Source organism: Stenotrophomonas sp. P5_A9 (assembly GCF_056400525.1).
Genome location: NZ_JBFULC010000029.1, coordinates 1 through 57671, shown reverse-complemented (window position 1 = coordinate 57671; position 57671 = coordinate 1). Strand labels below are relative to the sequence as shown.

At 65.1% G+C, this 57671-nt stretch carries 47 protein-coding genes (1 of these 47 running past the window's edge); 31 read left to right on the top strand and 16 right to left on the bottom strand.

What is annotated here, in order from left to right; genetic code table 11:
• Window positions 1-1922, bottom strand: partial view of a TonB-dependent receptor domain-containing protein gene (locus AC1DR7_RS11165; protein ID WP_478051481.1) — the 5' portion only. 115 nt of this gene lie to the left of the window's left edge; only the first 1922 of its 2037 coding nucleotides appear in the window; its start codon is at window positions 1920-1922; its stop codon lies beyond the left edge, outside the window.
• A gap of 496 nt (window positions 1923-2418) precedes the next feature.
• Here AC1DR7_RS11165 and mdoH point away from each other — a divergent pair, with 496 nt between their 5' ends.
• From mdoH to hemC, 5 genes are read left to right on the top strand one after another with little or no spacing between them, the layout of a single operon-like run.
• Window positions 2419-4326 carry a glucans biosynthesis glucosyltransferase MdoH gene (gene mdoH, locus AC1DR7_RS11160; RefSeq protein WP_457318527.1) on the top strand — a complete coding sequence of 636 codons (1908 nt, stop codon included), beginning with the start codon at window positions 2419-2421 and terminating at the stop codon, window positions 4324-4326.
• A 54-nt stretch (window positions 4327-4380) separates the two neighbouring features.
• On the top strand, window positions 4381-5046 hold the full coding sequence (locus tag AC1DR7_RS11155) for an alpha/beta hydrolase (RefSeq protein WP_457318528.1): 666 nt from the start codon (window positions 4381-4383) through the stop codon (window positions 5044-5046).
• A 3-nt stretch (window positions 5047-5049) separates the two neighbouring features.
• A complete protein-coding gene (locus AC1DR7_RS11150; protein ID WP_256777409.1) occupies window positions 5050-6096 on the top strand; it encodes a sensor histidine kinase in 1047 nt (348 codons plus the stop codon).
• A 10-nt stretch (window positions 6097-6106) separates the two neighbouring features.
• A complete protein-coding gene (locus AC1DR7_RS11145) occupies window positions 6107-6835 on the top strand; it encodes a response regulator (RefSeq protein WP_256777410.1) in 729 nt (242 codons plus the stop codon).
• A 9-nt stretch (window positions 6836-6844) separates the two neighbouring features.
• Window positions 6845-7756, top strand: a complete 912-nt coding sequence (gene hemC / locus AC1DR7_RS11140; RefSeq protein WP_457318530.1) for a hydroxymethylbilane synthase — start codon at window positions 6845-6847, stop codon at window positions 7754-7756.
• Between the two features lie 176 nt (window positions 7757-7932).
• Here hemC and AC1DR7_RS11135 read toward each other — a convergent pair whose 3' ends face one another.
• Both AC1DR7_RS11135 and AC1DR7_RS11130 read right to left on the bottom strand, forming a co-directional pair.
• The gene (locus AC1DR7_RS11135; RefSeq protein ID WP_256777412.1) at window positions 7933-8709 is read right to left on the bottom strand and encodes a DUF481 domain-containing protein; all 777 of its coding nucleotides are present in this window, start codon (window positions 8707-8709) and stop codon (window positions 7933-7935) included.
• A gap of 118 nt (window positions 8710-8827) precedes the next feature.
• Window positions 8828-9445: a LolA family protein gene (locus AC1DR7_RS11130; protein ID WP_457318531.1), complete on the bottom strand. Its 618-nt coding sequence runs from the start codon at window positions 9443-9445 to the stop codon at window positions 8828-8830.
• A 93-nt stretch (window positions 9446-9538) separates the two neighbouring features.
• Here AC1DR7_RS11130 and AC1DR7_RS11125 point away from each other — a divergent pair, with 93 nt between their 5' ends.
• Both AC1DR7_RS11125 and AC1DR7_RS11120 read left to right on the top strand, forming a co-directional pair.
• Complete coding sequence (locus AC1DR7_RS11125) at window positions 9539-10504, top strand: helix-turn-helix transcriptional regulator (RefSeq protein ID WP_256777414.1); 966 nt, start codon at window positions 9539-9541, stop codon at window positions 10502-10504.
• Window positions 10505-10626: 122 nt separating this feature from the next.
• Window positions 10627-11421 (top strand): MetQ/NlpA family ABC transporter substrate-binding protein, encoded by a 795-nt coding sequence (locus AC1DR7_RS11120; protein ID WP_457318532.1) that lies wholly within the window; start codon window positions 10627-10629, stop codon window positions 11419-11421.
• 83 nt (window positions 11422-11504) lie between these two features.
• Here the strand turns inward: AC1DR7_RS11120 and glpK are convergent, their stop codons facing one another.
• The 3 genes from glpK to AC1DR7_RS11105 all read right to left on the bottom strand — a co-directional run bounded on the left by glpK (window position 11505) and on the right by AC1DR7_RS11105 (window position 15809).
• Entirely contained in the window at window positions 11505-13004 is a 1500-nt protein-coding gene (glpK, locus tag AC1DR7_RS11115; protein WP_457318533.1) for a glycerol kinase GlpK, read from the bottom strand.
• A 38-nt stretch (window positions 13005-13042) separates the two neighbouring features.
• Entirely contained in the window at window positions 13043-14530 is a 1488-nt protein-coding gene (gene glpD, locus AC1DR7_RS11110) for a glycerol-3-phosphate dehydrogenase (protein ID WP_478052664.1), read from the bottom strand.
• A 646-nt stretch (window positions 14531-15176) separates the two neighbouring features.
• Window positions 15177-15809 carry an OmpW/AlkL family protein gene (locus AC1DR7_RS11105; protein ID WP_256777566.1) on the bottom strand — a complete coding sequence of 211 codons (633 nt, stop codon included), beginning with the start codon at window positions 15807-15809 and terminating at the stop codon, window positions 15177-15179.
• A 192-nt stretch (window positions 15810-16001) separates the two neighbouring features.
• Between AC1DR7_RS11105 and AC1DR7_RS11100 the strand changes: the two genes are divergently transcribed.
• From AC1DR7_RS11100 to AC1DR7_RS11080, 5 genes are all read left to right on the top strand, one after another.
• Window positions 16002-16523: a DNA-deoxyinosine glycosylase gene (locus tag AC1DR7_RS11100; protein ID WP_478052194.1), complete on the top strand. Its 522-nt coding sequence runs from the start codon at window positions 16002-16004 to the stop codon at window positions 16521-16523.
• Between the two features lie 105 nt (window positions 16524-16628).
• On the top strand, window positions 16629-18143 hold the full coding sequence (aceF, locus tag AC1DR7_RS11095) for a dihydrolipoyllysine-residue acetyltransferase (RefSeq protein ID WP_457320947.1): 1515 nt from the start codon (window positions 16629-16631) through the stop codon (window positions 18141-18143).
• On the top strand, window positions 18140-18787 hold the full coding sequence (locus tag AC1DR7_RS11090) for a hypothetical protein (RefSeq protein ID WP_457320946.1): 648 nt from the start codon (window positions 18140-18142) through the stop codon (window positions 18785-18787). The genes aceF and AC1DR7_RS11090 overlap by 4 nt, the downstream gene beginning before the upstream one ends.
• A gap of 17 nt (window positions 18788-18804) precedes the next feature.
• Window positions 18805-20616 carry a dihydrolipoyl dehydrogenase gene (gene lpdA, locus AC1DR7_RS11085; RefSeq protein ID WP_478051790.1) on the top strand — a complete coding sequence of 604 codons (1812 nt, stop codon included), beginning with the start codon at window positions 18805-18807 and terminating at the stop codon, window positions 20614-20616.
• Window positions 20617-21213: 597 nt separating this feature from the next.
• The gene (locus AC1DR7_RS11080) at window positions 21214-23628 is read left to right on the top strand and encodes an autotransporter family protein (RefSeq protein WP_478051791.1); all 2415 of its coding nucleotides are present in this window, start codon (window positions 21214-21216) and stop codon (window positions 23626-23628) included.
• A gap of 622 nt (window positions 23629-24250) precedes the next feature.
• Here AC1DR7_RS11080 and AC1DR7_RS11075 read toward each other — a convergent pair.
• Window positions 24251-25069, bottom strand: a complete 819-nt coding sequence (locus AC1DR7_RS11075) for a hypothetical protein (RefSeq protein ID WP_478076489.1) — start codon at window positions 25067-25069, stop codon at window positions 24251-24253.
• Between the two features lie 551 nt (window positions 25070-25620).
• Here AC1DR7_RS11075 and AC1DR7_RS11070 point away from each other — a divergent pair.
• The 11 genes from AC1DR7_RS11070 to AC1DR7_RS11020 all read left to right on the top strand — a co-directional run bounded on the left by AC1DR7_RS11070 (window position 25621) and on the right by AC1DR7_RS11020 (window position 34089).
• Window positions 25621-25989 (top strand): hypothetical protein, encoded by a 369-nt coding sequence (locus AC1DR7_RS11070; RefSeq protein WP_256776897.1) that lies wholly within the window; start codon window positions 25621-25623, stop codon window positions 25987-25989.
• A gap of 31 nt (window positions 25990-26020) precedes the next feature.
• Window positions 26021-26815, top strand: coding sequence for a F0F1 ATP synthase subunit A (atpB, locus tag AC1DR7_RS11065; RefSeq protein ID WP_256776898.1), 795 nt, complete (start codon window positions 26021-26023; stop codon window positions 26813-26815).
• A gap of 61 nt (window positions 26816-26876) precedes the next feature.
• Window positions 26877-27179, top strand: a complete 303-nt coding sequence (gene atpE / locus AC1DR7_RS11060) for a F0F1 ATP synthase subunit C (RefSeq protein WP_256776899.1) — start codon at window positions 26877-26879, stop codon at window positions 27177-27179.
• A gap of 111 nt (window positions 27180-27290) precedes the next feature.
• The gene (locus tag AC1DR7_RS11055; protein WP_128097913.1) at window positions 27291-27761 is read left to right on the top strand and encodes a F0F1 ATP synthase subunit B; all 471 of its coding nucleotides are present in this window, start codon (window positions 27291-27293) and stop codon (window positions 27759-27761) included.
• Window positions 27762-27764: 3 nt separating this feature from the next.
• Window positions 27765-28292: a F0F1 ATP synthase subunit delta gene (locus AC1DR7_RS11050; protein WP_256776900.1), complete on the top strand. Its 528-nt coding sequence runs from the start codon at window positions 27765-27767 to the stop codon at window positions 28290-28292.
• A 44-nt stretch (window positions 28293-28336) separates the two neighbouring features.
• Window positions 28337-29884 carry a F0F1 ATP synthase subunit alpha gene (gene atpA, locus AC1DR7_RS11045; protein WP_478076488.1) on the top strand — a complete coding sequence of 516 codons (1548 nt, stop codon included), beginning with the start codon at window positions 28337-28339 and terminating at the stop codon, window positions 29882-29884.
• Window positions 29885-29983: 99 nt separating this feature from the next.
• Window positions 29984-30847 (top strand): F0F1 ATP synthase subunit gamma, encoded by an 864-nt coding sequence (gene atpG, locus AC1DR7_RS11040; RefSeq protein ID WP_038686099.1) that lies wholly within the window; start codon window positions 29984-29986, stop codon window positions 30845-30847.
• Window positions 30848-30884: 37 nt separating this feature from the next.
• Window positions 30885-32291 (top strand): F0F1 ATP synthase subunit beta, encoded by a 1407-nt coding sequence (atpD, locus tag AC1DR7_RS11035; RefSeq protein ID WP_256776902.1) that lies wholly within the window; start codon window positions 30885-30887, stop codon window positions 32289-32291.
• A gap of 112 nt (window positions 32292-32403) precedes the next feature.
• The gene (locus AC1DR7_RS11030) at window positions 32404-32826 is read left to right on the top strand and encodes a F0F1 ATP synthase subunit epsilon (RefSeq protein ID WP_256776903.1); all 423 of its coding nucleotides are present in this window, start codon (window positions 32404-32406) and stop codon (window positions 32824-32826) included.
• A 157-nt stretch (window positions 32827-32983) separates the two neighbouring features.
• A complete protein-coding gene (locus AC1DR7_RS11025) occupies window positions 32984-33577 on the top strand; it encodes a chorismate mutase (RefSeq protein WP_457321008.1) in 594 nt (197 codons plus the stop codon).
• A 152-nt stretch (window positions 33578-33729) separates the two neighbouring features.
• The gene (locus AC1DR7_RS11020) at window positions 33730-34089 is read left to right on the top strand and encodes a DUF5339 domain-containing protein (protein WP_256776905.1); all 360 of its coding nucleotides are present in this window, start codon (window positions 33730-33732) and stop codon (window positions 34087-34089) included.
• A gap of 50 nt (window positions 34090-34139) precedes the next feature.
• Here AC1DR7_RS11020 and AC1DR7_RS11015 read toward each other — a convergent pair whose 3' ends face one another.
• Entirely contained in the window at window positions 34140-34523 is a 384-nt protein-coding gene (locus tag AC1DR7_RS11015) for a GtrA family protein (protein ID WP_256776906.1), read from the bottom strand.
• Between the two features lie 86 nt (window positions 34524-34609).
• On the opposite strand from AC1DR7_RS11015, the gene glmU reads away from it, so the two are divergent.
• Window positions 34610-35977, top strand: a complete 1368-nt coding sequence (glmU, locus tag AC1DR7_RS11010; protein WP_256776907.1) for a bifunctional UDP-N-acetylglucosamine diphosphorylase/glucosamine-1-phosphate N-acetyltransferase GlmU — start codon at window positions 34610-34612, stop codon at window positions 35975-35977.
• Window positions 35978-36041: 64 nt separating this feature from the next.
• On the opposite strand, the gene AC1DR7_RS11005 is transcribed toward glmU, so the two are convergent.
• From AC1DR7_RS11005 to AC1DR7_RS10975, 7 genes are all read right to left on the bottom strand, one after another.
• A complete protein-coding gene (locus AC1DR7_RS11005) occupies window positions 36042-37388 on the bottom strand; it encodes a sensor histidine kinase (protein WP_457321237.1) in 1347 nt (448 codons plus the stop codon).
• Window positions 37385-38728: a sigma-54-dependent transcriptional regulator gene (locus AC1DR7_RS11000; RefSeq protein ID WP_457321235.1), complete on the bottom strand. Its 1344-nt coding sequence runs from the start codon at window positions 38726-38728 to the stop codon at window positions 37385-37387. The genes AC1DR7_RS11005 and AC1DR7_RS11000 overlap by 4 nt, the downstream gene beginning before the upstream one ends.
• Before the next feature lie 80 nt (window positions 38729-38808).
• Window positions 38809-39237, bottom strand: a complete 429-nt coding sequence (locus tag AC1DR7_RS10995) for a PDZ domain-containing protein (protein ID WP_478051543.1) — start codon at window positions 39235-39237, stop codon at window positions 38809-38811.
• Window position 39238: 1 nt separating this feature from the next.
• Window positions 39239-40459 (bottom strand): ABC transporter permease, encoded by a 1221-nt coding sequence (locus tag AC1DR7_RS10990; RefSeq protein ID WP_478051544.1) that lies wholly within the window; start codon window positions 40457-40459, stop codon window positions 39239-39241.
• Between the two features lie 16 nt (window positions 40460-40475).
• A complete protein-coding gene (locus AC1DR7_RS10985) occupies window positions 40476-41780 on the bottom strand; it encodes an ABC transporter permease (RefSeq protein WP_256776913.1) in 1305 nt (434 codons plus the stop codon).
• 7 nt (window positions 41781-41787) lie between these two features.
• Window positions 41788-42507, bottom strand: coding sequence for an ABC transporter ATP-binding protein (locus AC1DR7_RS10980; RefSeq protein WP_256776914.1), 720 nt, complete (start codon window positions 42505-42507; stop codon window positions 41788-41790).
• 46 nt (window positions 42508-42553) lie between these two features.
• Window positions 42554-43822 (bottom strand): efflux RND transporter periplasmic adaptor subunit, encoded by a 1269-nt coding sequence (locus AC1DR7_RS10975; RefSeq protein ID WP_256776915.1) that lies wholly within the window; start codon window positions 43820-43822, stop codon window positions 42554-42556.
• Window positions 43823-44025: 203 nt separating this feature from the next.
• On the opposite strand from AC1DR7_RS10975, the gene glmS reads away from it, so the two are divergent.
• Window positions 44026-45867, top strand: a complete 1842-nt coding sequence (gene glmS, locus AC1DR7_RS10970) for a glutamine--fructose-6-phosphate transaminase (isomerizing) (protein ID WP_457320770.1) — start codon at window positions 44026-44028, stop codon at window positions 45865-45867.
• A 1017-nt stretch (window positions 45868-46884) separates the two neighbouring features.
• Complete coding sequence (locus tag AC1DR7_RS10965; RefSeq protein WP_478052973.1) at window positions 46885-47415, top strand: nuclear transport factor 2 family protein; 531 nt, start codon at window positions 46885-46887, stop codon at window positions 47413-47415.
• A gap of 99 nt (window positions 47416-47514) precedes the next feature.
• Here AC1DR7_RS10965 and AC1DR7_RS10960 read toward each other — a convergent pair whose 3' ends face one another.
• Window positions 47515-49785 carry a TonB-dependent receptor plug domain-containing protein gene (locus AC1DR7_RS10960; RefSeq protein WP_478076487.1) on the bottom strand — a complete coding sequence of 757 codons (2271 nt, stop codon included), beginning with the start codon at window positions 49783-49785 and terminating at the stop codon, window positions 47515-47517.
• A 630-nt stretch (window positions 49786-50415) separates the two neighbouring features.
• Here AC1DR7_RS10960 and metX point away from each other — a divergent pair.
• From metX to AC1DR7_RS10935, 5 genes are all read left to right on the top strand, one after another.
• Entirely contained in the window at window positions 50416-51519 is a 1104-nt protein-coding gene (gene metX / locus AC1DR7_RS10955; protein WP_457319802.1) for a homoserine O-acetyltransferase MetX, read from the top strand.
• Window positions 51516-52631 carry a homoserine dehydrogenase family protein gene (locus tag AC1DR7_RS10950; protein ID WP_457319800.1) on the top strand — a complete coding sequence of 372 codons (1116 nt, stop codon included), beginning with the start codon at window positions 51516-51518 and terminating at the stop codon, window positions 52629-52631. Before metX ends, AC1DR7_RS10950 begins: the two co-directional genes overlap by 4 nt.
• A 1-nt stretch (window position 52632) precedes the next feature.
• Window positions 52633-54288, top strand: coding sequence for a fatty acyl-AMP ligase (locus tag AC1DR7_RS10945; RefSeq protein WP_478052971.1), 1656 nt, complete (start codon window positions 52633-52635; stop codon window positions 54286-54288).
• Window positions 54289-54364: 76 nt separating this feature from the next.
• Window positions 54365-54619, top strand: coding sequence for an acyl carrier protein (locus AC1DR7_RS10940; RefSeq protein ID WP_457319796.1), 255 nt, complete (start codon window positions 54365-54367; stop codon window positions 54617-54619).
• A 23-nt stretch (window positions 54620-54642) separates the two neighbouring features.
• Window positions 54643-57671, top strand: a 3029-nt coding sequence (locus AC1DR7_RS10935) for a non-ribosomal peptide synthetase (protein ID WP_478076486.1), incomplete at its 3' end; no start/stop codon positions are given.

Here is a 57671-nt window from a genome sequence, read left to right as displayed (position 1 = left end):
AGTGCGTCGTTGACGTGCCAGGCCGCGGTCAGGTCGTACAGCGTGTAGGCCTTGATGAAGGTGCTGGCCACGCCATCCTGCTTGCCGGTGTACTGCGCCGAGACCGTGGTCGAGAACGCATCGATCGGGGTCCAGTCCACCGACGAATAGCCGGAGAACTCGGGGGTGTCGATCAGGTTCTCGCCGGTGGTGAGGTTCTTGGCCTCCTTCATCCAGGTGGCCGAGGTACGCCAGCGCCAGTGCTCACCCAGGCTCAGGTTGAAGTTGCCTTCCATGCCGCTGGTGCGGGCGCGGTCGACGTTGTCCATGCGCGTCCACCAGTACCCGTTGAAATAGCCGAGGGGTTCGTACTCGATCTTGTTCTTGAAGTCGGTATGGAAGTAGGTCAGGCCGGTATCGACGGTGCCGTTGTCGAAGTTGAAGCCGACCTCGCGATTAGTGCTGGTTTCCGGGTCCAGGTTCGGGTTGCCGGCCATGTAGCAGCTGCCGCTGATGTACCCCAGCGGGCGCAGCGAGCCGCAGCCGCGGCCACCGGATTCGGTCGCGGCCGAGGCGGCGTTCTCGGTCAGGCTGGGCGCGCGGAAGCCCTTGGAGATGCCGCCGCGCAGGGTCCAGCTTTCGGCCGGATGGTAGACCAGGTACGCACGCGGACTGACGTGGCTGCCGAACTGCTCATGGTGGTCCAGCCGCGCGCCCAGGGTGAGGGCAAGCGTTTCGTGCAGCTTCAGTTCGTCCTCGACGAACACCGCCCAGGTATCCACTTCCAGCGTTGAACCCGCCACCGGGTTGCCGGCGTAATCGACCGGGGCCTGGCCGATGGTGTCGGTGTTGGTCAGCTGCTGGCGCTTCCACTGGCCGCCGACGCTCAGCTGGTGATCCACCCACAGCGTGAACGGCGTGCTCAGGCTGCTTTCCAGGATCATGTCCTTGGCCTGCGAACGCCCGTTCGGACCGATGTCGTTCTTGAACTCGGTCCAGTAGCCGGTGACCTTGGAGGTGCCGAAGGACCAGTTGCCGGTGTGGCTCAGCGACAGGCTGGTGCGCTTGAGCTCGCTCGCGCCCCAGGCACCGTCGCCCTCGTCTTCCAGCGTGGTACTGGCGAAGGCCTGCTGCACGCCGTAGCCGGCCTCCAGCTCCAAGCGCTGCGCCTCGCTCAGCGTCCAGTCCAGCAGCGCGTCGACGTTGCGGTCCTTTTCACCGCCATACGCATTGCCGTACACACCACCGTTGCTGCGGTCGGAGGCGCGGTGAGTGTAGTTGGCCCCCAGGCGCATGCCGATGTTCTCGGTGAGCGGGCCGGAGAAGTTGGTGCCGATCTGCTGGGTATCGCCGCGCTTGCTGTCCTGCGGGGAGGTGTAGCTGTGCGTCGCGCTGCCGCCCCAGGTGTCACCGATGCGGCGGGTGATGATGTTGATCACCCCGCCCATGGCATCGGACCCGTACAGCGAGGACATCGGGCCGCGCACCACTTCGATGCGCTCGATCTGGTCCGGCGAGATCCAGTTGAGGTCCTGGCGGCCAAGATCGGGGCGATAGTTGGTCGAGGCCGAGCTGCCCACGCGCTTGCCGTCGATCAGGATCAACGTGTAGTTGGAGGGCATGCCGCGCAGCTTGATCTTGGATTGTTCGCCGGCGGCGCTGAGACCGCCGGTGACGCCGGGAACGCGGCTGAGCAGGGTGCCCAGGTCATGCACGGGCTGGCGTTCGATGTCTTCGCGGGTGATCACGCTGATGCTGGCCGGCGCATCCTTGATCCACTGCTGGTTACCCGAGGCGGTGACCACCACGGTATCCAGGTCCTTGGCGGCAGGATCGGCGGCAACCTCGGCCAGGGCGATGCCGGGGCTGGCCAGCAGCAGGCAGATGGCGACGGCGAGCGGGGCGCGGACCCGCCGCGCGGGGGAGGAGCAGAAAACAGACATGAGGGTCTTCCATGGAGGGAAATGGATCCCCGACCGGGAAGCGTCTGGCGATGTCAGTACGACGAAAGCAGGCAACCCGACCGGTGGGACTGCGCACGGCGGAGTGCCGGCGCGTCTGGGTGGGTAGTGCGGTATCGCATGCCTGCCTGGTTAACGGAATGATAACCGTTTACAAAATGAATGGGCAGAGGTCCACGGCGCAAGGTCTGCGGTGTTCTGTCGCAGCCGAGGCGCTCCCGGATTTGCTGAATGGGGACAAATCGACATACCAGCCTTCGCGCGCGGCTTACATTTGGCCCCCTATGCTGGGCCGCATTTTTCGCCTCAGTCCCGTTGGAGAGTTCGTGGGTTCCGGTAGTGACACACAACAGCTGCGTGCCGGTCACGGCCCTGCGCAGGTAGGATGCAAGGGCGCCGCTGGGCGTACCGGGATCTGGATGACCCTCTCCGCACCGGGCATGTCCGGGATGGCACCACTCACGCAGGATAGCCGCCGATGAGTGTGCAATCAGTCAAGACCGTGGTGGACGCCGGGCGCGCGACGCTGCCGGCCGAAGCGCCGATGCCGATGCCCGAGCAGTCCTTCCGCGACGGCCGGCTGAAGGTGCCGCGCCAGCGCACCGCACCGCGGTTGATGGCGCTGCGCCGCTTCTACATCCTGGGTGGCACCGCGGCGATGACCATCGGCGCCACCGTGATGATGTGGAAAGTGCTGGCGATGAACGGCATCACCGTGCTGGAGGCGTGCCTGCTGGTGCTGTTCGTGGCCCTGTTTGCGTGGATCGCGCTGTCTTTTGCCGGGGCGGTGGCGGGCTTCCTCACGGCGGTGTTCGACCGCGGCTACAAGCTGGGCATCGACCCGGACCAGCCGCTGCCGGTGGTGCATACCCGCACCGCACTGCTCATGCCCACCTATAACGAAGACCCGCGCCGGCTGCTGGCCGGCCTGCAGGCCATCTACGAATCGGTGGCCGAAACCGGGCAACTGGCGCAGTTCGATTTCTTCGTGCTCAGCGATACCCGCCGCGACGACGTCGGCGCGGCCGAGGAACAGGCCTTCGCCGACCTGTGCGATGCGGTGGGTGGGCATGGGCACCTGTTCTATCGTCGCCGTGGCGACAACAGCGGGCGCAAGGCCGGCAACATCGCCGACTGGGTGCGCCGCTTCGGCGCGGGCTACCCGCAGATGCTGATCCTGGACGCGGACAGCCTGATGACCGGGGACACCATCGTGCGCCTGGTGGCCGGCATGGAGCACAACCCCGACGTCGGCCTGATCCAGACCCTGCCGGCGGTGATCGGCGGGCGGACGCTGTTTGCGCGCATGCAGCAGTTCGGCGGCCGCGTGTACGGGCCGGTGATCGGTCGCGGCGTGGCCTGGTGGCACGGTGCCGAGAGCAACTACTGGGGCCACAACGCGATCATCCGTACCGAAGCCTTCGCCGACAACGCCGGCCTGCCCGCGCTGCCCGGCAAGCAGCCGTTCGGCGGCCACGTGCTCAGCCACGATTTCGTCGAAGCCGCGTTGATGCGTCGCGGTGGCTGGGCCACGCACATGGTGCCGTACCTCAAGGGCAGCTACGAAGAAGGCCCGCCCACCCTCACCGACATGCTGGTGCGCGACCGCCGCTGGTGCCAGGGCAACCTGCAGCACGCCAAGGTGGTCCGCTCCAAGGGCCTGCACTGGGTCAGCCGCATGCACATGATGATCGGCATCGGCCATTACTTCACCGCGCCGATGTGGGGGATGCTGATGCTGGTGGGCATCGCCATCCCGCTGTTCCAGGGCGGCATCGACTTCAACGAAGTACTGCATCTCTCGCCCGGCGTGTACTGGCGCCACCAGGACGAAGAGAAGGTGATCCGCATGTTCGCCATCACCATGGTGGTGCTGTTGACCCCCAAGGTGCTGGGCTACGTGGCAATGCTGCTCGACCGCGTCGATCGGCGTGGCTGTGGCGGCGGCATCCGCGCATTCGTGTCGATGCTGCTGGAAACCGTGCTGGCTGCCCTGATGGCGCCGGTGGTGATGTACGTGCAGTCGCGCGGCGTGGCCGAGGTCCTGGCCGGCAAGGATTCGGGCTGGGATGCGCAGCAGCGTGACGATGGCGGCATCTCCTGGCCGGCGCTGATCCGCGGCTACGGCGGGCTGAGCGTGTTCGGGCTGTTCATGGGCGCGCTGGCCTATGCGGTGTCGCCCTCGCTGGCGGCGTGGATGGCCCCGGTGGTGATCGGCATGGTGCTGGCCATCCCGGTGGTGGCGCTGACCTCCTCGCGCAGCGCCGGCACGCTGATGCATCGCCTGCGGCTGATGGAGATTCCCGAAGAAACCGCACCGCCCAAGGTGCTGGTGCGCGCCGCGCAACTGCGCCGGGCGGCGGCCGAGCACACCACCGCGGGCTGACCGGCAGGCCCGGCGGCGCTGCATAATGCGGCTTCAATGTCTTGGAGTCGCCCCATGCTGGACAGCGTCATCAATGAAACCGGCACCGACCCGCAATGGGCGGTGCTGTGGCTGCACGGCCTCGGTGCCGACGGCAACGACTTCGCGCCGATCGTGCCCGAACTGCTGCGCCCGCACTGGCCGGCGATCCGCTTCGTGTTCCCGCATGCGCCGGTGCAGCCGATCACCATCAACAACGGCGTGCCGATGCGGGCCTGGTACGACATCGTCAGCATGGACTTCCGCTCGCGTGCCGACGCCGCCGGCGTGGATGCGTCGGTGCAGGCGCTGGATGCGTTGATCGAGCAGCAGATTGCCGGCGGCATTCCCGCCGAGCGGATCCTGCTGGCCGGCTTCTCGCAGGGTGGTGCGGTGATCCTCAGCGCGGTGCTGCGCCGCACGCGCCCGATCGGTGGGCTGATCGCGCTGTCCACCTACCTGCCTGACCCTGAAAATGCAGCCGCGCAGCGCGCGCCCGACGGCATCCGGCCGCCGGTGTTCATGGCCCACGGCACGCAGGACCCGGTAATCCCGCAGGCGGTCGCCGCGCATACCGCGCAGACCCTCAAGGACCTCGGCTTCCCGCTGGCGTGGCATTCCTACCCGATGGCCCACCAGGTCTGCGCCGAGGAACTGCAGGCGCTGGGTGACTGGCTGGACGCGCGTTTCCAGGCCGCCTGAGCCATGACCGACCCCCGCCAGCTGCCCTGGTTGCCCGAACTGTGCCGCCTGCCGCGGCTGGCGGCGATGCTCGGCCTGGCCGAACTGGTGGTGGTGGTGGTCGCGCTGGCGCCGGACGGCAGCCGTCACTGGCGCCTGTCCGACTTCCTGTCGGCCAGTGGCTTCGCGGTGTGGCTGGCGCTGGCGGTGACGGTATGCCTGTGCGTGGCGCGCACTGCGTTGTCGCGCCTGCCGGAGGCGGTCGGCACTGCGCTGGCGGTGACCATGACCGCATTGATCGCCGCGCTTTGCGCCGGCGTCGTGCATGGCCTGTACGGCGTGCTCGACACCCAGGGGTTCGCCCAGCAGGTCGGGTTCTGGCGCTTCACCCTGGGCAGCGCCACCATGACCGCGTTGATCGTTGCGCTGGCGCTGCGCTACTTCTACGTCAGCGATCGCTGGAGCGCGCAGACCGTGGCCAACGCGCGCGCGCAGGCCGATGCGCTGCAGGCACGGATCCGCCCGCATTTCCTGTTCAACAGCATGAACCTGATCGCCAGCCTGGTACGCCGGGATCCAGTCGTTGCCGAGCGCGCGGTGCTGGATCTGTCGGATCTGTTCCGTGCCGCGCTCGGGGCGGGCGAGGGGGATTCCACGCTGCGCGATGAGTGCGAACTGGCCGAGCGCTACCTGTCGATCGAATCGCTGCGGCTGGGCGAGCGGCTGCAGGTGCGGTGGGAACGCGACGAACCGCTGCCGTGGTCGCTGCCGATGCCACGGCTGGTGCTGCAGCCGCTGGTCGAAAACGCCGTGCTGCACGGCATCTCGCGCCTGCCCGGGGGCGGCACCATCGTCATCGCGCTGTCCTGCACGGGCAACCAGCTGCACGTCCGCGTGCACAACCCGGCGCCGGATCCGCAGGCACGGGCGCTGCCGCTGGCACAGGGCGCCGGCCACGCGCAGCGCAGCATCGCGCACCGCCTGGCCTGGCGCTTCGGCCCGTCCGCGCGGATGACGGGGGCATGGAGCGACGGCTACTATGCCTGCGACATCACCGTTCCGGTGCCCTGAGGAAACAGACGTGAAGGTGGTCATCGCCGACGACGAACCGCTGGCCCGCGAGCGCCTGCGCAGCCTGCTGGCCGAGCAGCCCGGGGTAGAGGTGGTGGCCGAGGCCGAAAACGGCGAGCAGGCCCTGCATGCCTGTGCCGAACTGCAGCCGGACCTGGTGCTGCTGGACATCGCCATGCCCGGCCTGGATGGCCTGGAGGCCGCGCGTCACCTGGCCACCTTCGACCCGCGCCCGGCGGTGGTGTTCTGCACCGCCTACGATGCGCATGCGCTGTCGGCGTTCGAAGCGGCGGCGATCGACTACCTGATGAAACCGGTGCGTCCCGAGCGCCTGGCCGCCGCGCTGGAACGCGCGCGCACCTTCCTGGCCGGCCGCAGCGGGCAACCCAGCGCACCCAGCCAGCAGGTGCGCACGCTGCTGTGCGCACGCCTGCGCGGCAGCCTGCGGCTGATCCCGATCGAAGACATCCATTACCTGCAGGCCGAAGAGAAGTACGTGGTGGTGCACCACGCCCGCGGCGAGGACCTGATCGAAGAATCGCTGAAGTCGCTGGAGGAGGAATTCACCAACCGCTTCGTGCGCATCCACCGCAACTGCCTGGTCGCCCGCCATGAGCTGATCGAGCTGCGACGAAATGGCGCAGGCCAGGTCCAGGCCGTGCTGCGCCATGGCAAGGCGCCGCTGGAAGTGAGCCGCCGCTGCGTGGCCAGCATCAAGCAGGACCTCAAGCACCTGTAAAATGGGGGCATGAAGACCCTGCGCATCGCCACCCGAAAGAGCCCGCTTGCCTTGTGGCAGAGCGAACACGTCGCCGACCGCCTGCGTCAGGCGCATCCGGGGCTGGACGTGGTGCTGGTGCCGATGAGCACCCGCGGCGACGAAGTGCTGGACCGCTCGCTGGCCGCGATCGGCGGCAAGGGCCTGTTCCTGAAGGAACTGGAGCTGGCGATGCTGCGCGGCGAGGCGGACTGTGCGGTGCACTCGCTCAAGGACGTGCCGATGGAGCTGGACGCGCCGTTCGCGCTGCCGGCGATGCTGACCCGCCACGATCCAGCCGATGGCTTCATCTCCAACCTGTACGCCTCGGTGGACGCGCTGCCGCTCGGCGCGCGCGTGGGCACCTCGTCGCTGCGTCGCCAGGCCCAGCTGCGCGCGCTGCGCCCGGACCTGGAACTGCTGGACCTGCGCGGCAACGTCAACACGCGCCTTGCCAAGCTGGACAACGGCGGCTACGACGCGATCGTGCTGGCCGTGGCCGGGCTGGAGCGGCTCGGCCTGGGCAATCGCATCGTGGCCCGGCTCACCGCACCGGCGTGGCTGCCCGCACCGGCGCAGGGTGCGGTGACGGTGGAATGCAACGGCGAGGACGCCCAGGTGATGGCGCTGTTCGCCGCGCTGGACGATGCGCGTACCCGCGCCTGCGTGGAAGCCGAGCGTGCGATGAACCGCGCGCTGCATGGCAGCTGCCATGTGCCGGTGGCCGGCTTTGCCCAATGGGAAGGCGAAGATCTTTTCCTGCAGGGCCTGGTCGGCGGCGTGGCCGATGGGCGCACCGTGCGTGCCGAGGCGCGTGGCCCGGGCAGCGATCCGGAGGGATTGGGGCAGTTGGTGGCGCGTGGGCTGCTGGACGGTGGCGCGGGTGAACTGCTCGCGGTGTGAGGGGCGCGCTCAGCCGACCAACGGTCGGCTCTACGAGGTGTCGGCAGCCGACCAACGGTCGGGTTTACGGGGTGTCGGTAGCCGACCAACGGTCGGCTCTACGGGGTGTCGGTAGCCGACCAACGGTCGGCTCTACGTTGACGCCGGGCTTGGGGGCGCGGATGCGCCCACGGCCGTCACTTGAACTTGTACACCACGTTCATCGTGGTCAGCGTGTCGGTCTTGCGCTTGTCTTCGGCCACGTCGCTGTTGTAACGCGCCTGCCAGCCGGCCTTCAGCGCCAGGTGCTCGTTCATGCTCACCGACACGCCGAAATCGTTCTGGCCGAAGGTGTTGTACGAGCCCGATTCGACCAGCAGCGTGTTGACCAGGTCGGTATTGGGGGTCAGCGAATACTTGACGTCGAACAGGCCACGACCGATCAGGCCGGTGCGGGTGGCATCGTCTTCGGTGTTGTGCGTGCGACGCACACCGGGGCCGATCTGTGCGTCCATGTAGAAGCGGTCGCCTTCCACCAGCCGGGTGCCGTAACCCAGACCGAACGAGCTCTGCCGGTCGTAGGTGGCGAAATCATCGCGCTCGTAACGCACCGTGGCGGTCAACTGGCGGTGCTCGCCCAGCTGCAGCGCGCTGCCGGCACTGCCGGTATAGCGGTTGGCGGTGGTGTTGCTGCGCTTGATGGTGGAGCCGTCGTCGTTGGTTTCAATGTATTCCGAACGCGAACGCAGGCCGAACAGGTCCAGGCTGTGCACCCAGTCGTCGTCGGTGTAGCGCAGGCGCAGGCGGCCGTTGGCGCTTTCGGTGTTGCTGTTGCCGCGCGCCGAGGCGAAGCCGAATTCACCACCGCTGCCGCTCCATGGCGAGGTCATCGCGGCCGGGTCGGTGGTGTCCTGTGCGAAGGCCACAGGGGCACACAGCAGCAGGGGAACAAGCAACGAGACGCGCAGGGACATCAACGGTTCTCCGGATCGAACGGTGGGGGACGGGCAACGGGGAATGATACTTGATGCGTCCCGCGCGTAATTCCGCCATCGCCCCGTGCTTTAGCAGGGGTTCGGGCAGATCGCCTGTTCAGGGTAGTTCGATGCGCAGCGTGGGGTCATCGAAACGCGCGTAGCGCAACGTGATCCGGTAGGTCTGCCCATGGGTCTGGCCATCGCGCTCGATCTGCACCGGCAGGCCCTGTGCGTTGATCCAGTACAGCATCCCGTCCGGCGCGGCGCTGGCGTGACGCACGCGGTACTTGTGCGCCGGCTGCCCGCCGATGGCCTCGGTGCCAAGATCCTCCACCTGCAACTGGGCCGGGGCAAGATCGGCCGGCAGCGGGTTGCGCCACTGCGCCAGCAGGCCGGGTGGCACCGGCACCTGGCGCACTTCACCGGCACGCTGCAGGAAGAAGGTGTCGCCGATGATCAGCTGCGGGCCGTCGTCGGTCTGCAGCCGGTAGCGGTCCGGGGCGACGAAGTCCATCGTGGTCTCCACCGTGCGCGGCCCCTGCATGCGCAGGGTGGCGTGGAAGCTGCGCAGCTGGCCGAAACGCTGGCTGGCACTCAGCACCGCCTGCACCGGATCGACCGCGACCGGCACCGTGCCCGGCGCCGCAGGCGCGGCCGTGGCCGCCGGATCGGCGCTGCCCCCGCAGCCGGACAACAGCGCGGACAGGAGGATGGCAGCGGGCAACAGGCGCATGGCAGGCGGCAACGGGTGGGTTTGGGGCCCTCACGATAGCCCAAGATGCGGCCAGAGCCGCCACAACGACGGCGACTCGGACATAATCGGGTCATGGACCGATATGAACGCATCAACGCCCTGCATCGTCTGCTGAAGTCCGCGCGCTATCCGGTGACGGTGGCGACCCTGCAGGAAAAACTGGAGTGTTCCCGCGCCACCGTCTACCGCGACCTGGCGTTCCTGCGCGATGCGCTGATGGCGCCGGTGGAGGGCGACGGCGAGGCCGGCTTCCGCTACCAGGACGACGAGAGCGACCGCTTCGAACTGCCGGGGCTGTGGCTCAGTTCCGAAGAGCTGCATGCGCTGCTGGCCTCCCAGCATCTGCTGGCGCGGACCGGTGGCGGCGTGCTGTCCTCGGTGCTGGCGCCGCTGCAGCAGCGCATCGAAGGCCTGCTCGCGGCCCAGGCCGGGGTCTCCACCTGGCCGGTCGACCGGGTCCGGGTGATCCCGCACCGTGGCCGCAAGTTCGACGAAGCCAGCTTCCGTGCGGTGGCCTCGGCGGTGCTGGAGCGCAAGCAGCTGGCCTTCGAATACCGCGCCCGCTCCACCGATGAGGCGACCAAGCGCACGGTCTCGCCGCAGCGCATGACCCACTACCGCGACAACTGGTACCTGGACGCCTGGGACCACGGTCGCGAGGGCCTGCGCAGCTTCGCGGTGGACCGCATCTACAAGGCGCGGGTGGTGGACACCGTGGCCCGCGATGTCGATGACAACGAACTGGACGAACAGCTGGGCGCCAGCTACGGCATCTTCTCCGGCCCGCCCAAGGGCTGGGCCACGATCGTGTTCAGTGCCAAGGCCGCGCGCTGGGTGGCCGACGAACACTGGCATTCCAAGCAGCAGGGGCGCTTCCTGGCCGATGGTCGCTACGAGTTGAAGGTGCCTTACAGCGTCTCGCGCGAGCTGCTGATGGACGTGCTGCACTACGGCTCGGATGCGGAGATCATCGAGCCGGTGATGCTGCGCGAACAGGCCAAGGCGCTGCTGGCGCTGGCGTTGACCAACTACGAGTAACGGCGCGGCGGGCGGACGCCCGTCCGCTTGGCTCATGCCCGCCGGTCATATGGCTATGGATACCGCACGGCCGGGGCGTACGGTATGGTTGGGCGCTATCGATGCCCCGGATACCGCCCCCCATGAAGAAGACCCTGCTGCTCCCGCTGCTTGTCGCCGCGCTGGCCCTGTCCGCCTGCGGCAAGCCCAACGCCGATTCCCAGAAGCTGGTGGTGGCCGCCACCGCCGTGCCGCATGCTGAGATCCTGGCGGTGGTCAAGCCGATCCTGCAGAAGGAAGGCCTGGAGCTGGACGTGCGCGTGTTCAACGACTACGTGCAGCCCAACGACCAGCTGGTGCAGAAGCAGGTGGACGTCAACTACTTCCAGACCGAGCCGTACCTGGACGCCTACAATCGCGACCGCAAGACCGATCTGGTCAAGGTCGTGGGCGTGCATATCGAGCCCTTCGGTGCGTACTCGCGCCGCTTCAAGTCGCTCGATGAAGTGCCCACCGGCGCCGACGTGGTGATTCCCAACGATCCGAGCAACAACAGCCGCGCACTGATCCTGCTGCACAAGGCCGGCCTGATCACGCTGAAGGATCCGACCAACGCCCTGGCCACCCAGCGCGACATCATCGCCAACCCGAAGCAGCTCAAGTTCCGCGAGCTGGATTCGGCGATGCTGCCGCGCGTGCTCGACCAGGTCGACCTGGCCCTGATCAACACCAACTACGCACTGGATGCCGGGCTCAATCCGACCCAGGATGCACTGGCGATCGAAAGCAAGGAATCGCCGTACGTGAACTTCCTGGTCGCCCGCCCGGACAACAAGGACGATGCCCGCGTGCAGAAGCTGGCCAAGGCGTTGACCAGCCCGGAAGTGAAGGCCTTCATCGCTGAAAAGTACAAGGGCGCGGTTCTGCCGGCGTTCTGATCCAACGGCGGGCCGACCCACGGTCGGCCCCTACCGCCGGTCGCGAGCTACCAGCGCGGCAATGATCGACACCGCGTGCGGCGTCACCCCACCCGGAACCCCATCGTGGCCTGTACCGCCTGCTGCCAGCCGGCGTACAGCGCCTCGCGCTGGTCCACCGCCATCTGCGGCATGAAGCGCCGGTCCACCGCCCACTGCGCGGCGATCTCTTCCCGGCTGCCCCAGAACGCCGTGGCGAGCCCGGCCAGGTAGGCCGCGCCCAAGGCAGTGGTTTCAGCCACCTGCGGGCGCACCACCGGCACGCCCAGGATGTCGCTCTGGAACTGCGCCATGAAGTCGTTGCCGATCGCACCGCCATCAGCGCGCAGCTCCTTCAGTTCGATTCCGGCATCGGCCTGCATCGCGGCCAGCACGTCGCGGGTCTGGTAGGCCATCGATTCCACCGCCGCGCGGATGAAGTGTTCCTTGCTGGTGCCTCGGGTCAGGCCGAACATCGCCCCGCGCACATCGCTGCGCCAGTACGGCGCGCCCAAGCCTACGAAGGCCGGCACCAGGTAGACCCCGCCGGTGTCGGGCACGCGTTCGGCATAGGCCTGGCAGTCGCTGGATTTGCCGAACATGCGCAGCCCGTCGCGCAGCCACTGCACCACCGAGCCGGCGACGAAGATCGATCCTTCCAGCGCGTACTCGACACGCCCGTCGATGCCCCATGCCAGCGTGGTCAGCAGCCCGTTGTTGGACACCACCGCCTTGTTGCCGGTGTTCATCAGCATGAAACAGCCGGTGCCATAGGTGTTCTTGGCCATGCCCGGTTCGAAGCAGCCCTGCCCGAACAGCGCCGCCTGCTGGTCGCCCGCGATCCCGGCGATCGGGATGCGCTGGTCGAAGAAAAACTGCGACTGGGTGCTGGCATACACCTCGCTGGAGCTGCGCACCTGCGGCAGCATCGCGCGCGGGATATCCAGCAGCTGCAGCAGCTGCTCGTCCCAGTCCAGGGTGTGGATATTGAACAGCAGCGTGCGCGCGGCATTGCTGTAGTCGGTGACGTGGGTGGTGCCACCGCTGAGGTTCCACACCAGCCAGCTGTCGATGGTGCCGAACAGCAGCTCGCCACGTTCGGCGCGGGCCTGCGCACCGTCCACGTGATCCAGGATCCAGCGGATTTTGGTGGCCGAGAAATACGCATCGATGAGCAGGCCGGTCCGCTCGCGCACCAGCGGTTCGTGGCCTTCGGCCTTGAGCCGTTCGCAGATGGCATGGCTCTGCCGCGATTGCCAGACGATGGCGTTGTGGATCGGCTGGCCGGTGGCCTTGTCCCAGACCACGGTCGTTTCGCGCTGGTTGGTGATGCCGATGGCGGCGATCTGGCGCGCGTGGACCTGCTCGCGGTTGAGCAGCTCGGTCAGGGTGGTATAGACGCTGGTGAGAATCTCGCGCGGGTCGTGCTCGACCCAGCCCGGTGCCGGAAACAGCTGGGCGAACTCGCGCTGTGCACTGCCGACGATGCGGCCGCTGCGATCGAACAGGATCGCGCGGGAACTGGTGGTGCCCTGGTCGATGGCGAGCACGTACTGCTTGTCCATGCCTTGCTCCGTACGACGAATCGAGGTGACGCCACAGCCTACGCCATCGCCGCCAGGCGGTGCTGCAGGTACTGCGCCAGCGCGTCGCGTTGCGCTGCGTCCAGGCGCAGGCCCAGCCAGGTACGTCGCCAGAGCAGGTCGTCGAGCTGGCGTACCCATTCGTGGCCGATCAGGTAGTCGACCTCGCGCTGGTAGAGGCCCGCACCGAAATGCGTGCCCAGCTGCGCCGGCGTGGTCGCCGACCCGAGCAAGGTGGACGCGCGCGTGCCGTAGCGCCGCGCCAGGCTCGCCAGCAGCGTCGCCTGCTGGTTCGGATAGAGCGACTGCAGGCGCGCCAGCACGGTGGGCGCATCGCCGCCATCGCCACCGGGCAGGGTAGGCCCGCTGGCGGTCCAGGCCGGTTCGCTGCGTCCCAGTACCGGCCCAAGCTGGTCGACCGCTTCTTCGGCGAGGGTCCGGTAGGTGGTGAGCTTGCCGCCGAGCACGCTGAGCAGCGGCGCCTGGCTGGCGTCCAGCTGCAGGCGGTAGTCGCGGGTGACGTTGGCCGCCTCATGATGGTGGTCGGCCAGCAGCGGGCGGACCCCGCTGTAGGTCCAGACCACCTCGGTCGGTTGCACGGGTACGCGCAGCCAGCGGTTGACCGCCTCGCACAGGTAGGCGACCTCACTGTCGGCGGCCTGTACCTGCGCAGGATCGCCGTGGTAATCCACGTCGGTGGTGCCGATGAGGGTGAAGTCCTGTTCGAACGGCAGCACGAATACGATGCGTTGATCCGGTTGCTGCAGCAGGTAGGCGCTGTCGTGCGCGTACAGGCGCGGTACAACGATATGGCTGCCCTGGACCAGGCGCAGGCCGATCGGCGCATCCATGCCGGCGCGTTCGAGCAGATTGCCGGCCCACGGTCCGGTGGCGTTGACGACGGCGCGGGCGCGCAACCGCTGCACGCTGCCATCGGCGCTACGCAGTACCGCCCACCAGTGATCGCGGTGGCGGATGAGCTGTTCGCAGCGGGTGCGCACGCGGATCTGCGCGCCGCGTTCGTGGGCGTCCAGCGCATTGAGCAGCACCAGGCGGGCATCGTCGACGCGGGCATCGGCGTAACTGAAGCCGCTGCGGAAGCCGGGCTGCAGCACGGCGCCGCGCGGGTCGCGACGCAGGTCCAGTCGTTGCGAGCGCGGGAATGCGGCGCCAGCGTGGCCGAGGTGGTCATACAGCCACAGTCCGGCCTGCAGCATCCAGCCGGGGCGCAGGTGCGGGGCCTGGGGCAGGACGAACTCGGTGGGGACGACCAGGTGCGGGGCGAGGCGGTGCAGGACGCTGCGTTCGCGCAGGGCTTTGCGGACCAGGCCGAACTCGCCGTACTGCAGGTAGCGCAGGCCGCCGTGGATGAGTTTGGTGCTGGCGCTGGAGGTGTGCGCGGCAAGGTCGTCCTGTTCGCACAGGCACACCGACCAGCCGCGGCCGGCCGCGTCCCGGGCGATGCCGGCGCCATTGATGCCGCCGCCGATGACCAGCAGGTCGAGCATCGGTTCCGTTCCGGTTCCTTCCATCCCCGTCCCCGGTAGTGCGATGCCCGCAGTATCGGGGGTGGCGGGACAAGGGCGAATGAAAGGTGTTTTTTTGTTTTTTCGAGGCAAAGGCCGAAAGCTAAAGGCCAAAGGCAGTGCGCCGGCTATCCAGGCAGGGCAGGGGCCTGTGAGTTTGCAGGACACGCCGTAAACCCATCCTTGGGGGCTCGTTCCCCGCATCCATGCGGGGCACGGTCCTGCAAACTCACAGGCCCCTGCCCGTCGATAGTTCGGCGGTGGCCTTGGCAAGGCGACAAGCGGATTTGGGGTTGCTCTTCGTATGGCGACCGGCCAACTGTCTAGGACTGGTATGGGTGGGCTGGCGGGACCGTGCCCCGCATGGGCCCGACGCATGCGTTGGGCGGGTTGGGCAGGACGCCCAACCCGGGCCTTGCCGCGTGCGCGGGATTGCGTACGCGAGCAAGCGGGTAACGGGCCCGCCAACCCACCTATGCCAGTTCAGCCAGTACGGGCGAGCGATCCGGCGAATTCGATCTGCGCAGTGGCGCGGCTCATCCAAGATCCGACGACAGCGAAGCCCGAAAACGACAACGGGCCCGCGAGGGGCCCGTTGAGTACTGCATTGAACGCGTGTGGCTGGCGCTTAGAAGCGGGCGCCGATGCCGAAGCCCACGGTCCACGGATCCAGCTTGGCCTTGTCGCCGGTCTTGTCACCGTTGACGGTCAGTTCCGGACGCGAATGCATGTAGCGGGCATCGGCGCGGGCAAACCAGGTGCTGTTGATGTTCATGTCCACGCCGACGGTGCCGATCGCGCCCTTGGCGGTCTTCAGACCGATGTGGCCCACGTCACTGGCCAGGTCTTCATTGCTGAAGTTGGACTCGTAGTAACCCGCGCCCACGAACGGACGGAACACGTTGTCGGCCTGGCCGAAGTGGTACTGGCCGCTCAGCGCGATCGGCTGCTGCTCGACCGTGCCCAGGCGCGCACCGTCGGTGCCGCGCACGCGGTGGTCGAACTTGTCGGCAGCGCCCCACAGCTCAACGGCCCAGTTGTCGTTGATGTAGTAGCTGAAGCTCAGGGTCGGGGCCGGACCACCGTCCACCTTGCGCACGCCGTCGAGCGGATCGTTCTTCGGCTGCAGCAGCGAGACGCCGCCGACCACGGCAAAATGCTTGCCCGACGCGGTATCAGTGGTGGAGTCCTGCGCGAATGCGGCCGGTGCGAAGGCCAGTGCGGTCAGGGTTGCCAGGGTCAAAGTGCGGATGGAGCGCATGGGGGAATCTCCTCAGGATGTTTTTGTTCTGGTCCCCGTTGTTCCGGGGCGAGGCAAACGTAGTCCCCACAACATGAATCGAATCCGACGCGCGTTAAAATTTAGTTTGTTCCGTTCAGCGAACAGCAGAAAAGCCCTGCAAAATCGGCAATTGTTACGCTGGAGGATGTTCATGCACCTGGTGGAGATGTGATGGAAGAATCGACCTGCATCGGCTTTCCCGCGCAGGTGTCCGGGGATTGTCGTGTGCTGGTGCTGGGCTCGATGCCCGGGTTGGCATCGCTGCAGGCCGCGCAGTACTACGCCCATCCACGCAATCGTTTCTGGCCGCTGATGCAGGTGTTGTGTGGTGTCGATGCGGCGTTGCCGTATGCAACGCGCATCGCCGCGTTGAATGCCAGCGGCGTCGGCCTGTGGGATGTCATCGGCCAGTGCCGGCGACGTGGCAGCCTGGATGCGTCGATCGTGCGGGGTAGCGAAGTGCCCAATGCGCTGGGCGCACTGATCGCCACGTTGCCGCAGTTGCGCGCGGTCGCCTGCAATGGTGGTACCGCGCACCAGGCCTTCCAGCGTTTCGTCGCGCCGACGTTGGCGCAGACCGGCCGGCCGCTGGCGATCTGGTCGTTGCCCTCCACCAGCCCGGCCAACGCGGCCTGGCCGCTGCCGAAGCTGCAGGCGGCATGGCAACCGCTGGCCGATGCACGGCGGCCGTAAGCGGCTGACTCCGGCGCGCGGCGGCGGACAATACGGTACCGACTGGAAAATACTGCTTCGTGCTGTACCAAGCGCAAGCCGGGCAAAGCAGGCCGCTGCAACAGGTTGTCCCGGGACAGGGGGCGCAAAAGTTCGCCCAGCCGGTTGGCGCTGACGCCTCCTGCCCCCACAATAGGCGATTCCCTACACCAGATTGCCGGAGTTATCCCCATGGCCGAAATCAAGGAAGCACTTGTCCCCGATATCGGTGACTACAGCGATATCCCGGTAATCGAGGTGCTGGTCGCCGTTGGAGACACCGTCAAGAAGGACCAGGGCCTGGTCACGCTGGAATCGGACAAGGCCACGATGGAAGTGCCGTCCTCGGTGGCCGGCGTCGTCAAGGAGATCAAGGTCAAGGTTGGCGACAATCTGTCCGAGGGCAAGGTCGTTGCCCTGATCGAAGTCAGCGAAGGCCAGGCCCAGCCGGCCGCTGCCGCTGCGCCGGCCCCGGCGGCCAAGACCGAAGCGGCCGAGACCGCGACCAAGGTCGAGCCGGTCGCCACCACCGCCGAGCCGGACAAGCTGGCCGCCCGCGATATCGAGCAGGCCGCCGCCAAGGCGACCCAGCCGGCCCCGGCCGCTGCCGCTGCCGCACCGTCCGCCGGTGCCCCGAGCAGCCCGCCGGTGCAGTTCAATGCCGACAGTGTGCTGCCGCAGAAGGTGCCGTATGCCTCCCCGGCGGTGCGCGTGTTCGCCCGCGAGCTGGGTGTGGACCTGAACCAGCTGAGCGGCACCGAGAAGGGCGGCCGCATCACCAAGGGCGACGTGCAGAAGTTCGTCAAGTCCGCCCTGACCGGTGGCGGCGCAGCGAGCGGTGGCTCCGTTGCCGCCGGCGGCGGCCTGAACCTGCTGGCCTGGCCGAAGGTCGACTTCAGCAAGTTCGGCGAGGTCGAGGTGCAGCCGCTGTCGCGGATCAAGAAGATCTCCGGCGCCAACCTGGCCCGCAACTGGGCCATGATTCCGCACGTCACCCAGTTCGAACAGGCCGACATCACCGAGCTGGAAGCCCTGCGCGTGGCGCTGAACAAGGAAAACGAGAAGGCCGGCATCAAGCTGACCATGCTCGCCTTCCTGGTCAAGGCCAGCGCCGCGGCGCTGAAGAAGTTCCCCGAGTTCAACGCCTCGCTCGATGCCAGCGGCGAGAACCTGACCCTGAAGAAGTACTTCAACATCGGTTTCGCCGCCGATACGCCGAGCGGCCTGGTCGTGCCGGTGATCCGCGACGTCGACAAGAAGGGCGTGGTGCAGATCGCGCAGGAATCGGGCGAACTGGCCAAGAAGGCGCGCGACGGCAAGCTCGGCCCGGCCGACATGAGCGGCGGCTGCTTCTCGATCAGCTCGCTGGGCGGCATCGGTGGCACGGCGTTCACGCCGATCGTCAATGCACCGGAAGTGGCCATCCTCGGCGTGTCCAAGTCGTCCATCCAGCCGGTCTGGAACGGCAAGGAGTTCGCGCCGAAGCTGATGCTGCCGCTGTCGCTGAGCTACGACCACCGCGTGATCGACGGCGCGCTGGCCGCGCGCTTCACCACCTACCTGTCCCAGGTGCTGGCCGACATGCGGCGCGTCCTGCTGTGAGGCAGCGCCTGGCAGTGATGCTGATGCTGGCGGTGCTGCCGGCGTCGCAGGCGGTCGCGGCGGAATGCGCGTCCGGCCTGGGGCGCGGCTGGCCGCCGGCCGTTGGCAACTATGGCCAGGCAGTGGAAACCCTGTTCGAGGGCAAGGCGCAGCCGGCGCTGTCGTTGGTGACCCTGCCCAAGAGCGGGGTCGAGACCGGCGTGGCGCTGCTGCCCGGTACCCAGGAAGCGGAATGGACGCTGCGTTTCAGCCGCGCCGACAAGCGCGTGTACAACTGGAACAACAGCGCCCGTGGTGGCGGCCTGGAACTGCGCGTGGACCAGTCGCCGGACCAGTACCAGGTCAGCATTCCGGCCGCGTTGGCGCAGCGGCTGCTGCGCAGTTGGCAAGCCGCGCTCGATGCGGCGGTGCCGGTTGATCGCAAGGCCGCGGTGCTGGACGGTGAAGTGCTGTCCTTCCAGGTGGATGGGCAGCGTTTCAGTGGCCCGCGCCCGGAGTGCGGCAGCGGCAGGCTGATGATGAAACAGGTGGCGCTGCTGATCGAAGCCAGCGACACCAAGGAAAAGAAGCTCGACCGTCGCTGGAAAGATCTGGACGAGTCGCTCGACGAACTGCAGCAACTGCTCGCCGGCAAGGCCGGCTGAGTCCCAGGAGAACAACAATGGCCGCAATTGAAATCAAGGTTCCCGACATCGGCGATTACAGCGGTGTCCCGGTGATCGAACTGCTGGTCGCCGTGGGTGACACGGTGAAGAAGGACCAGGGCCTGGTCACGCTGGAATCGGACAAGGCGACGTTGGAAGTGCCGTCTTCGGCGGCCGGCGTGGTCAAGGAAATCAAGGTCAAGCTCGGCGACAACCTCTCCGAAGGCGACGTGGTGCTGCTGCTGGAGGCCGAAGGTGAGGCCGCCGCACCGGCCGCACCGGCCAAGGCCGACGCGCCCAAGGCCGAGGCATCGGCCAGCAAGCCGCCGGTGACCCCGTCGCACCGCGCCCCGGCCGAACCGGCCGCACCGCAGCCGGCGCTGTCCTCGGGCAAGCCGGCCGACATCGAATGCAAGATGGTGGTGCTCGGCGCGGGCCCGGGCGGCTACACCGCCGCCTTCCGGTCGGCCGATCTGGGCGTGGACACGGTGCTGATCGAGCGTTACGCCAGCCTCGGCGGCGTCTGCCTCAACGTCGGCTGCATCCCGTCCAAGGCGCTGCTGCATGCGGCGGCGGTGATCGACGAAGTCGCCCACGCCGGTGATTTCGGCGTGGAGTTCGGCAAGCCGACGATCACCCTGGACAAGCTGCGCGGCTACAAGGAAAAGGTGGTCACCCAGCTGACCAAGGGCCTGGCCGGCATGGCGAAGCAGCGCAAGGTGCGCACCGTGCAGGGCCTTGCCAGGTTCGTCTCGGCCAACGAGCTGGAGATCGTCGGCGACGACGGCAAGACCCAGCTGCTGCGCTTTGAGCAGTGCATCATCGCCGCCGGTTCGCAGGCGGTGAAGCTGCCGAACTTCCCGTGGGACGACAAGCGGGTGATGGATTCCACCGATGCGTTGGAACTGGCCGACGTGCCGGGCAAGCTGCTGGTGGTCGGCGGCGGCATCATCGGCCTGGAAATGGCAACGGTGTACGCCGCGCTGGGCAGCAAGGTGACGGTGGTGGAGTTCATGGACCAGCTGATGCCGGGCGCCGACAAGGACCTGGTCAAGCCGTTGGCCGACCGCTTGAAGAAGCAGGGCGTGGAGGTCTACCTGAAGACCAAGGCGACCGACGTCAAGGCCGACAAGGCCGGCGTGACGGTGTCCTTCGAGGCGGCAGTGGACGGCGAGAAGCCGGGCCTGGAAGCAAGCGCCTTCGACCGCGTGCTGGTGGCCGTGGGCCGTTCGCCGAACGGCAGGAAGATCGACGCCGAGAAGGCGGGCGTGCAGGTCACCGACCGTGGCTTCATCCCGGTGGACCGTCAGATGCGCACCAACGTGCCGCACATCTTTGCGATCGGCGACATCGTCGGCAACCCGATGCTGGCCCACAAGGCCACGCACGAGGGCAAGCTGGCGGCCGAAGTGGCTTCGGGCGAGAAGAAGGAGTGGGTGGCGCGGGTGATTCCGTCGGTGGCCTACACCAACCCGGAAATCGCGTGGGTGGGCGTGACCGAGACCGAGGCGAAGGCCAAGGGCTTGAAGGTGGGCGTGGCCAAGTTCCCGTGGGCGGCCAGCGGTCGTGCGATCGGTATCGGTCGCACCGAGGGCTTCACCAAGCTGATCTTCGACGAGGAAACCCATCGTATCGTCGGTGGCGCGATCGTGGGCGTGCACGCCGGCGATCTGCTGGCCGAGATCGGTCTGGCGATCGAGATGGGTGCGGAGGCCGAAGACATCGGTCACACCATCCACGCGCATCCGACGCTGAGCGAATCGGTGGCGATGGCGGCGGAGATCTACGACGGCACGATCACCGATCTGTACATGCCGAAAAAGAAGTAACCGGCGGGTCGCCGCCATGGGTGGTGACGCTGCTGCAACGAAAAACCCCGGCGAAAGCCGGGGTTTTTTGTTGGTTCTTCTCCCACTTGGGGGAGTGTCTTGTTGCAAGGCCGTCGCCGCGTGAGCACGACGCTACCCGGGTGGCCGGGTGCACAGGCTGTTTTGGCATCTCCGATCGGGCTGGTCGCGAGCGTGAGGGCCCGGTAGCAGCCGGTACGCCCCTGGCGCAAATGTCCCCCGGCCGCGAGCGGCTCTTCCCCCGGTCGAAGTCTGTGATCCGCTCACTGTCGCTTGGGCGGCGCGGCTATTTTACCGGTGCGGGATCCGGCAAACGGCGGGCCAACGCGAGCGATCGACAACGAGCCACAGCTCTCATTGCAATTTGTTGCATGGACCGCGACTACCGGCACGGTGCAAAGTTCGACCCCCTCGCTGTGATGCGACTCGAATCACAACTCAAACCAGCAGCTGGTCACACATCTTTCACCACCTGGGGTGGCCAACTACGCCCACCTTCCGTAGCCACGCTGACTGAGCGTTGCGATTGCGATGGAAGTTGAGTGGCCGTGTGCTATCCCCCGACCCCGGAGAACGTTCATGAAAGCCCCTGCCTCCAGTGCCCTCGTTCACGCCCCACTCGCTCCGTGTCTTCTTTCAACGGCACTTCTGCTGTGCATTGCTGCACCTGCACAAGCTGGCGTGGTCAGGGACGGCGCCTCCCGAACGGTGACAGCAGCCGACCCCAGCGAGGACTGGGATGTGTTCAATGGATCGACGCTGATCCTTCAACCTGGCGCGGCTGCCGGCTTTGTTTCGATACGCGATCAAAGCCAGTTTACGGCCACGGATGCGCAGCTTGCGGGCAACATCGACGGGGACGCCGTGTTGAGCGTCGTCAACTCCAGCGCGGTCATGACCCGCAGCAACGTGCGTAACGGCACCGGCTTTGGGGTGTCGCTGGGAACATTACTGCCTGGCCCTGCAGCGTCCCTGTCTTCCATGAGCCTGGACTCCTCAAGCGTTGAGGGTGTTGGAGCCGGAGCGCTGGTAAATGGTTACGGCCAGTTGACACTGTCCAGTTCAACTATGACGGGGACCATAGACGCAAGCCTGCCAGGCGGGACCCGTAATGGCGTGGGGCTGCAGCTGGAAGTTGGCGGTGTCACCGCCCAGAATGGATCCACCGTGCGGGGTGACCTTCATGGTGCATACCTTGCATCAAATCAGCTCGCAGGCTTTACGCCCCAGGCTTCCACCCTCACGGTGGATGCTTCACGCATCGAAGGCCTCTCCGGCAGCGCGATCTACATTGGTTCCAGTTTCGCCAACGACACCGACGTGGACATTACGCTGCGGAACAATGCCGAGCTCATCGCAGGCAACGGCGTGCTGATTGATATCACTGGAAACACCGCAAATCCCGCGCTCAATGTCCATGCTGACGTCATGGTCGACGACAGCCGGTTGGCCGGGGATATCCGCGCAGGGGCGGGAACCACCGGTTCGCTAGCGCTGACAGACAATGCAGCCCTCATCGGTGGAATCACTGGCGCCATGGATGTGGCGATCAGCCAGGGCGGCCAGTGGCAGCTTAACAAGAACAGCGATGTTGCCTCGCTGAATGTTGGCAGCGGTGGCATCGTGTCCCTCGGGCAGGGCACTGCCTTCCAGACGCTCAACGTGTCCGGCGACTTCACCGGCGCTGGCGGCACGCTGGTGTTCAACACCGTGCTCGCAGGCGATGACGCTCCCTCTGACAAGCTGATCATCGGCGGCGACACCAGCGGCCAGACCAACGTTCGCGTCAACAACGTGGGCGGGGCCGGTGCGCAGACCGTCAATGGCATCCAACTGATCACCGTGGGCGGCACATCCAATGGACAGTTCGACCTGGCCGGCCGTGCGGTGGGTGGCCAGTACGAGTACTTCCTGTTCAAGAACGGTAACAACTGGGTCCTACGCTCGGAACTCCCGACCACGCCGGACCCTTGCGATGTCGATCCATCGCTGCCGGGGTGCACGCCGGTCGATCCGCCAGTTGACCCGCCCGTCGATCCGCCCGTCGATCCGCCCGTCGATCCGCCGGTGCCCGTGCTGCGCCCGGAACCGGGTGCCTACCTGGCCAACCTGCAGGCAACACAGACCATGTTCCGACTGGGTTACCACGAGCGCAACGCGGGCCAGAACAGCGGCCGTGGCTGGGCGCGTGTGGATGGCGCCCGCACCGGTTTCGATGCCATCAGCCAGCAGCTGGACGTTCGTGGCAACAGCCAGTCGATAAGCGTGGGCGCAGATGTGTGGCGCAACGAGAGCGGCAGCAGCGCGGGCCTGATGCTCTCCAGTGGCAATGCCACCAGCACCTCCACCAATGCCCTGAGCGGCTATTACGCACGTGGAAAGGTGAAGGGCGAAGCGCTCGGTGTATATGGCACGTGGCGGGCCGGTAATGCCGACGATACCTACGCCGGTTTCTACCTGGACGGCTCGGTACAGCGCGCCCAGTTCCGCAACCGCGTGGAGGGTGTGGCGCTTGAAATGGAGCGCTACGACACCCGCGGTTGGCAGGGCGCAATCGAAACCGGCTACGCCTTCCGGGTCTCGCGTAACCCGACCGGCGGCATCTTCCTGGAGCCGACGCTACAGGTGGGCTACAACCGCTGGGACGACCTGCGCCACACCGAAGCCAATGGTACGGTGGTGACCACGCAGGATGCCGATGGCCTGTACGGCCGTGCCGGTCTGCGGCTGTCCGGCGTGACCCGCTGGGGCAACGGCGCCGCCGATGTGCAGCCCTACATCGCCGCCAACTGGCTATACACCCGCGCCGAATCCCAGGTGTGGATGGACGATGAGCGCGCGGACGCACGGATTCCGCGTACGCGCGCGGAAGTGAGTGCGGGTGCTTCGTTGAAGTTCGCCAACGGCTTTGGCGCTTGGACCGGGCTGGCGCGTCAGCAGGCCAGCGGCTACCACCAGACCAGCGCACAACTCGGCATGAGCTACAGCTGGTAACGGCCTGATTGAAGGCGGGGAAGAGGCCGGCGTCTGCCGGCCTTTTTTTGCGTTCTTGCCCCGTCCTGATCTGGGGGAAAGGGGCACGGCCGCCCCCGCCAGATTTGTGGTTGTCGAGAAGACAGACCTATCGGACGTACGGGTTCGCGATGGATGCGTTTGCGATCCAGAAGGGGCATCGTTCGCCACCGTGGTGGTCGACCCATCGCGCAGGCACGCGCTATGGGTCGGTCGAGGACGCCGCCGCGCTGACGTTCGCCCTTTCTTCGCGCTTCTCGGCAGGGCCGGTTGAGAACGTATCCAGGCCGCAGCGATGGACAGGAATGCGGCCTTTGATGTGTGGAGGCCCCTTGCAGACCATCTTTCTGCGCAAAGACGACTTGAAGCGGCTGTGGGCTACCGAAGCCAACGCTGGGCAGAGAAGGTCTTGCGGTCWGGGAAGCATCGCGGCGCCGCGAAGCGTCGACCCGACGCGCTCCTCCCAGCGGCTACCGGAGCGTGGCCAGGGTATCCGCACCCGACACTCGACCAGCCGGTCCTTGCTCCACCCTGATCAGGCACACAAAAAAACGCGGCCCCCGATGTTCCGGGGGCCGCGCTCGGAGAGATCGCCTGGAAAAACTCAGAAGACGAAGCTGACGCCTGCCACCGGGCCCTTGAACTCCTGCTTCAGACCGATCGTGCCGTCGCTGCCGCTCTGGTCCACGTCCAGCTTGAACCAGTCGTAGCCGGCGAACRGGCCGAAGTTCTTGGTCAGGCGGTAATCCACGATCGCATTGGCGCGGGTCAGGTCACCGTCGTAATCATCGAAGTTGCCCCACTTGGTGTTCAGGTACTGGCCCTGCACCGTGATCATCCACTTCTCGGACGGGTTGAAGCTCATGCGCGCACCCACCACCGGCGCCACACCGTCGGCCTTCTCATCCAGGAAACGGCCCTGGTACAGATCACCCACGTCGGCATAGGCCTTCGTGCTCACCTTGGCGTACTCGGCACCCAGCTGAAGGCCGAGATCGAAGGTATCGGTATCCACCACCGAGTAGTCGTACACCAGGCTGGCAACCTGATACTTCAGCTCACCCTTGATGAAACTGCCGGCCGGCACGGACACGTCACCGAAGCTCACGCCGTCATCCAGCGTCTCGCGGCGGTCCTTGTCGTACTTGAAGTAGTTGAACAGCAGGCGCTGACGGTCGCTGATGCGGAACATGCCGTCGATGCGCGGTTCCCATTCCTTGCCACCCAGCTTGAAGTCTTCGGAGAAGCCCACGTCCTGGCCGGCCACGTTGCTGTTGCCGCGGATCGTGTTGTCCGAATCGATGTTCATCGCACCCAGGCGCAGCGCGAAGCGGTCATCGCCCTCGGCAGCGCTGGCGGTGTTGGCATGGGTCAGCGCGGCCATGGCCAGCGGCAGGGCGAGGAGGGAAAGCGTCAGGCGCATCGGTGTGTGTCCTTGCAGTGGTTCATTGATGTGCCGACACTCTGCCCAGTGCCGCGTCCACCATTCGTGAACGTATGGTGGAGGGAGTGTGTACCGTTCATGCAACAGCCTGTGCCGCCGGGCGGGTGGGGTGGCCGCGACCGGCGTCGGAATGCGTTTGAACCGCTGCGGACCGGTCCCCGATGGGTACCGGAACATCGGAGGCCGGTCCCACCAAAGAAAGTGGCCCCGGAGAGAGCTCGGGGCCACTTTGGGGAGCAGACCTGCGCTTGGGGCGCCGACGAGGATCGAAAAGTGCAGGTCGATGTCTGTGACCGGGCGCTGCGACCAAAGTTCAATATGCTGCATCGCAACAGGCCAAGAGCCTGACAGGGCCACGATTGGACCGCCGGTGGACCGCAAAATCTGTGGCGATGCAGCAACTTGCAGACATCCGGGATGAACAGGGGGCGGTTGTCTCGCAAATTGTCCCGTTGCTATAATTTGGCGGCTCGACGGGGCGCTTGCTTGCGACCCCGGCCTTTCTACTTACGATCAAGCAGGACATACGTGTGCTGAACTCCGTTGATTCGGGTCGGCGACTGATGCTGCGCGCAGCGGTTTACCCGCTGGCTGCAGTGGCTGTCCTGGCCCTGGCCTTCCTGCTGCTGGCAGGGCAGAAGTCCGCCCTGGGAGCGCTGGTGTCAGGCGTGGCGGTGTCGGCAGGTGGTTGGGTTGCCGCACGGATGGCGCTCAGTGGTGGGGTACAGGCGGCCGGTTCGGCGCTGGCCCGGCTGATCGTGGCGGTGGTGGCAAAGTGGGTGCTCGTTTTCGGCGTCCTGATGGTGGGGTTCCTGGTCTTCAAGCTGCCTGCATTGGCGCTGCTGGCCGGTATCGCCGTCGGGTTGATGTTCCAGGTCCTGGCTCTGGCCAGGCGCTGATCCAATTTATTTAACTTAAGGTTCCGGACACATGGCAGGCGAGGCGCTTACTCCCACCTCCTACATCCAGCATCACCTGCACAACCTGACGATTCATATGCAGGAAGGTGGTTTCTGGGCGATCCACGTCGACACCATCGTGACCTCGGTCCTGATGGGCCTGTTGATGGTGTTCGGTTTCTGGATGGCCACCCGCAAGGCCACTGCCGGCGTTCCGGGCAAGTGGCAGGCGTTCGTGGAAATCTGCCTGGAGTTCGTTGACCGCCAGGCCAAGGACACCTACCACGGCACCAGCAAGCTGGTGACCCCGATCGCGATCACGATCTTCTTCTGGATCCTGTTGATGAACCTCATCAAGATGATCCCGGCCGACTTCATCGCGCTGCCGCTGGAAGCCCTCGGCGTGCCGTACTGGAAGCCGGTTCCCACCGCCGACGTCAATGCCACCCTGGGCATGTCGATCAGCGTGTTCTTCCTGATGCTGTTCTTCGCGCTGCGCTCCAAGGGCCTGGGTGGTTTCACCAAGGAATTCCTGACCGCGCCGTTCGGCAAGTGGCTGATGCCGTTCAACCTCATCCTCAACATCGTCGAGTGGCTCAGCAAGCCGATCTCGCTGGCGATGCGACTGTTCGGCAACATGTTCGGCGGCGAAATCGTCTTCCTGCTGATCTGGGTGCTGGGCGGTGCCGGCATTGCCGGTGCCATCGCGGGCGGCGCATTCGGCCTGGGCTGGATGCTGTTCCACCTGCTGGTGATTCCGCTGCAGGCTTTCATCTTCATGATGCTGTCGATCGTGTACCTGAGCCTGTCGGAAGACAGTCACTGAGTTTCGCTTCACCCTTCATCCGTTTCATTACCCTTAGCAACTTAAGTTCCTGGAGATAACCATGTACTTCGCCGTCCTGACCAACTTCGCCCAGATTCAGAGCTCCACCGCCCTCGCCGTCGGCATCATGATCGGCTTGGCCGCGCTGGGTGCCGGTCTCGGTCTGGCCATCATGTCCGGTAAGTTCCTGGAGTCGGCCGCTCGCCAGCCGGAACTGATCCCGGTCCTGCAGGTCCGCATGTTCATCACCGCCGGCCTGATCGACGCCGCGTTCATCATCTCGGTCGCCGTCGGCCTGCTGCTGGCCTTCGCCAACCCGCTGTCGCAGGCGCTGCTGGACCAGGCCAAGCTGGTTGCTGGCTGATCCATTGAAAGCGAACGATCAGGCGCCGCGTGCGCCTGATCGCGGATGAAGGAACGGCTGCGCCGCCGCAGGCGGCGCAACCACCCCATCACCCCAGATTGAGCGAACCCCATGGAAATCGGTTTTACCCTCGTTGCCCAGGCACTGGCGTTCGCCGGTCTGATCTGGATCATCGCGACCAAGATCTGGCCGCCGCTGATGAATGCCATCGAAGAGCGTCAGCAGAAGATCGCTGAAGGCCTCGCCGCTGCCGACCGCAGCCAGAAGGATCTGGCCCAGGCGCAGGAAAAGGTCAACGAAGCACTGAAGGATGCACGCGGCAAGGCCAACGAGATCATCGACCAGGCCCACGCGCGCGCCAATCAGATCGTTGAAGCCGCCAAGAATGAAGCCATCGCCGAAGCGAACCGCCAGAAAGATCTGGCCCACGCTGAAATCGAGGCTGCCGCCAACCGTGCCCGTGAGGATCTGCGCAAGCAGGTGTCCGCGCTGGCGGTGAGCGGTGCCGAAAAGCTGCTCAAGCGCGAAATCGATGCCAACGCCCACAAGGCGCTGCTCGACGAGCTGGCATCGGAGATCTGATCGATGAGCCAGGCCCTCACGCTTGCACGCCCGTATGCCCGCGCCGCGTTCGCGACCGCGCGCGACGAAGGCACGTTCGCGCCGTGGTCGGACGCGCTTGCGTTCTCCGCCCACGTAGCCGCCGACCCGCGCGTGGCGGCCTTGCTGTCGAACCCGGAACTGGACCGCGGCGAAGCCGTCGCGTTGCTGGCCCCGGAATCGTCCAGCGAGACCTTCGGTCGCTTCCTGGCCATCCTGGCCGGTGCGCACCGTCTGCCGCTGCTGCCGGAAATCGCCGGCATGTACGCCCAGCTGCGCGCTGAAGCCGAGCACGTGGTCAAGGCCACGGTGACCTCGGCCACCGACCTGTCCGGCGCCGAACTGGACGCCATCAAGGCCGCGCTGCGCAAGCGCTTCGGCTGCGAGGTGGACGTGACGACCGCGGTCGATGCCTCGCTGATCGGCGGTGCCGTGATCGACGCCGGCGATGTGGTCATCGATGGCTCGCTCAAGGGCAAGCTGTCGCGCCTGCAGACCGCGCTCGCTAACTGAATTCATTTAACGTCCGGCGTGATCGCCGGCACTAGGACTTGACGATGGCAACCACGCTCAACCCCTCCGAAATCAGCGAACTGATCAAGAACCGCATCGAGAAGGTCAAGCTGGCCGCGGAATCGCGCAACGAAGGCACCGTGACCAGCGTGTCCGACGGCATCGTGCGCATCTTCGGTCTGGCCGACGTGATGCAGGGCGAAATGATCGAACTGCCGAACAACACCTTCGCCCTGGCACTGAACCTGGAGCGCGACTCGGTCGGCGCCGTGGTGCTGGGTGCCTATGAGCACCTGCGCGAAGGCGACGTCGCCAAGACCACCGGCCGCATCCTGGAAGTGCCGGTCGGTCCGGAAATGCTCGGCCGCGTGGTCAACGCGCTGGGCGAGCCGATCGACGGCAAGGGCCCGATCGCCGCCAAGGCCACTGCGCCGGTGGAGCGCGTTGCCCCGGGCGTGATCTGGCGCAAGTCGGTCGACCAGCCGGTGCAGACCGGTTACAAGTCCGTCGACTCGATGATCCCGATCGGCCGCGGCCAGCGCGAGCTGGTCATCGGTGACCGCCAGACCGGCAAGACCGCCCTGGCCATCKATGCGGTGATCAACCAGAAGACCACCGGCATCAAGTGCGTGTACGTCGCGATCGGCCAGAAGGCCTCGACCGTGGCCAACATCGTGCGCAAGCTGGAAGAGAACGGCGCCCTGGCGCACACCGTGGTGGTTGCTGCGACCGCGTCCGAATCGGCCGCGATGCAGTACATCAGCGCCTACTCGGGCTGCACCATGGGCGAGTACTTCATGGACCGCGGCGAAGACGCGCTGATCGTGTACGACGATCTGTCCAAGCAGGCCGTTGCCTACCGCCAGATCTCGCTGCTGCTGAAGCGCCCGCCGGGCCGCGAAGCCTACCCGGGTGACGTGTTCTACCTGCACTCCCGCCTGCTCGAGCGCGCTGCCCGCGTGTCCGAAGAGTATGTGGAGAAGTTCACCAACGGTGCCGTCAAAGGCAAGACCGGCTCGCTGACCGCGCTGCCGATCATCGAAACCCAGGCCGGCGACGTCTCGGCCTTCGTGCCGACCAACGTGATCTCCATCACCGACGGCCAGATCTTCCTGGAAACCGATCTGTTCAACTCCGGCATCCGCCCGGCCGTGAACGCCGGTATCTCGGTGTCGCGCGTCGGTGGTGCGGCCCAGACCAAGATCATCAAGAAGCTGTCCGGCGGCATCCGTATCTCGCTGGCGCAGTACCGCGAGCTGGCTGCGTTCGCGCAGTTCGCCTCGGACCTGGACGAAGCCACCCGCAAGCAGCTTGAGCGCGGTCAGCGCGTCACCGAGCTGATGAAGCAGAAGCAGTACGCCCCGATGTCGATCGCCAACCAGGCGCTGTCGATCTACGCCGTCAACGAGGGTTACCTCGACGACGTGCCGGTCAACAAGCTGCTGGCACTGGAAGAGGGCCTGCACGCCCACTTCGCCAACACCCAGGGCGAGCTGATCAACAAGATCAACGCCACCGGCGGTTGGGACAACGAGATCGAAGCTGCCTTCAAGCAGGGCATCTCCGAGTTCAAGACCACCGGCAGCTGGTAATACCGGTCCTGTATTGCTCCGCTGGGCTTGAAAGCAGCGGAGCAACGCTCCGCTCTACGTCAAACGCGGGGCATGTGCCCCGCGCCACGGGAATAAGAGATGGCTAGCGGTCGCGAAATCAAAACCAAGATCAAGAGCGTGCAGAACACCCGCAAGGTGACCCGTGCGCTGGAGATGGTCTCGGCCTCCAAGATCCGCAAGGCGCAGGAGCGGATGAAGACCTCGCGCCCGTATGCGCAGGCGATGAAGCAGGTGATCGGTCACCTGGCCCAGGCCAGCACCGATTACCAGCATCCGTTCCTGGTCCAGCGTGACGAGGTCAAGCGGGTCGGTTACATCGTGATCTCCTCCGACCGTGGCCTGGCCGGTGGCCTGAACAACAACCTGTTCCGCAAGATGCTGGGCGAGGTTCGCCAGTACCAGGACAAGGGCGCCGAGATCGACGTGGTGACCGTGGGCCAGAAGGCATCGACCTTCTTCCGCCGGATCAAGGTCAACATGGTCGGTAGCGTTACCCACATGGGCGACGTGCCGCACCTGGAGCAGCTGATCGGCGTGATCAAGGTGATGCTCGATGCCTTCACCGAAGGCAAGGTCGATCGCGTGTACCTGGTCTACAACCGCTTCATCAACACGATGACGCAGAAGGCCAGCTTCGACCAGCTGCTGCCGTTGCCGGCCGCTGAGAAGCAGGTCGCGCACCACGACTGGGACTACCTGTACGAACCCGACGCCGCGACCGTGCTCGAGCACGTGATGACGCGTTACGTCGAGTCGCTGGTGTACCAGGCCGTGCTGGAAAACGTCGCGTCCGAGCATGCAGCCCGCATGGTCGCGATGAAGTCGGCCAGTGACAACGCGAACAAGCTGATCGGAACCCTGCAGCTGGTCTACAACAAGGCCCGCCAGGCAGCGATCACCCAGGAAATCTCCGAAATCGTCGGCGGCGCGGCAGCAGTCTGACGCGCACAGTCAAAGCACACATTAGAGGATTGCAGCAATGAGTCAGGGCAAGATCGTTCAGATCATCGGCGCCGTCGTCGACGTCGAATTCCCCCGCGAGTCGGTGCCGAGGGTGTACCACGCGCTGAAGGTGGACAACACCGAAATCACACTGGAAGTGCAGCAGCAGCTGGGTGACGGCGTGGTCCGTTGCATCGCGCTGGGCTCCACCGACGGCCTGAAGCGCAACCTGGTTGCCACCAACACCGAACGCGCCATCTCGGTGCCGGTCGGCGCAGGCACCCTGGGCCGCATCATGGACGTGCTGGGCCGTCCGATCGACGAAGCCGGCCCGGTGGCCGCCAGTGATACCTGGGAAATCCATCGTGCCGCCCCGTCGTACGAAGACCAGTCCCCGGCGACCGAGCTGCTGGAAACCGGCATCAAGGTCATCGACCTGATGTGCCCGTTCGCCAAGGGCGGCAAGGTCGGCCTGTTCGGCGGCGCCGGCGTCGGCAAGACCGTCAACATGATGGAACTGATCAACAACATCGCCAAGGCGCACAGCGGTCTGTCCGTGTTCGCCGGCGTGGGTGAGCGTACCCGTGAGGGCAACGACTTCTACCACGAGATGAAGGACTCCAACGTCCTGGACAAGGTCGCGATGGTGTACGGCCAGATGAACGAGCCGCCGGGCAACCGTCTGCGCGTCGCCCTGACCGGCCTGACCATGGCCGAGTACTTCCGCGACGAGAAGGACGAGAACGGCAAGGGCAAGGACGTGCTGCTGTTCGTGGACAACATCTACCGCTACACCCTGGCCGGTACCGAAGTGTCGGCACTGCTGGGTCGTATGCCGTCGGCCGTGGGCTACCAGCCGACCCTGGCCGAGGAAATGGGCGTCCTGCAGGAGCGCATCACCTCGACCAAGAATGGCTCGATCACCTCGATCCAGGCCGTCTACGTGCCCGCCGATGACTTGACCGATCCGTCGCCGGCCACCACGTTCGCCCACTTGGACTCGACCGTGACCCTGTCGCGTTCGATCGCCTCGCTGGGTATCTACCCGGCCGTGGATCCGCTCGATTCGACCAGCCGCCAGATGGATCCGCTGGTCATCGGCCACGAGCATTACGACACCGCCCAGCGCGTCCAGCAGACCTTGCAGAAGTACAAGGAACTGAAGGACATCATCGCCATCCTGGGCATGGACGAACTGTCCGAAGAAGACAAGCAGGCCGTGACCCGCGCCCGCAAGATCGAGCGCTTCTTCAGCCAGCCGTTCCACGTGGCCGAAGTGTTCACCGGCTCGCCGGGCAAGTACGTGTCGCTGAAGGACACCATCCGTGGCTTCAAGGCCATCGTTGATGGTGAGTACGATCACCTGCCGGAGCAGGCGTTCTACATGGTCGGCAGCATTGAAGAAGCGGTCGAGAAGGCCAAGAAGATGGCCGAGAAGGCCTGATGCGGCGGGGACGGGCACACGCCCGTCCCGACCGTGACACGGGGTGGGCTCGCGCCCACCGCTGCGGAACACCTGCGGTGGGTTCAACCCGCCCCTTAGCGAAGAGAGTTACATGAGCACCATCCGTTGCGACATCGTCAGCGCCGAGCAGGAAATTTTCCGTGGTGAAGCGACCCTGGTCGTGGCCACCGGCGAGCTGGGCGAGCTGGGCATCGCGCCCAAGCATGCCCCGCTGATCACCCGGTTGAAGCCGGGCAAGGTGGTGGTGACCACGGCCAACGGCGAGCAGCTCGATTTCGCCATTTCCGGCGGCATCCTCGAAGTGCAGCCGCAGGTCGTGACCGTGCTGGCCGACACCGCGATCCGTGCCCAGGACATCGACGAAGCATCGGTGCGCAAGGCCAAGGAAGAAGCCGAGCGCATGCTGGCCAATCGTGGTGAGGCAATGGACGTGGCCCAGGCCCAGCAGAAGCTGGCCGAAGCGGTCGTCCAGCTGCAGGCGCTGGAGCGCCTGCGCAAGACGCTCAAGCACTAAGCAGCTTGCCTGCGGGTGTTCGACTGCGCCGGCCTTGTGCCGGCGTTGTCGTATCCGGGCCGCCGTGCAGGGAGATGGCCTGTACTGTGATCGACCCGGCAACGGGGCGCGGCCAGGTCGGGCAGAATCGGCGGCATCCTTTGCCCGGCGCCTGACGATGATTCCTGTACGCACTATCACGGTCATCGGCATCCTTTGCAGCCTGGTGCTGTCTGCCACCGCGTCCGCCCGCGCGCCGCAGGACAGCCTGGCCGACTGGATCGCACAGGTGGCGGCGCGCAACGCGATCGCCCACGACGTGGCGGCATACAAGTTTCCCGCCGGACGCCCGATCGAAGACCCTCGGCGCGAGGCGGCCGTGCTCGCCGACAAGCGCGCACGCGCCCTGCAGATGGGGTTGGACCCGGACAGCGTGGTGGCCACCTATCGCCAGCTGATCGAGGCCAACAAGCTGCTGCAGCACATTGACGTACACCGCTTCCTGCTGGGCACGCAGGTGCCGCCGGCTCCGCCGCTGGAGGTCATCCGGGACCGCATCGACGTGCTGGATGCGCACCTGTTGGCGCAGTGGGCATCGCTGGACGATGTGCGCGCTGCGCCGGACTGCCCGCGCCGGCTGGCACAGGCCATTGCCCGGCAGGCTGCGGAGGCGGCGAAGAACGAGCAGGACAGTGGAAACGCATTGGTGCTGGCCACGGTCGGCTTCTGTGCGGACGAGGCACGCGCCCGGTCGGCGCCGACCGGAGGATGAGTCGGGACCGGTTGCCTGCACGTTCGGCTGCAGCATGACGCGACTGGAGTTTGCTGCTAGAAGTGCACCTGCCGACATGCCCCCGGACGTGCGCGACCGGAGACTGACATGCAGGCATTGGAAACCCCTGACGCTTCAATCAAGGAATGATCATGTTCAAGAACGCATTGATTCTCGCGGTGGCCCTCACCGGCCTGGTGGCGTGTGGCAAGAAGGACGACGCTGCCGCGCCTGCTACCCCAACCCCGGCGGCGGCTGCACCGTCCACCGCTGCAGCGTCCACCGATGCCGGCATCGGCGCGGGCCTGCCCCAGGCCTGTGAGGCCTACCTGACCCGCGCCAAGGCCTGCTTCGACAAGTCCAACCCACAGACGGCCGCTGCCTTCCAGCAGGGCGTGGACCAGGCCAAGGCGCAGTGGGCCACCATGCACGACAAAACGGCGCTGGAGGCGGGCTGCACGTCGGCCAACGACCAGTTCGCCCAGGTCGCCAGCGCGCTGAAGTGCGAATAGCCTGACCCCGGCCGGGCACCGCACCGGTGCCCGGTTACTGCGCCGGCTGTTCAGCGATAGACGAAGTGCCGCATCAGCAGGAACGAGAGGGCGGCCAGGCCGCCTTCGACGATCGGTTTGGCCAGCCACGCATAGGCCAGGCCCAGGTGGTGCGCCGTCGTGCTCACCAGCAGCGTGCTGACCACGGTCAACACCAGCCACAACGCCAGGAACCGTGCGAAACGCGCCCAGCCGAGGCGCTGGCCGCCTTCAGCGGCAAATGTGTAGCGGCCGTTGAGCCAGAACCCCAACAGCATTCCGCACACCCGGCCCAGCACGTTGGCCGGCGCGGTCGGAACGCCCAATGCCGTGGCACCGACGAACACCGCCCAGTCCACGAGCAACTGCACCAGGCCGATGAGGATGAAGCGGCTGCCTTGGCGGATCAGGCTCACGGGAGGGCGGTACCGGTGCGGAAAGGCAGCATGTTAACTGTCCGCGTTCTAGAATTGCAGCCACTACCGCCCACACACGCTGCCCCATGACCCAAGCCCTGCACGTCATCATCCTCGCCGCCGGCGCTGGCAAGCGCATGAAGTCCGACCTGCCCAAGGTGCTGCAGCCGATTGCCGGCCGCCCGATGCTGGCCCATGTGATCGATGCTGCCCGCGACCTGCAGCCCGCCGCCATCCATGTGGTGTACGGACACGGTGGCGATGCGGTGCGCGACGCGTTCGCCAGCCAGACCGACCTGCTCTGGGCCCAACAGCGCGAACAGCTGGGCACCGGCCATGCCGTGCAGCAGGCCATGCCGAACGTGCCCGACGCGGCCACCGTGCTGGTGCTGTACGGCGACGTGCCGATGATCCGCACCGACACCCTGCGCCACCTGCTGGCGCAGCCGGGCCGGCTGGCGGTGCTGGTGGCCGAAGTGGCCAACCCGACCGGCTACGGCCGCATCGTGCGCAATGCCGAGGGGCGCGTGGCGGCGATCGTCGAGCAGAAGGACGCCAGCGACGAGCAGCTGTCCATCCGCACCATCAACACCGGCATCATCACCGCCGAGTCCACGGCGTTGCGCACCTGGTTGTCACAGCTGTCCAATGCCAACGCGCAGGGCGAGTACTACCTGACCGACGTGTTCGCCGCTGCCGCGCATGACTATACGCCGGCCGACATGGCGTTCGTCGAGGACGCGCAGGAAGCCGAAGGCGCCAACGATCCGTGGCAGCTCGCACAGCTGGAACGTGCGTGGCAGCTGCGCGCGGTGCGGGCGCTGTGCACGCAGGGCGCCCGGGTGCTGGACCCGGCGCGGCTGGACATCCGTGGCACGGTCAGCGTCGGGCGCGACGTGCAGATCGACGTCAACGTGATCCTGGAGGGCCGGGTCGAGCTGGGCGACGGTGTCAGCATCGGGCCGTTCACCCGGCTCAAGGATGTGGCGCTGGCCGCGGGCACCGTGGTCAAGGCGCATTGTGATCTGGACGGCGTGGTCAGCGAGGGCGCGGCCGAGATCGGGCCGTTCGCGCGGCTGCGCCCGGGCACGGTGCTGGCCGCCGGCAGCCACGTGGGCAACTTCGTGGAAACCAAGAAGGTCACCCTCGGGCCAGGTAGCAAGGCCAACCACCTGACCTACCTGGGCGATGCGGTGATCGGGGCCAAGGTCAACATCGGCGCGGGCACCATCACCTGCAACTACGACGGGGTGAACAAGTCGCAGACCACTATCGGCGACAACGCTTTCATCGGCTCCAACAGCGCGCTGGTGGCGCCGGTGGTCATCGGTGAGGGCGCCACGATTGCGGCCGGGTCGGTGGTTACCCGCCATGCGCCGGACGGCAAGCTGACGGTGGCGCGTGCGCGGCAGGAAACCATCGAGGGCTGGAAGCGTCCGGTCAAGAAGGCCTGAGCGGTGATGCCGGCCATTGGCCGGCATCAGGCAATACCGGCGGCATGAGCTTGCCGGCCGTGCCTCAGGCAATGGGCAGGAAGATCGCCACGCACAGGCCGCCTTCGCGGCGGTTCTGCAGCGAGATGCGACCGCCGTGCGCTTCGACGATCTCGCGTGTGAGGGCCAGGCCCAGTCCGGTGCCGTTGCGCTTGGTCGAATAGAACGGCATCAGCGCGTTCTGCAGCACGGCCTCGTTCATGCCCTTGCCGCGATCGAGTACTTCCAGCCGCAGCCACTGCGGCAGCCGGGTCAGCCGCACTTCGACGTCGTCGTTGGGCGGTTCGGCTTCGCTGCAGGCTTCGTGCGCGTTCTTGAGCAGGTTCAACAGCGCCTGGCCGAGCTGGGCGATATCCACCCGGCTGTGCAGTTCATCGCTGATGCCGCTCATGCGGAACGCGATCTGGTGCTGCAGGCTGGTCAGGAACTGCAGCCATTGCACGTTCTGCAGCTGCGGTTGCGGCAGCTTGGCAAAGCGCGCATAGCCGCGGATGAAGCCTTCCAGGTGCCGCGCACGATCTTCGATGGTGGCGAACACTTCCTCCAGGCGCTCGGTCTTGCCACGCCGCACCAGCTCGCCGCCGGAATGTGCCAGTGACGCGATCGGCGCGAGCGAGTTGTTGAGTTCATGACTGATTACCCGGATCACCTTCTTCCACGTCTGCACTTCCTGGCGGCGCAGCTCGGCGGTGAGCAGGCGGATCAGCAACAGGTCGTGGGGGCGTCCGTTGAGGTGGAAGTTGCGGCGCGACAGGTGGTAAACCTGTTCGTCCTCTTCATCGTCGCTGCCTTCGTCATGCACGGCGAACAGGCTGTCGCCACCGCGCACGATCGCGTCGCGCAACTCCACCGGCATGGTTTGCAGCACGTCCTGCATGCGCTGGCCTTCCAGCTTCCAGCCGTTATGCAGCAGCCGACGCGCGGCCAGGTTGGAGAACGCCACGCGCTGGATACCATCGCCGCCATTGGCCAGCAGCAGCATCGACACCGGGGTGTTCTGCACCATCGTGTCCAGCAGCAGCTCGCGTTGCACCAGGCCCTGGCGTTGTTCGCGCAGTACATCGCCCAGCTCGCGGTGGGCCTTTACCAGGTCGCCCAGTTCATCGTTGCCCGGCCAGTACACGCCGAAGTTGTACTCGCCATCGCGGTAGCTGCTGGTGGTGCCGGACAAGGCGCGCAACAGTGAACGCACCGGTGCGGTGGCGCGGCGCAGGCTCCACCACATCACCGACAGCAGTACGATCAGGGAGACCGCGCTGATCAACCAGCCATGGTCCAGCCAGTAGGCCAGGTACCACGGAAAAGCGGCTGCCAGCGCCAGTACCGGCAGCAGGCGCAGGAACAGCCGGAAGGTGAACGAGCTGCGCTTCATTCGCGCGGAATACCGTAGCGGTCCATGCGCCGGTACAGCGCCTGCCGGCTCAGGCCAAGTTCGGCGGCGGTCTGGGCGATGATGCCGTGGTTGCGGCCCAGCGCGGCTTCGATATGGCTGCGGTCCGGGTCGACCGTCGGGCTGGCCGGGCGCGGTGCGCTGGCCCCCCGCGGCAGGTTGAGATCGGTCACTTCGATGCGCGGCCCGCTGGCCAGCAGCTGGGCGCGTTGCAGTACGTTGCGCAGTTCGCGCACGTTGCCCGGCCAGGTGTGTCGCTGCAACGCGGTGGCCGCGGCGGCGGACAATGGCTTGTCGCCGTCCATGAAGCGTTCGGCCAGCGGCAGGATGTCGCCGGCCCGTTCGGCCAGCGGCGGCAGCGCCAGCTCCACGGTGTTGAGGCGGTAGTACAGATCTTCGCGGAACTGGCCATCGCGGATCATCGCCGGCAGGTCGGCATTGGTGGCACTGATCACCCGCACCTTGACCTGGCGTTCGCGGTTGGAGCCCAGCCGCTCGAAGCGTCCGGTTTCCAGCACGCGCAGCAGTTTCATCTGCCCGCCCAGCGAAAGATTGCCGATCTCGTCCAGGAACAGCGTGCCGCCATCGGCGGCCTCGAACTTGCCTTCGCGTGCCTTGTTGGCGCCGGTATACGCGCCGGCCTCGCTGCCGAACAATTCGGCCTCGATCAGTTCGGCGGGAATGGCGCCGCAGTTGAGCGCGACGAACGGGCCCTTGGCCACCAGCGAATTGGCCTGGATGATCTCGGCGATCTTCTCCTTGCCGGCGCCGTTGGGTCCGGTGATCAGCACCGGCAGTGCCGAGCGCGCCACCTGGCAGGCGAGGTTCACCACGCGCTCGCTGGCCGGGTCGGCAACCACCGCACCGCGCAGGTCGTAGCGGGCTTCCAGCGCCGAGCGGTTGCGCTGCTCGCGCTCGCGGCGGCGGTCCAGCTCGCGACGGGTTTCAGACAGTTCCAGCAGGTTGTTGACCGTGACCAGCAGCTTGCGGTCGTCCCAGGGTTTGGCCAGGTAATCGGCGGCGCCGGCGCGGACCAGGTCCACGGCGCTGCTCAAGTGGGTCCAGGCGGTCAGCAGGATCACCGGCAGGTCCGGATGGCGGGCACGGATCTGCTGGAACAGGGCCTCGCCTTCCTCACCGGAGGTGGTGTCTTCGGTGAAGTTCATGTCCTGGATGACCAGGTCCACCGGATGTTGTTCCAGCAACGCCAGTCCGGCGTCGGGTGACAACGCGTGCAGCGCATCGATGTCGTGCAGCGAGAACAGCACTTCCAATGCGGTGCCGACGCTGGCGTTGTCGTCAATGATCAGGATTGAAGGCATGCGGCATCGAAAGCCAGGAAGTGGAATCAAGAGTACCGGAGCGCCGGGCCAACGTGGAGATGGCCCGGCGCGCGGGTGCCTCAGCTGCGCGGGGTGGGCGGTGCCGGGGGCGCTGGCGGTGCCGGAGGCGCCGGAGGAGCCGCCGGGACTACCTTGCTCCAGGCGGCAGTGGTCACATCCAGGCTCATCTGATCGCCCCTGCGCACCACCGTCATCGGCAGTCGCGTGCGGTGCGTAGCGGCCAGCGTATCGGTCAGGTCGGCGATCGTGCGCACCGGCTTGCCGTCGATGCTCAGGATCCTGTCGCCGGCGCGCACGCCGAAGTAGGTGCCCGGCTCGGTGGTGGTGACCCGCACGATGCCCTGGTTGGCATCCACGACCAGATGATGGTCGCCCTCGCGCCATTCCAGGCGTCCGGTTTCGGTGCGGGTGGAGGTGGTGGCGGCCAGCGCCGGTGCGCTGGCCAGCAGGAAGGACAGCACGAGGGTGGACAGCAGGGTCTTGCGCATATCAGGCACTCCGGGTGGCAACGGCAGGGGGAACGGCGGCGGCACGACGGGCCGGGCCGAAGACAGCGATCTGGCCGAGCAGCCACAACAGCATCGCGCCGATCGGCAGGTAACTGATGGGCATGCGCGGCAGCTCGTAATTGTTCATCAGGTACAGATTGATCGTGTAGGCCATCAACATGCCGAGCACGATGCCGACCGTGGCCAGCAGGAAGTTCTCGGTCTGGAAATAGCGCAGGATCTGCCCGCGGGTCGCCCCCAGCGCACGGCGGATGCCGATCTGCTTGGTGCGCTGCTGCACCCAGAAGCTGGCCAGCCCGACGATGCCCAGTGCGGTCACTACCAACAGGGCGACGCAGACGGTGATCAGCAGGCCGACCATCGCCCGGTCGTTGGCGAAGTACTTCTGGCGCTGCTCTTCATAGGTGCGCTTGCCACGGACCAGGCGGCTGGAATCAACGCGTTCCAGCGCTTTCACCGCCGCTTCGAGCACTTCATTGCGCCGCGCCGGATCGGTGACCCGGATCAGGTAGAAGGCCTCGTCGTAGCCCATGCGCAGCGGCAGGATGAGCGAGAAGCGGGTATCGCCTTCGCGGCTGGTCGGCCGGGCCAGTTCCTTGACTACCCCCACCACCCGCAACGGCATGTGCCCGCTGTAGACGGTCTTGCCCACTGCGGGGGTACCGGGGAACAGTTTGTCGGCCGCGGCCTTGGACAGAATCACCGCCGATCCGTTGGCCTCCAGATTCGGATCGTTCTTGGCGGTCTCCACGTCCTGGTATTCATCGGCCTGGAAGTCACGGCCGGCCACCACTTCCAGGCCCAGCGTGTCCACGGTGCCTTCGCTGCCGAAATACTGCGACGCGCTCAGGGTGGGGCGTTCCTGGTCCGGGGTCAGGCCCAGGCTGGTGTTCCAGGAGTTGTTGCGGAACGGCATCTGGTTCAGCGGCACCACGCTCTTGACCCCGGGGATGCCGCGCAGCGCGGCCAGATCTTCGCGGGTTCGTGCGGCCACGTTGACCTGGGTGCCGATGCCGCCCAGACGGACTTCGACCAGTTCGTTCTCGGCGATGCCGCTGGGCTGGTTGATCTTCTCGATGCGCTGGCCGATCAGGAACAGCGCGTTGCAGACGATCGCGCAGGTCAGCGCGATCTCCAGCACGATCAGTGCGGCGGCGGTCTTGTGCCGGCGCAGCGTGGTGAGGATGGGACGAATATCCATGATGTGCTCCGGATCCTTACTGCGATTTGAGTTGGATGGCGGGGGCAACCTGCATGGCGCGCAGCGCCGGCAGGAACCCGGCCAGCAGGCTGGCCACCAGGGTCAGCCCGAAGGTCAGCAGCAGCATCTGTCCATCCAGCGTGGCCAGCTTGGCGTACTCCACCGGCTGCTGGCGCACGGCATACAGCCCCAGCGCCGCCAGCCCGAGACCCAGCACACCGCCGGCCAGGCCGACCGTTCCTGCTTCGACCAGCGACTGCAGGAAGATCTGCGCACGACTGGCACCCAAGGCCCGCCGCACGCCGATCTCACCGCTGCGACGCAGGAACTTGGCCAGCAGCAGGCCGACGGTATTTACCAGACAGACCAGCAGGAAGCCCATCGCCAGCCACAGCTGCAGGCGCACGTCACCCGGCACCACCTGCTTGTAGTCCAGCCACGCCATCACGTTGCGCAGGCGGACATTGTTGGGACGCTCGAAGCGACCGGCCGCATGCTGCTGGGTGGAGTAGTTGTCCAGGTAGGCACGGAAGTCCGACGCCTGCGAAGCGCTCTCCAGCTCCACCCAGTACTGGATCCAGGTGCAGCTGGCATTGAGCGAGGTTTCGTCGGTCTCGTTCTTGCGTCCGAAGCAATCCATGTTGCCGTTGCGGCCGAACTTCAGGTCCATGGCGGTGGAGAACGGCATGAACACGTCTTCGCTGTCGCCGTACCTGCCGGTTTCCAGGTCGTAGAAGTGCGGGTTCGGATTCCAGGTGTCGAGCACGCCGATCACGGTGAAGGTATTGCCATCCATCCGCAGCGACTTGCCGACGCTGTCGGCACCGTCGAACAGCTTCTGGTTGAGCGTGCGCGAAATCACCGCCACGCGACCGCGGCCCTCGTCCTGGTCGGCCTTCCAGCCGCGCCCGAACAGGAATGGCGCATCGAACATCGTGAAGAAGTCGGCCGAGGTGTAGCGGGCATCGGTGGTGAACGGGCGCAGCGCACTGTTCTCCGGTTCCAGGGTGACACCACCGCCRGTCATCATCGCCTGGTGCTTGGCGTGCTTCTCGCGCAGCAGTGCTTCGGCATCGAAGCGGGTCAGCTGGTCATTGGGTTCTTCACCGGCCTGGTAGCCCAGCATCGGCTGCGGGTCCAGCTGCACGTAGAACAGGCGGTCGCTCTTCTGCGGGATCGGATCGCCGGACAGCACGTGGAATACGGTAAGCGTCGTCATCGACGCACCGATGCCCAGCGCGATGGCGATCACCATCAGCGCGGTCAGCACCCGGTTGCGCCGGAAGCTGCGCAGGGCCAGTCGGAAGTAGTAGGCGAGCATGGTGGCCTCAGTCGTGGGTGGTGGCGACGACAGCACGCGGGGTTGACAGCACCGGCTCGCGCAGCAGGTCGGTGGCCTGGCCATCGACGATGTGCACGTTGCGCTGTGCGCGGGCGGCCAGTTCCGGGTCATGGGTGACCATGACGATGGTGGTCCCGGCGGCGTTGATTTCCTCCAGCAGTTCCATCACCCCGCGTGCCATCTGGCTGTCCAGGTTGCCGGTCGGTTCATCGGCCAGCAGCAGGCGCGGGCTGCCCGCCAGGGCGCGTGCGATTGCCGCGCGCTGCTGCTGTCCGCCCGAGAGCTCGGCCGGGTAGTGCTTCATGCGCGAGCCCAGCCCGACCTGGCCCAGCGCCTTTTCGATGCGCTGCTTGCGCTCGGCGGCGGGCATGCCGCGATAGCGCAGCGGCACATCGACGTTGTCGAACAGGTTGAGGTCGGAGATCAGGTTGAAACCCTGGAAGATGAAGCCGATTTTCTGGTTGCGCAGGCGGCTGCGCGCATCGTCGCCGAGCTTGCTGACGTCCTGGCCATCGAGCATGTAGGTGCCGCTGGTGAAGGTTTCCAGCAGGCCGGCGATGTTGAGGAACGTGGTCTTGCCCGAGCCGGACGGACCGGTCACGGCGACGAACTCGCCTTCGCGGACGTGCAGGTCAAGCGACCGCAGGGCATGGGTTTCCACCTGTTCGGTGCGGAACACTTTGGCGACCGCGCGCATCTCGAGCATGACTGTTTTCCTTACCGTTGGTTGAGGATGAAATGTGTTGTGGATATCAGTTGATGGACACGTGCTCGGCATCGCCGAACAGATCGCTGCCGGAGACCACGACGCGATCGCCGGGCTGCAGGCCAGAGAGGATTTCCACTTCGCCCAGGCTGCTCACACCGAGCTTGACCGGGCGGCGCACCGCGGTGCTGCCGTCCATGACGTAGGCCTGGCCGTTGCCCTGTTCGACGAACGGGCCGCGCTCGACCTTGAGCACATTGCGACGGGTATCGAGCACCACCCGGGCCTGCATGCGCTGGCTCTGGCGCAGACCCTGCGGCTGCTTGTCGGAGAAGCGGATGCGGGCGTTGACTTCACCGGCGACCACTTCCGGGGACACCGCGCTGATCTCGCCCGGGAAGGGCTGGCCGTTGCCGCTGGTGAGCTGGGCCGGGATGCCGATCGCCAGCTCGCGGGCGAAGCTCTCGGGCACCTTGATCTCGATCTCGAAGCGCGACAGATCGACCACGCCCAGGATCGGCGCATTGGCGATCACGTTGGTGTGCTGGGTGGCCTGCACCTGGCCGACCTGGCCGTCGAACGGCGCGCGCAGGGTGAGTGCATCGACCTGGCGCTGCACCTCGGCTACCACCGCCTTCTGGCGTTCGGCCAGCAGGTGCTTGTTGCGTGCGTCCAGGTCGGCGCCCTGGCCCTGCAGGCGTGCGTCGGTCTGCGCGTTGGCCAGCTGGATGTCGGCTTTCTTGAGGCTGTCATTGGCCTTGGCCAGGTCGATCTGCGGCACCGCACCGCCGTCGAAGCCGCGCTGGTAGCGCTGCAGGTCGCGGTCGGCAGCCTGCCGCTCGATGCTGGCCTGGTCGGTTTCCTTGCGTGCCTTGGCACGGGCCAGGGTGGCATCGAGGGTGGAGCGGCTCGCTTCGGCTTCCAGGCCGGCCAGGGTGGCCTGTTCCTGGGCGAGCTTGCTGCGCAGTTCCGGGCTGTCGATCACCGCCAGTTCCTGGCCCTTCTTGACCACGTCGCCGGCCACCACCTTCAGGTCCACGGTACCGGCGGAGATGGCGTACAGGATCGGGCTGTTGGCGGCGATGACCCGGCCGTCGGCGGCGATGTCGCGGACCAGGTCGCCGCGGGTGACCTCGGCGATGCGCACCCGCGCCCCGTCGAAGGAGCGGCTGGCGCCCAGCCAGGCGCGGACAGCGAAGCCGATGGCCAGCAGCACCACCAGTGCGGCCAGGCCCGGCCACAGCCAGCGCTTCCACGGGGCTGCCGTGCCGGCAACGGAGAGGGTCTGGTCCTGGGCGGAAGTGTCGCGGATCATCGGGCTCGTTCGCGGTTGGGTTGCCGAGTACAAAGCAGATCCCGTGCCAACTTTTGGCCATTTGAAATCAATGGCTTGCGAGGGCGACCTGCTTGTCCGCGTGTCCGCGGACACCCGCCGGACACTTTCGTTAAGCGGACAGCGGCGTCCCGGACACGGGGGCCACGCTAGAATGCGAGGCTCGATACGTGGGATCAGAATCTATGTGCGGCATTGTGGGAGCGATCGCGAATCGCGATGTGGTACCGGTCCTCATCGAAGGGCTGAAGCGATTGGAATATCGCGGCTACGATTCCTCCGGCATCGCCGTGCTCGACCAGCGCCAGGCACAGCCCGACGTGCGCCGCGTCCGCCGCACCGGCCGCGTGGCCGAGATGGAGAAGGCTGCCCTCAGTGAGGGCTTCGACGCGTCGCTGGGCATCGGCCATACCCGCTGGGCAACGCACGGTGGCGTCACCGAAGCCAACGCGCATCCGCATATCAGCCACGGCGTGGCGCTGGTGCACAACGGCATCATCGAAAACCATGAAGAACAGCGCGAGAAGCTGCGCGCGCTGGGCTATGTGTTCGAGTCGCAGACCGACACCGAAGTGATCGCGCACCTGATGCACCATCACCTCAAGGATGGCGACACCCTGCTGTCGGCACTGCAGCGCACGGTCAAGGAACTCACCGGCGCCTACGCGCTGGCGGTGATGAGCCGGGCCGAGCCGGAGCACTTCGTGTGCGCGCGCATGGGCTGCCCGCTGCTGGTAGGCCTGGGCGAGGGCGAGAACTTCGTCGCCTCCGATGTCTCGGCGATCCTCTCGGCCACCCGCACGGTGATCTTCCTGGAGGAGGGCGATACCGCCGACATCCGCCGCGATGGCGTGCAGGTCTATGACGAGCACAATCTGCCGGTGGTGCGCGATGTGCACCTGTCCGATGTGTCGCTGGCGTCGCTGGAACTGGGCCCTTACCGTCACTTCATGCAGAAGGAAATCCACGAGCAGCCGCGCGCGCTGGGCGACACCATCGAAGCGGCGATCGACGCCGGTGGGTTCCCGGCCGAGCTGTTCGGCAAGACTGCAGAAAGCGTGCTGGCTGGCATCGAAGGCGTGCAGATCCTGGCGTGTGGCACCAGTTACTACTCTGGTCTGACCGCGCGCTACTGGATCGAATCCATTGCCGGGTTGCCGTGCAGCGTGGAAATCGCCAGCGAATACCGTTATCGCGCGGCATATGCCAACCCCAGGCACCTGATCGTGACCATCTCCCAGTCCGGTGAAACCCTGGACACGATGGAAGCGCTGAAGTACGCAAAGTCGCTGGGCCACCTGCATACGTTGTCTATCTGCAACGTGCCCGAAAGCGCGATCCCGCGTGCCAGCGAACTGGTCTGCTACACCCGCGCCGGCGCCGAGATCGGCGTGGCCTCGACCAAGGCCTTCACCACCCAGCTGGCCGCGCTGTTCCAGCTGACCGTGGTGCTGGGCAAACTGCACGGGCGCATCGATGCCGCGCAGGAAGCGGACTACCTGGAGCAGCTGCGTTTCCTGCCGGGCAGCGTGCAGCATGCCTTGAACATGGAGCCGCAGATCGCCGCATGGGCCGAGCGTTTCGCCCGCAAGAGCAGCGCGTTGTTCCTTGGTCGCGGCCTGCATTACCCGATCGCGCTGGAAGGCGCGCTCAAGCTGAAGGAAATCACCTACATCCACGCCGAGGCCTATCCGGCCGGCGAGCTCAAGCACGGTCCGTTGGCCCTGGTCGACGAAGACATGCCGGTGGTGGTGATCGCGCCCAACGACAACCTGCTGGAGAAGGTCAAATCCAACATGCAGGAAGTGCGCGCGCGCGGCGGTGAGTTGTTCGTGTTCGCCGACCAGGACAGCAACTTCGTCGAGTCCGAGGGGGTGCACGTGATCCGCACGCCGCGTCACGCCGGCGTGCTCAGCCCGGTGGTGCACACCATCCCGGTGCAGCTTCTCGCCTATCACACTGCATTGGCACGCGGCACCGACGTGGACAAGCCGCGCAACCTGGCCAAGAGCGTGACGGTGGAGTGAGTCGGCGGCGTGCGCTGAGGTGGTGGTCAGATGGAATAATTAGTCCAATTGCGGAATAGTTGGGCCAACTGGAGATGGTCTGCGGACCAGAAGCGCGGAATGGTTAGTCCAACCCGGGAGACGGGTGAGGGTGGGTGCCCTTGCCCTTCTTTGCTTTTGGAGTTGCCCACGCTGTGCGGAAGCAACTTTCTCGCAAATCGATGGCACTGGATACGAGCCTGTTGAATTGATTAGGGGTAGCATTAGCCATGCGCTGACGTGGCCCGAGATCATGAGTAGGCCGTTTCAAATTGGTGATCCCGGCATGTAGGGCCAGCTCTAAGGGTGTTCACCCAGATTGCTAAGGCTTGGTGCCGAACCGAGATGGAACAGTCAGCGATCTTTGGACAGCCCGTGGATGCTTTCGCTTCTTTGAAGGCGGGCGCCCGGGGGGAACGTCCGTTCGAGACACTTGAACGCGTGAGTTCCGTGCTTGGCATCTATCGTGCGCTGTACACGATCCCTGCCAGCAGCAAGCTGATCTGTGGTCTGCGAGCGGCTGAGCTGGCGCACCGGGAAGTGCTTCTATCGAGTTCCCATGTTCGCTATGTTTCTATAAATGCAAGCGACGTTCAGACACTGACCGCTCGCTCGTGCCAGCAACTCCTGAGCTGCTCTGAAAAATTTGGTGTGCCGCGATTTGAGAGGCTCGCTGGCCTTGCAGGCCTCCCGACTCGTGTGGCATTCGCATTCGGGGGACTTCCCGTCGCTCCATTGTGCTAGTTGATCTCCCGTCGACGCTTCCGGCAAGCTCAACGCGTCCGGATGAAAGAGTCAGTTCGGCCCGTTGGTATCAGATTCAACGGCACAATCGGGCAGTGCACGCTATTGTTTTCGCAGTATGCGCCGCAGTACTCTGCGTTAAACGGCTGCAGCCGTGATTGCACGTCGCCGCGGGACAGCAGGATGATCTTGGGTCACTGCTTTAGTCGGTGTCCCGCGGTGACCTACTGCTCGCATAACAATGAGGGAGTTGGCATGTACCTTGGGAAGGCTTCGTTGGTTGTGTCTGCCACAGCGATGTTGTTCTGTGCTCAAGCCGACGCTGCACAACGTCCGATTGACGATGTTCAGGCGATCAGGCAAGTGATGGAATCATTCCGGTTGTCGTTGCTGCAGAAAGACAAGGTGGCCTACATGGGCCTGTTCTTTTCGGACAAGCCGGATGAGATCGGATGGCAGTTTGTGTCGGAAGACAAGCGCCTTTCGGCAATTCGAAAACAAAACCCCGACGCCATCAAGGCACGGCGGATTTCCTCGAACAATTTCATCTCCCTGATCGACGAGTCTGTTTCGACCGCCGAGCGCCGCGAAGAAACATTCAGCGACGTCAAGATAGAGACGGATGGAGATGTTGCATCCGTCTCGTTCGATTATGAATTCCTTGCGAACAACACAAAAGTGAATTGGGGCAAGGAGGCATGGCAGCTTGTACGGACTGAAACAGGATGGAAGATTTTCTCGGTGGTCTACTCAATGCGGGACAAGCGCAGTGAAGTGGGCCGGTAAAGCATGCCATTGGGCGGAGGATTACCGACGGCGCCGGCCAGTCATCCCGTCGCCCAGTTGCTGGCTGCAGCTCGCTGACGTCCGCGACAGGTGGCCATGTCAGAGTTGGCGCTCGAACTGCAGCTTGATGCCTGTATCGCTGTCAGTTGCGTAGAGCCGTGAATTGCGTGAGGTGGGGGCGTTGAACTGCGTCGTCAATCCGTCCGTTTGATGCAATAGATTGGAAAGGGAAAGTGTTAGTTTGCTTTTCTTGTCCAGCTTGAGGGTCGCGTAGACATCGAGCGTGCGCCCAGGCGAAGTTCCCGTGCTCCAGAATTCGCTGACCCGGGTGAAGCTCTTGCCGCTATAGGAAAAGTCAAAGCCCGTTGAAAAACTATCTGAAGCAACCCACTCCGCCCCTATCGTTCCGCTGAAGGGTGTCTGGGTAGCTAGGTGGTTGTCGGGGCCCGGCACGCTGTCGACGCTCGACCAGTTGCGAGTCAGGTTGCCGTGGAACTGAATGTTTTCGTCGGTTTTGATCAGGTCCTGCAGCGAGAATTTTGCCTCCAGCGTAATGCCATGGGTGCGAGCCTGTCCTGCATTGACCGGCATCGATATCCAGATGCCGTCCTGCTCGAACAGTCTGTTGATGGTCACCTCGTCTATCCGACGCGCGTAAGCGCTGAGGCTGATCATCGCGTTCTCGCCAAAATAACGCTCGTAGGCTGCGTCCACGCCCCAGGCGATCTCGGGCAGCAGGTCGGGATTTCCCTGAATATCGGGATTGGTTGGTGAGTTTCCGTTGTTGACGGTGTAGCGGCGAGGCACGAGCGTGCGCGGCGCTGGGGAACTGAAGGTGCGCGCCACCCCGAACCGAACCTGGTCCTTCTTGGTGCCGGGCACCTTCCAGACCGCCTGCACGATGGGGCTGAACACACTCGAGTCGTTGCCTACCGATGCAWTCGTGGGTCCTTCAACGTGGGTGTACAGGCCTTCCCAGCGAGCGCCGAGATAAATCTGCAGACTGTCCCGTGCCTCCCATTCATCCTGCGCATACAACGCGATGCGTTTGACGCCTGCGCGGTAGCTCTCGTCAATGATATCGAGCACCGTACCCTGCGGGTCCAGGTCGTGTTGCAGGCGGGCTTCGCTGCGCGCTGTGTAAGCGCCATCCCAGCCCAGCGCGATGGAGTGACTGTCGCCCGCCTGCACCAGGTACTTGCCAGTAGTGGTGTAGTTCCTGTCGATCGCATCGGAAACAACCTGGCGGTCCAGCGCGAAATCACCGGTTGGTGAAAAACCGAGGAAGTTGAAGTTGGTGTCGCGCTTGAGGTAGTTGAGGCCGAGTTTGGCGTTCAACGTCGCGCCGGATTCATACGTGTGCTTCCAGTTCAGGTCGGTTCGGCCCGACCACGCGCGGGAGTCATTGATCCATACGTTGCGGGGATAGTCGGTGGGGCCGCCCACCAGAACATTCTCCTGGCGGTCACGCGTCCACTCTTCCCTCGAGTGCTGCACAAGGCTGTTCCAGGTAAGTGCGTTGTCTTCGTCGAACTTCCAGTTCAACCTTGGCGCGAGATTGAATGTGGTGGTAGTTCCATTGAAAAGTTCTTTGGTCTTGCGAAGGCTATCGATGCTTCCGTCAGCATCTGATTCGCTGTCCGTTATCAGCGCATGGATGCGACTCTTGGGGCGACTCGCCACTGCGTTCAGCGACCAGGAAAGATTGCCGTGCTTGTCCGACAGCAGCATGCTTGCACTGGGGTACCATTCTCCACCGTCCTTGCCCGCATTGAGCTTCAGGGTGCGCTGCACTGTGCTGCCGTGATTGCGTAGCACCACGTTGATCGTGCCGGCTATTGCCTTGGTGCTGTACTCGGCGACAGCCGTAGGCAGGATCTCGATGCGCTCAATCAGATCCGGGCTGATTGAATCGAGTGAGAAGTCGCTTGAAACGGGGCTGCCGTCGACCAGAATCTGCACATACCCGCCGCCCAATCCACGCATGCGGACACCATCGATGGGTGACACAGTTACGCCGGGTAGCCGACGCATCACGTCACTCAAGTTGTTGTCGTTGTGACGCTCGATCTCCTTGCGACCGAAGACGACGCGGTTGGTAATCTCATAACGCCGCGAGTCGGAATCATTGGGTGCCGTGACATTGACTGCGGACAACTTGGTCGCTGCCTGCGCAGCGGTTGTAGCGGCGCTGTCAGGTGCCCCGGAGGCGGGTATCGCAGTGTCGCTGTTGCCGTCAGCTGCTTGGCCTCGAACGGCTGCCGGCGGGGAGGTCTGACCGCTGACCACCCCGGGTACAACCAATGGCAGCAATGCCAGATAAAGGGCGTGTCGTCGCAATGCAGCACGGGAATGGTTGATTAGTGTCATGGAGTTCAGTTGAGGCGGCAATCGCTACGTATTGGGCAGTGAGGAACGCTCAAGCGGACACGCGCGCGAAATCGCACCTTCTGCGATGCGCGGCCAACTTCGTGTGCTTCAATCTGCGTCGTGAGGGCATGCCGCCCGGACCCTTGCGACGCAAGCCAGTGATGACGGTCACACTGTGCGTTGTTGCGTCGGCTGAGAAGGCAAATCATCCGTGATAATTAGTCCCCGCATCGTGCGAGTGGTAGCGCTTGACTATAAGGCAAGCTACTGGAGGATTGTCAATAGGAAATTCCTGACATTCAGATGCGCCGCCAATAAACTGTGCGGGACTTCAGCTTCGCGATGTTGACGGCCTTCGCCGGCCTCGGATATGGTCGGCACACTTACGGAAGGCTCGGTGCATGGCATCAACTGCCGAGGCGGTTTAAACAGGTTTTGCATGCTGGGGCCACGAGCGGCATCGGGCCTGCAGACTTGCACCTTTCGGAACATTCGTGACGTGAAGAAAAGGACTTCTATGTTGTCAGTCACTGGATCGAGGCGCGTTCCGCTCATCTGGCATGCAGGGGAAGGTGATGTCGGCCTGGGCTCCAGATATTTTCCGAGCGTTCTTCCGGCGCAGGCAGCGTGATGCCATCCCCGTATTCGACGCCGGTACGCCTGTGTTCGAGTAGTTCCCCGCTTCACCTGGAACTGGGCGGCGAGCTGGATGGCTACACGATTGCCTACCGTACCTGGGGGCGCTTGTCTCCTGCCGCCGACAACGCCGTCATAATCTGCCATGCGCTCACTGGCTCGCCGGACGCCGATGACTGGTGGTCGCCGTTGTTCGGCCCGGGATTGGCATTCGATCCGGAGCGCGACTTCATCGTGTGCAGCAATGTTCTGGGTGGTTGCTATGGAAGTACTGGCGCTGCATCGATCGACTGCTTGGGCCAGCGCTATGGCAGGCGATTTCCTGCATTGACCATCCGCGACCAGGTGCGTGCCCAGATGCGCTTGGCCGACGAACTTGGCGTGCGGTCGATCAGCATGGTTGCGGGTGGTTCGATGGGAGGCCTGCAGGCATTGGAGTGGGCGCTGCTCGATCCGCAGCGCGTCCGCGCGCTGGCAGTGGTGGCGGCCAGTGCACGACATTCGGCCTGGTGCAGGGCATGGAGCGAAACCCAGCGGATGGCGATACATTCAGACCCCGCCTTTCTTGCGGGTGACTACGCCGACCAGGCGCCGCCGATTGCCGGTCTGGGCGCAGCACGTGCCATCGCCATGATGACCTACCGGTCCGCTCGGATGTTCGAGCAGCGGCACGCAGGCGTGGCAGTCGCGCCGCAGTCCGGTAAGGAGGGGCACAGCAGCGATTCGGTGCGTGAGTGGCTGCATCACCATGGCAGGCACTTCGTCGGGCGATTCGACGCAAATGTGTACCTGTCGCTGATCGATGCAATGGACCGCCATGACATCGGGTGGAAACGTGGCGGTGTGGAGGCGGCCTTGAATGGCATCCGTCAGCCGGCCATCGTCATCTCCATCAGTAGCGACTGGCTCTATCCTCCTTCTGAACAGCGCGAAATAGCCGAGGGGTTGTCGCAGGCTAAGTACGTGGAGATCGACTCCGAACAAGGGCATGACGGCTTTCTTATTGACGCGGCAATGCTGGAGCCGCACTTGACGCGTTTTCATGAGGTCCAGCGCCGCCGCGCCGGAGAAACAATCGCCGAAGGATATGTCGCATGAATGTTGAGGCTTCCGCCGTTCCAGTCGCGCCTGAATGCCGGGAAGACCGCATAAATCGCGTTGATCTCGTGCTGATCGGTGCCCGCGGCCAGGTTGGCAGCGCGTTTAGGCGGCAGCTGGCAAGGCAGGCTGCGTCGCTTCGCGGCGAAGGTCTGGATCTTCGTCTGATCGCTGCCTTTGACCGGCGTGGCCTGGCGTTCGATGAGGATGGTCTGGCGTCTGCGCACATTGAAGTGGACATGCAGATGCGCAAGCCTGGTGATCAGGCGCAGCTGCTGGAGTATCTGCGCGGCGGCAGCGCGCACCGCCCCATGGTGATCGACTGTACAGCGAGCGATGAGATCGCGGACCTCTACATGCCACTACTGGCTGCTTCCATTGGCGTGGTGGCGGCGAACAAGCGGGCCAATGCTCGTGACCTGCACAGTTACCGGGAGTTGCAGCGGCTCTCACGCGAAAACCGCGTTCCGTACTGCTACGAGACCACGGTAGGCGCCGCCATACCGCTGCTTGGCCCATTGCGTGACCTGCGCCTGCGTGGCGAGCAGGCCACCTCCATCCAGGGTGTGCTTTCGGGCTCGTTGAGCTACATCCTGCACCGGCTGCACGAGGGGTGCCCGTTCTCCACGGCGGTCGAGAACGCCAGGCAGATGGGCTATACCGAGCCCAACCCACTTGAGGATCTGCGTGCGGTGGATCTGAGTCGCAAGCTGCTGGTGCTCGCTCGCGAAGCCGGTTTCATGCTTGAGTTGGAAGATCTTGTTATATCGCCGCTGACCGAATCCGACCACATCGAGATTCCGCTGTTGGTGGACAGCCTGCGCGGAGACGATGCAGCGTGGGCGAAGCGGGTGGCTGAAGCCGAGGCGCGCGCCGAGCGTCTGGTGGTGATGGCGCAGGTGGATCGCCATGGGGGACGCATTGGCCTGCAGAGCGTTTCTGCCAGCTCAAGCTACGCCCAGATGCTTCCGGGGGAGAACCGGATCGTGATCCACACCGAACTGCAGGACACGGTGCCGCTCTCGCTTGGCGGACCGGGTGCGGGTGTCGAAATAACCGCGGCAGGCGTGCTGAGCGACATCGTTTCGGCCGCGTTTCGCGGAGCCGACTGAGATGACGTTTCTTCCCGAATTACTGCTACGTCACGGACGCGAGCAACCAGAGCGGGTCGCTTATCGTTTCATCCAGGGGGTATCGACTCCTCATACGTTGACGTATGGGGAGCTCGTACGTGCAGCGACCACGCTGGCACGAAAGTTCCAAAGCCGTGGCTGGAGAGGGGAACGGGTACTGCTTGTGTGCCGTAGTGAGCACCACTTCGTTGTCGCCTTCCATGCCTGCCTGCTAGCCGGTGCGGTAGCGGTTCCGACAGCACCGCCGCGCAGGAAGAACCTGGCGGACCGCTTGTACTTGCTGGCACGCGATGCAGGTGCGTCGGCCATGGTCTGCGACGGCGATGACGCGCTGCAGGCCGCTGCAGGGTTGGAGCATGCATTGGATGTGGTGGATATGCGCAGTGCGCCGGTACCCGTTGATGGCGACCAGTGCGATGTGCTGGGGTCCACTGACGGTGCGCAGCTTGCCTTCCTGCAGTACACGTCCGGCTCCACTGGCGACCCCAAAGGGGTGGCGGTGAGCCATGCCAATCTGGCCGACAACAGTGAATCGATTCGCGTTTCGATGGGCACCTCGGAACGCTCCAATATTCTTATCGGCCTGCCGTTGTTTCATGATATGGGCCTGGTGGGCGGGGTGCTGCAGTCGGTATATGTGGGATGCACCACCAGCTTCGTGCCGCCCGCGGAGCTGGTCCAGTTTCCAGAGCGTTGGCTTGGGTTGATTGCCTCGCTGCGGATCACCACCAGCGGCGGACCCAACTTCCTGTATGAACTCGCCGCAGAAGCAGTGACCGAGCACGATCTTGAGGGGCTGGATCTTTCCTGTTGGGAGGTGGCCTTCTGCGGAGCCGAGCCGATCCGAGCCGATACCATTGCACGCTTCACGCAGCGATTCGCAAACGCCGGGTTCCGTGCTGGCGCTTTTTATCCCTGTTACGGCATGGCGGAAGCAACGCTTTTCATCACCGGTGGCCGTGTCGGTGCGAAACCAAGGATGCTGCTACGGGATGGAATCGAGGTGGTCTGCTGTGGCCAGCCGGCGCCCGGCACGCTTTTGAAGATCGTGGACCCGGAAAGCCGCCTGACATTGCCGGATGGCACATTGGGCGAAATATGGGCAGCCGGTGGTGGAGTCGCACAGGGCTACTGGCGCCGCAGCCAGGAGAGCCAGCAGGTGTTCCAGGCGACGCTGCCGGGTGAGGATGGCCAAGCTTGGCTCAGAACAGGCGATCTGGGCTGGATACAGAATGGACAACTGTATGTTTTTGGGCGCCTCAAGGATCTGATCATCGTCAACGGCCGCAACCATGCGCCCCAGGACATCGAAGCGACCGTCGAACTGGCGTGTAGCGCTTTCAGGACCGGTGGTACGGCCGCGTTCTCCGTCGAATCCGGTGCGAACCCCGTTCGCCTTGTCGTAGTGGCCGAGGTGGAGCGTGAATGGGTACGGCGGGAGAGTGAATGGCCGAGCCTGGCGGCTTCTGTCCGCACCTCCGTGCGTACCGGGCATGGCCTTAGCGTCGCCGATGTGGTGCTGATACGGCCGGGCGCGCTTCCCAGGACTTCCAGCGGAAAAGTGCGCCGTTCGCAATGCCGTACAGACTACCTGGCGGGGTTGCTTCCTTCCGTTGCGCCGCCGCTTCCCGCGTGATGATCACACGCGCTGCCCGGCAGGTGCTTCTGCTGCCGGGTCCCCAAGATTGTTCCGCTTCGGAGATATGAGTTGCATGGACAGCTATGAAGAGGCGTTGCTCGTTGCATTGCGCGACACGCTTGGTGATGGCACGGAGCTCGATGCGCAAACCTGCTTTGCCGAGGTGGGCCTGGACTCACTGAGTGGTTTGCGATTCCTGCGCAAAGCACAGGATGCAATTGGTGTTGAGATCGATTTTGAATGGTTGTTCGATCATCCGAGCATCGCCGAGCTGGCTCTATTTCTGCGCACGCAGGGTGGCGCGCAGGACGATTCCTCGTCCACGTGAATCGAATCCCGGAGTCGCTGCGAATGAATGTGAAGGTCGATTCGGCATGGTTTCCTCTCTCACCCGCACAGAGGAGCCGCTGGTTCATGTACCAGTGGGCACCCGAGCGTCGGGCGCAGCACAACAACATATTTGCCGTCCGTCTGCGGGGAGTTGTTTGCGAGACCCGCATGGCTGGTGCTCTRCAGGCGTTGGCGGAGCGTAATCCCATGCTGCGTGCACGCATCGTCGAAAGGGATGGCGAGCCAATGCAGTGCACCGATCATGTGGCGCAGGTGCCATTGCGGCGCACCAGTGCCAAGCAGTGGGATGACGGCCGCCTGAGAGCAGCAGTCCTGGCCGAAACGTTGACGCCATTCGGGCCGGAGCAGCCGCTCGTGCGCGGCCACCTGTTCGATTACCGTGATGATGAGGCGGTATTCGTGCTGAGCATGGATCATCTCATCAGTGATGGATGGTCATACTGGCGCCTGCTCGCTGAACTCGGCCAGCTGTTGCGTGGCCGTTGCATGGCCGATGATGGTGGCGATGGTGCAACCTATCGCGATTATGTCCAGTGGCAGCGTGGCTGGATGAACTCGCCGGAGGCGGCGAGGCAGCGCGACTATTGGCTGGAGCGACTTGCCGGGGATCTGCCGGAGTTGCGCCTTGGTTTTGCCGAACACACACATCCGGAGCAGGCACAGCAGGGTTCCATTCGCATTGATGTTTCTGCCGGGCAACTGGGTGCACTGCGTGCGTTGGCATCTCGGCAGGCGGCAAACCTGTTTACCGTCATTCTGAGCGCGTTCCAGATCGTCCTTCAGCGCTACACCGCGCAGGAGGACCTCATTGTGGGGTGTCCCATGCCCGCGCGCGGCGATGGACGATGGGACGCGGTCGTCGGGGATTTCGTCAACATGGTGCCGCTGCGGACGCGGGTTGGCGCCGAAGATACGTTGGCCGAGGTGATGCGCAAGTCGCGCAACGATKCGCTCGCTGGCCTGGCGCGTCAGGAATACCCCTTCCAGGCATTGATCGAAGCACTGCGCCTGTCGCGCGCGGCCACCCACCCGGTTTTTCAAGTCATGTTCGCTTTCCAGAAGGCCCGCTACGACGAGGGGCTGAGTCGATTGTGGAGTTTTGACGACGGCGAGAGAACCGGTCTGCAGTGGGGTGATCTTTCGCTGGCGGCGTACCATCTCGAGCAGCCACTTGGGTTGGAGGGCATCGCATTGTCCCTTCAGGTACTAGAAGCTGGCGAAACGCTGCGCTGCGAGTTTTCCTTCGATCACGTCAGGCTGGAGCGCGAGGCCATTGAGCGGCTGGCGGCTTCCTTTGTGCTTGTGATGGACGCGATGGCGTCGAGTGATCCAGCCACCCGGGTGGCTGACTTGCCGATCGTGCCAGAGCATGCGCGTACACGCATGCTGCAGGACTTCAACGATACCGGGCTGGTCCGCGACGAGGGCATGCTGCTGCACGGGTACTTCGAGGCACAGGTGCGGCGCAATGGTGATGCGGTGGCATTGGAGTTTGAAGACTGCCAATTGAGCTACTCCGAACTGAACTGCCGCGCCAACCGCCTAGCCCACCGGTTGATCGCACAGGGCGTGGGGCCGGATGACCGGGTGGCCGTGTGCCTTCGGCGCGGTGTGGACATGGTCGTGGCGTTGCTGGCCGTGCTCAAGGCTGGTGGCGCCTACGTGCCGCTGGACCCGGGCTACCCTGCCGAGCGCCTGGCCTTCATGCTGGCAGACAGCGCACCGCGCTGCGTACTGGCCCAGACGACGTTGCGCGAGGTGGTGCCGGCCAGTGACGCCGCTGTGCTGTGGCTGGATGAAGAGGCGCTGCAGCAGCAACCGGACCATGATCCCGACACCGCAGCCCTGGGACTGCGGCCGCAGCATCTGGCGTACGTGATATACACCTCTGGTTCGACCGGGAAGCCGAAGGGGGTGATGATTGGACACGGCAACGCCGCCAACTTCATCGCCTGGAGCCTGCACGAGTTTGAGCCGCAGGTGCTTTCGCGCGTGGTCTTCTCGACGTCGATCAATTTCGACTTGCATGTGTTCGAGTTGTTCGCGCCGCTGGCTGCGGGAACGACAACGGTATTGGTGCCGGACCTGATTTCAGCCGGTGCGGTTCTGAACACGGCAACGCTGGTCAATACCGTGCCTTCGGCGATCGCTGCCGTACTCGACTCGGGCGCGACCCTGCACGGTGTCCGTCAGGTGAATCTGGCCGGGGAGCCTCTGAAGGCTGCATTGGTGGGACGGCTGTTCGAGCGAACGGCAATCGACACGGTGTCCAATCTGTATGGCCCATCGGAAACCACGACCTACTCGACGTGGGTCTCAATGCCGCGTGCCGGCGGCTTCATCGCGCATATCGGCCGTCCGATCGGCAATACGCAGGTGTACATCGTAGACAGCCGGCTGCAGCCGGTTCCGGCAGGCGTGACGGGTGAGATCCTGATTGGTGGCGCAGGCGTGGCACGTGGATACCTGGGGCGTGAAGAACTGACCGCAGAGCGCTTCATCGCGGTTCCCTTCGCTGGTGGTGGTGGCAAGGTCTACCGGACCGGTGATCTGGGGCGCTGGCGCGCCGACGGCAGCATCGAGTACCTGGGTCGCAACGATTTCCAAGTCAAGCTGCGCGGATTCCGTATCGAACTGGGTGAGATCGAGGCCGTGTTGGCAGATTGTGCCGGTGTACGCGAGGCTGTAGTGGTGGCGCGGGCGGATGCGGGCGGCGAGCAGCGCCTGGTTGCCTACTACGTGGCCGATGCTGATGCTGCACCTACGGCGCAGGTGCTGCGTCAGCAGGTCGCGCGGACGCTGGCTCCCTACATGGTGCCCAGCGCCTTCGTGTGCCTGCCAGCAATGCCGCTTACACCCAACGGCAAGCTGGATCGCCAGGCGCTGCCCATACCGGGGCTGGATGCCTCGGTCACGCGCGGGTATGTCGCACCAGAGGCGGGGATGGAGCAGGTGCTGGCCGCGATCTGGGCCGAGCTCCTGGGCGTGGAACGGGTCGGGCGGCATGACGATTTCTTCGAACTGGGAGG

Excerpts from the sequence above, each read along its gene's own strand:
- mdoH (WP_457318527.1), top strand. The coding sequence starts at position 2,419 with ATGAGTGTGCAATCAGTCAAGACCGTGGTGGACGCCGGGCGCGCGACG.
- AC1DR7_RS11155 (WP_457318528.1), top strand. The coding sequence starts at position 4,381 with ATGCTGGACAGCGTCATCAATGAAACCGGCACCGACCCGCAATGGGCG.
- AC1DR7_RS11150 (WP_256777409.1), top strand. The coding sequence starts at position 5,050 with ATGACCGACCCCCGCCAGCTGCCCTGGTTGCCCGAACTGTGCCGCCTG.
- hemC (WP_457318530.1), top strand. The coding sequence starts at position 6,845 with ATGAAGACCCTGCGCATCGCCACCCGAAAGAGCCCGCTTGCCTTGTGG.
- AC1DR7_RS11135 (WP_256777412.1), bottom strand. The coding sequence starts at position 8,709 with ATGTCCCTGCGCGTCTCGTTGCTTGTTCCCCTGCTGCTGTGTGCCCCT.
- AC1DR7_RS11130 (WP_457318531.1), bottom strand. The coding sequence starts at position 9,445 with ATGCGCCTGTTGCCCGCTGCCATCCTCCTGTCCGCGCTGTTGTCCGGC.
- AC1DR7_RS11125 (WP_256777414.1), top strand. The coding sequence starts at position 9,539 with ATGGACCGATATGAACGCATCAACGCCCTGCATCGTCTGCTGAAGTCC.
- AC1DR7_RS11120 (WP_457318532.1), top strand. The coding sequence starts at position 10,627 with ATGAAGAAGACCCTGCTGCTCCCGCTGCTTGTCGCCGCGCTGGCCCTG.
- glpK (WP_457318533.1), bottom strand. The coding sequence starts at position 13,004 with ATGGACAAGCAGTACGTGCTCGCCATCGACCAGGGCACCACCAGTTCC.
- glpD (WP_478052664.1), bottom strand. The coding sequence starts at position 14,530 with ATGCTCGACCTGCTGGTCATCGGCGGCGGCATCAATGGCGCCGGCATC.
- AC1DR7_RS11105 (WP_256777566.1), bottom strand. The coding sequence starts at position 15,809 with ATGCGCTCCATCCGCACTTTGACCCTGGCAACCCTGACCGCACTGGCC.
- AC1DR7_RS11100 (WP_478052194.1), top strand. The coding sequence starts at position 16,002 with ATGGAAGAATCGACCTGCATCGGCTTTCCCGCGCAGGTGTCCGGGGAT.
- lpdA (WP_478051790.1), top strand. The coding sequence starts at position 18,805 with ATGGCCGCAATTGAAATCAAGGTTCCCGACATCGGCGATTACAGCGGT.
- AC1DR7_RS11080 (WP_478051791.1), top strand. The coding sequence starts at position 21,214 with ATGAAAGCCCCTGCCTCCAGTGCCCTCGTTCACGCCCCACTCGCTCCG.
- atpB (WP_256776898.1), top strand. The coding sequence starts at position 26,021 with ATGGCAGGCGAGGCGCTTACTCCCACCTCCTACATCCAGCATCACCTG.
- atpE (WP_256776899.1), top strand. The coding sequence starts at position 26,877 with ATGTACTTCGCCGTCCTGACCAACTTCGCCCAGATTCAGAGCTCCACC.
- AC1DR7_RS11055 (WP_128097913.1), top strand. The coding sequence starts at position 27,291 with ATGGAAATCGGTTTTACCCTCGTTGCCCAGGCACTGGCGTTCGCCGGT.
- AC1DR7_RS11050 (WP_256776900.1), top strand. The coding sequence starts at position 27,765 with ATGAGCCAGGCCCTCACGCTTGCACGCCCGTATGCCCGCGCCGCGTTC.
- atpG (WP_038686099.1), top strand. The coding sequence starts at position 29,984 with ATGGCTAGCGGTCGCGAAATCAAAACCAAGATCAAGAGCGTGCAGAAC.
- atpD (WP_256776902.1), top strand. The coding sequence starts at position 30,885 with ATGAGTCAGGGCAAGATCGTTCAGATCATCGGCGCCGTCGTCGACGTC.
- AC1DR7_RS11030 (WP_256776903.1), top strand. The coding sequence starts at position 32,404 with ATGAGCACCATCCGTTGCGACATCGTCAGCGCCGAGCAGGAAATTTTC.
- AC1DR7_RS11025 (WP_457321008.1), top strand. The coding sequence starts at position 32,984 with ATGATTCCTGTACGCACTATCACGGTCATCGGCATCCTTTGCAGCCTG.
- AC1DR7_RS11020 (WP_256776905.1), top strand. The coding sequence starts at position 33,730 with ATGTTCAAGAACGCATTGATTCTCGCGGTGGCCCTCACCGGCCTGGTG.
- glmU (WP_256776907.1), top strand. The coding sequence starts at position 34,610 with ATGACCCAAGCCCTGCACGTCATCATCCTCGCCGCCGGCGCTGGCAAG.
- AC1DR7_RS11005 (WP_457321237.1), bottom strand. The coding sequence starts at position 37,388 with ATGAAGCGCAGCTCGTTCACCTTCCGGCTGTTCCTGCGCCTGCTGCCG.
- AC1DR7_RS11000 (WP_457321235.1), bottom strand. The coding sequence starts at position 38,728 with ATGCCTTCAATCCTGATCATTGACGACAACGCCAGCGTCGGCACCGCA.
- AC1DR7_RS10995 (WP_478051543.1), bottom strand. The coding sequence starts at position 39,237 with ATGCGCAAGACCCTGCTGTCCACCCTCGTGCTGTCCTTCCTGCTGGCC.
- AC1DR7_RS10990 (WP_478051544.1), bottom strand. The coding sequence starts at position 40,459 with ATGGATATTCGTCCCATCCTCACCACGCTGCGCCGGCACAAGACCGCC.
- AC1DR7_RS10980 (WP_256776914.1), bottom strand. The coding sequence starts at position 42,507 with ATGCTCGAGATGCGCGCGGTCGCCAAAGTGTTCCGCACCGAACAGGTG.
- AC1DR7_RS10975 (WP_256776915.1), bottom strand. The coding sequence starts at position 43,822 with ATGATCCGCGACACTTCCGCCCAGGACCAGACCCTCTCCGTTGCCGGC.
- glmS (WP_457320770.1), top strand. The coding sequence starts at position 44,026 with ATGTGCGGCATTGTGGGAGCGATCGCGAATCGCGATGTGGTACCGGTC.
- AC1DR7_RS10965 (WP_478052973.1), top strand. The coding sequence starts at position 46,885 with ATGTACCTTGGGAAGGCTTCGTTGGTTGTGTCTGCCACAGCGATGTTG.
- metX (WP_457319802.1), top strand. The coding sequence starts at position 50,416 with ATGCCATCCCCGTATTCGACGCCGGTACGCCTGTGTTCGAGTAGTTCC.
- AC1DR7_RS10950 (WP_457319800.1), top strand. The coding sequence starts at position 51,516 with ATGAATGTTGAGGCTTCCGCCGTTCCAGTCGCGCCTGAATGCCGGGAA.
- AC1DR7_RS10945 (WP_478052971.1), top strand. The coding sequence starts at position 52,633 with ATGACGTTTCTTCCCGAATTACTGCTACGTCACGGACGCGAGCAACCA.
- AC1DR7_RS10940 (WP_457319796.1), top strand. The coding sequence starts at position 54,365 with ATGGACAGCTATGAAGAGGCGTTGCTCGTTGCATTGCGCGACACGCTT.